Here is a 57,671-nt window from a genome sequence, read left to right on the forward strand (position 1 = left end):
CCGAGCACGTCCGTCAATCAGATCTCGATGAAGCGAAGGAGTCTCATGCACGTCCAAATGCTCACGAGTCACGGCCCCCGAGTCGAGCGGATCACCAAGTTGGTGCAGTTAACAGACCAACAACACCATCTGCCTGGACACCGGTGTGGTCTTCGGCGGGAAGATGACCGCGCTGCGCTGGCCGGAACGTGAACTGGTCGACGTACCGGCCGAGAAGGTCTGGTACGAGCCCGTCAAGCCACTGGTGACCGAGGCGCCCGGGGGCCGGGAGGGCAGGCCGCTGGATCTCGGCGACGTACAGGGCCGCCGGATCGTGGAGACCCGGCACATGGGCCGCGTCGCCGTGCGCGAGGAGAACGCGGCCGCCGCGCTCGAAGTCATGAGCCGGTTCGCCGTCGACCCGCAGCTGCTCCCCTACCTCCCGCCCACCATGGCCCCCACCGCCACCTCGCGTGAGGACGGCTTCCTGGAGCACCCGGCCGAGGCGTTCGCGCAGTACGCCAAGGACGGCGTCGGCCGGGTCGTGTGCGAGGAGAAGCACATGGGGTCCCGGGCCGTGGCCCTGGTCTGCAAGGACGCGGCGGCCGCGACCGCACGGTTCGGGACGGAAGGCCCCACCGGAGCGCTCTACACCCGCACCGGCCGGCCGTTCCTCGACGACACCGCGCTCACCGAAAGCGTCCTGGGCCGTTTGCGCACAGCGCTCACCGCCGCCGGGCTCTGGGAGGAGTGGGACACCGACTGGGTGCTCCTGGACGGCGAGCTGATGCCGTGGTCGCTGAAGGCCCAGGGCCTTCTGCGCTCGCAGTACGCCGCCGTCGGCGCCGCGTCCGGTGCGGTCCTCCCGCCCGCGGTCGCCGCCCTGGAGCAGGCGGCCGCCCGGGGCGTCGAGGTGGCGGGCCTCGCCGGACAGCAGCGCGCCCGCGCCCGGGACGCGGCCGCGTTCACCGAGGCGTACCGGCGCTACTGCTGGCCCACCGAGGGCCTGGACGGGGTGCGTCTGGCCCCGTTCCAGATCCTCGCCGTCCAGGGCCGCTCCCTGGCCGCCGTGCCGCACGACGAGCAGCTCGCCTGGCTGGACCGGCTGGTCGAGCACGACCCGACCGGGCTGCTCCAGGTCACCCGGCGGCTCGTCGTCGACACGGGGGACGAGGCCTCCGTGCGCGCGGGCGTCGACTGGTGGCTGGAGATGACCGGGCGCGGCGGCGAGGGCATGGTCGTCAAGCCGCTGGCCGCGCTCGTCCGCGACGGCAAGGGCCGTCTCGTCCAGCCGGGCATCAAGGTGCGCGGCCGGGAGTATCTCCGCATCATCTACGGCCCCGAGTACACCCGCCCGGAGAATCTGGAGCGGCTGCGCTCCCGGTTCCTCGGCCACAAGCGTTCGCTGGCGCTGCGGGAGTACGCCCTCGGCCTGGAGGCGCTGGACCGGCTGGCGGACGGCGAGCCGCTGTGGCGGGTCCACGAGGCGGTGTTCGCCGTCCTGGCCCTGGAATCGGAGCCGGTGGACCCCCGGCTCTGACCTCCGGTTGCCGGTCCCGGCCAACCCGTGGGCGATTCGCGGGGTGAACGGTGCTCCGCCCGGTGAGGATGAAGGCATGGGATTCCATGTCGACTCCGAAGCCGGGCGGCTGCGCCGCGTCATACTGCACCGCCCCGATCTGGAGCTGAAACGGCTCACGCCCAGGAACAAGGACGCGCTCCTGTTCGACGACGTCCTGTGGGTGCGCCGCGCGCGGGAGGAGCACGACGGGTTCGCGGACGTCCTGCGCGACCGGGGCGTCGCGGTGCACTTCTTCGGCGATCTGCTGCGCGAGTCGCTCGACATCCCGGTCGCCCGGCGGCTCGTGCTGGACCGGGTCTTCGACGAGAAGGAGTACGGCCCGCTCGCCACCGAGCATCTGCGGGCGGCCTTCGAGGAGTTGTCCTCGGCGGAGCTCGCGGAGGCGTTGGTCGGCGGGATGACCAAGCGGGAGTATCTGGAGCGGCACAGTGAACCGACCTCGGTCCGCTTCCATGTCATGGACCTGGACGACTTCCTGCTGGGCCCGCTGCCCAACCACCTCTTCACCCGCGACACCTCCGCCTGGATCTACGACGGGGTCTCCATCAACGCGATGCGCTGGCCCGCCCGGCAGCGCGAGACCGTCCACTTCGAGGCGATCTACCGTCACCACCCGCTGTTCACCGGCCCGGAGGCCGGGGTCTTCCACCACTGGTCGGAAGGGCAGGACGACTACCCCTCCACCATCGAGGGCGGTGACGTCCTGGTCATCGGGCAGGGGGCGGTGCTGATCGGGATGAGCGAGCGCACCACCCCGCAGGCGGTGGAGATGCTGGCCCGGGGGCTGTTCGACGCCGGTTCCGCGCGCACGATCGTGGCGCTCGACATGCCGAAGACCCGGGCGTTCATGCACCTGGACACGGTGATGACGATGGTCGACGGCGATACGTTCACCCAGTACGCCGGTCTCGGGATGCTCCGCTCGTACACCATCGAGCCCGGCAGCGGACCCCGCGAGCTGAAGGTCACCGACCATCCGCCCGAGCACATGCACCAGGCCATCGCCGCCGCCCTCGGGCTCGACTCCATCCGGGTGCTCACCGCCACCCAGGACGTGCACGCGGCGGAGCGCGAGCAGTGGGACGACGGCTGCAACGTCCTCGCGGTCGAGCCGGGCGTCGTGGTCGCGTACGAGCGCAACGCCACCACCAACACCTATCTGCGCAAGCAGGGCATCGAGGTCATCGAGATCCGGGGGAGCGAGCTGGGCCGGGGCAGGGGCGGGCCGCGCTGTATGAGCTGCCCGGTGGTGCGGGACCCCGTCGGGGGGCCCGCTCAGGGGACTGTGTAGGCGCCCGCACAGGGGACTGGGCGCAGCCGCTCGCACAAGGGGCTGAATAGAGATGCGGGTGATCGTATAGACTTCCAGTGTTGTCTCGTTTCAGCTGTAGCCGTCAGCCGCCCGACCAGGAGCAGTCATCATGGCCATAGACCTCACCGGCCGCCACTTCCTCAAGGAGCTGGACTTCACCTCCGAGGAGTTCCTCGGCCTGGTCTCGCTGGCCGCCGAGCTCAAGGCCGCCAAGAAGGCCGGGGCCGAGGTCCAGCGGCTGCGCGGGAAGAACATCGCGCTGATCTTCGAGAAGACGTCGACCCGTACACGCTGCGCGTTCGAGGTGGCCGCTGCCGACCAGGGCGCCTCCACCACCTGCCTCGACCCCGCCGGCTCGCAGATGGGCCACAAGGAGTCCGTGAAGGACACCGCCCGGGTGCTCGGCCGGATGTTCGACGGGATCGAGTACCGAGGTGACAGTCAGCGGGTCGTCGAGGAGCTGGCCGAGTACGGCGGGGTCCCGGTCTTCAACGGGCTCACCGACGACTGGCACCCCACCCAGATGCTCGGCGACGTCCTCACGATGACCGAGCACAGTGACCGGCCCGTCGCGGAGATGACCCTCGCCTACCTCGGCGACGCCCGGTTCAACATGGGCAACTCCTACCTGGTCACCGGTGCCCTGCTCGGCCTGGACCTGCGGATCGTGGCCCCCGAGGAGTATTGGCCGGACGCGTCCGTCGTGGCGCGGGCCCGCGAGCTCGCCGAGGCCAGTGGCGCGACGATCACCCTCACCGACGATGTCGCCCAGGGCGTGCGGGGCGCCGACTTCGTCGCCACCGACGTCTGGGTCTCGATGGGGGAGCCCAAGGAGGCGTGGGCCGAGCGCATCGCCGCGCTCGCGCCGTACGCCGTGACGATGGACGTCCTGCGCGCCACCGGCAACCCCGACGTGAAGTTCCTGCACTGCCTGCCCGCCTTCCACGATCTCGGCACCCAGGTCGGCCGGGACATCCACGCCGCGTACGGGCTGACCGAGCTGGAGGTCAGCGACGAGGTCTTCGAGTCCGCGCACTCGGTCGTCTTCGACGAGGCGGAGAACCGGATGCACACGATCAAGGCGGTCCTGGTGGCGACGCTGGCCGGGAAGTAGCCCGCGCGGGCGTGGATACGGGTACGGGGTAGGCGTTCGCATGCTCATACACCCGATTGGGTGAACATGTGCGGCGGTGGTTACGATGTCGCCTCTGGTGGGGTTCGGGCTCGCACGCCCGGACCCCCTTCCCATGTGCGGACCGGGCCCAGGGCTCTCGTACGCGCACGGGAAACGTCCCCCCACCTCGCACCACCCCGTGCACCACCAGAGATGAGAACGTCCGTATGAGCCCCGGTCTGCGCCGCAAGAGTCCCGAACAGCTCATCGCCGAGTCCGGCGGCGATTTGGAGGGCCACGGCCTCAAGCGGACGATGGGCCTCTTCCAGCTCGTCTGCTTCGGGGTCGGCGCCATCGTCGGCACCGGCATCTTCGTCGGGCTGTCCGACAGCGTCGCCGAGGCCGGGCCCGCCGTCGTGATCTCGTTCGTCCTCGCCGCGATCACCTGCATCTTCACCGCCCTCTCCTTCGCGGAGCTGGGCAGCGCGATCCCGGTCTCCGGAAGCTCGTACTCCTTCGCTTACGCGGCGCTCGGCGAGCGCACCGCCTTCCTTGTCGGCTGGTGCCTCCTGCTGGAGTACGGCGTCTCGGTCTCGGCCGTGGCGGTGGGCTGGAGCCAGTACGTCAACGAGCTGCTGAACAGCATCGTCGGCTGGGAACTGCCCGCGGCCCTGTCCTCCGGGCCCGGCGACGGCGGCGCGATCAACCTCCCGGCGATCATCGTCATCGCCATGGCCGCCACCCTGCTGGTGCGCGGCATCCGGGAGAGCGCGACCGCGACCGCCGCCATGGCGGTCCTCAAGATCGGCATCCTGCTGGCGTTCTGCGCCGTGGCCTTCAGCGCGTTCAAGGACGGCAACCTCATGCCGTTCGCGGGCCACGGGCTCGGCGGGATCACCGCGGGCGCCTCGCTGGCGTTCTTCTCGTACATCGGCTTCGACGCCATCACCACCGCGGGCGAAGAGGTCAAGAACCCGCGGCGGAACATCCCGATAGCCATCCTGATCTGCATCGGCGTCGTCACCCTGCTCTACTGCGCGGTGGCGCTCTCCGCCATCGGCGCGATCGGCTCGGACGCCGTCGCCGACAAGCCCGCGGCGCTCTCGATCGTGGTCAACCAGGTCACCGGCTCCGCGATCGGCGGCGGCATCATCGCCTTCGGCGCGGTCGTCGCCATCGCCTCGGTGGTGCTTGCCGTGATGTACGGGCAGACCCGCATCCTGATGTCGATGTCCCGCGACGGGCTGATCCCGCGCGTCTTCGAGAAGGTCTCGCCCAAGACCCACACCCCGGTCGCCAACACCTGGATCGTGGCCTGCGTCTTCGCGGTCCCCGCCGCCTTCTCCTCGCTCGATGTCGTCGTCAACCTGACGACGATCGGCACGCTCGCCACGATGGTCGCCGTCAATGTCGCGGTCGTGGTGCTGCGGCGCCGCCACCCCGAGCTGAAGCGGACCTTCCGGGTGCCGCTCTACCCGGTGAGCCCGCTGCTGGGCGTCGTGTTCTGCCTGTATCTGATGTACGGGACCGGCTGGACGACCTGGGTCCAGTTCGCGGTCTTCCTGGCCGCCGGATCGCTGCTGTACACCGTGTACGGCCGCAAGCGCTCCCGGCTGGTCAGCTCCCCGGCGAAGGACCCGGCTGCGCCGGTATCGCCGGAAGCGTGAACCACACGGCCTTGCCGTGCTCCGTGGTGCGGTGACCGCAGGCGGAGCTGAGGGTCCGGATCAGCAGCAGGCCGCGGCCGTGCTCCTGCCAGGGATCGACCTCGTACCCGGGTCCAGGGCGGGAGAGATCGCCCGGCGGAGCGGGGTCGCGGTCGTGCACCTCGACCTGGCAGCCGGTGGGCAGCAGCTCCACGACCAGCTCGATCGGTTCGCCGCCCCGCGTGTGCTCGACCGCGTTGGCCACCAGCTCGGCGGTCAGCAGTTCGGCGGTGTCGCAGTCGGCCGGGGCGTCGATGTCGGACAGCGCCGTGCGGACGAGAGCGCGGGCGATCGGCACGGCTGCCGTGGAGTGCGGCAGGGCGATACGCCAGGAGGCGGGGACGGGGACATCGGGCGGCACGGCAGGGTTCCGTTCGGGGCGACTTCTCGGGTTCACGTAGTTCTCGTGTCGAGACTTCCTGGTTTCAACCTTACGAACCGCTCCGGCGCAGCCATAGGGGCGGTCGGCCGGAGCAAAGGGGGACTTTCGCCACAACGGTCTCACGGATGCTGTATTGCGACCTCGTGACGGAGGTCACGTACGAGTGATAACTTCGGAGGCGGAACGCGACCCGTGCACGACCGGCAGCCGCTCGATCGCTGAAGGGGACCCCTCCATGAGCCCGTTTCCCAGCTCGGCCCCGAACGCCGAGGAGTGGCGTCACCTCCGGCTGACCCGGGACGACGGTGTGGCCACCGTCACATTCGCCCGCCCCGAGAAACTCAACGCGCTCACCTTCGGCGCGTACGCGGATCTGCGCGACCTCCTCGCCGAACTCTCCCGGGAACGCTCGGTGCGCGCCCTCGTCCTCGCGGGCGAGGGGCGTGGCTTCTGCTCCGGCGGGGACGTCGACGAGATCATCGGCGCCACCCTGACGATGGACGCGGCGCAGCTCCTGGACTTCAACCGGATGACCGGGCAGGTCGTCCGGGCCCTGCGGGAGTGCCCCTTCCCGGTCATCGCCGCCGTCCACGGGGTCGCGGCGGGCGCCGGAGCCGTACTGGCGCTCGCCGCCGACTTCCGGGTGGCAGACCCGTCGGCCCGGTTCGCCTTCCTGTTCACCCGGGTCGGCCTCTCCGGCGGCGACATGGGCGCGGCCTATCTGCTGCCCCGGGTCGTCGGCCTCGGCCACGCGACCCGGCTGCTGATGCTCGGCGACACCGTCCGCGCCCCGGAGGCGGAGCGGATCGGGCTGATCAGCGAACTGGCGGAAGAGGGGAAGGCCGACGAGCGCGCCGCCGAGCTGGCCCGCCGCCTCGCCGACGGCCCCGCCCTGGCCCTCGCCCAGACCAAGGCGCTGCTCACCGCGGAACTGGACATGCCGCTGGCCGCCTCCGTCGAGCTGGACGCCAACACCCAGGCGCTGCTGATGCACGGCGAGGACTACGCGGAATTCCACGCGGCCTTCACCGAGAAGCGGCCCCCGAAGTGGCAGGGGAAGTAGCCGTGGCGGACGCCCCCGAAGGCGCCCGGCGCCCGGTCGCGACGGCCTCCGGCCATGGCTCGCCCCCGCGGCGGATCGCGGTCATCGGCGGCGGCCCCGGCGGACTCTACGCCGCGGCCCTCCTCAAGCGGCTCGGCCCGGCCCGTGAGATCACCGTGTACGAGCGCAACGCCCCCGACGACACCTTCGGCTTCGGCGTCGTGCTCTCCGACGAGACGCTCGGCGGCATCGAGCACGCCGACCCCGAAGCCTACCGGGCGCTGAGCCGCGAGTTCGTCCGCTGGGACACCATCGACATCGTCCACCGCGGCCGCACCCACACCTCCGGCGGCCACGGCTTCGCCGCCCTCGGCCGCCGCCGGCTCCTGGAGATCCTGCACGAGCGCTGCGCCGCCCTGGGCGTCGAACTCCGCTTCCGCACCGAGGCCCCGCCCGCCGCCGAACTGGCCGTCCACCACGACCTGGTGATCGCCGCCGACGGAGTGCACAGCGCCACCCGCGAGGCGCACCCCGAAGCCTTCGGCCCGTCCCTCACCGAGCACCGCAACCGCTACATCTGGCTCGCCGCCGACTTCGCGCTCGACGCCTTCCGCTTCGAGGTCGCCGAAACCCCGTACGGGGTCATGCAGTTGCACGGATACCCCTACGCCGCAGACGCCTCCACCGTCATCGTCGAGATGCGCGAGGAGGTGTGGCGCGCCGCCGGACTCGACACCTGCGACCCGGACGAATCCACCAACCGCTGCGCCAAGTTCTTCACCGATGCACTGGACGGCAGGCCCCTGCGCGGCAACAGGTCCAGCTGGCTCACCTTCCGTACGGTCGCCAACTCGCGCTGGTCGCACGGGAACACGGTGCTCATCGGGGACGCCGCCCACACCGCGCACTTCTCCATCGGCTCCGGAACCAAACTCGCCGTCGAGGACGCCCTCGCGCTGGTCGCCTGCATCGAGGAACAGCCGGACCTGCCCTCCGCGCTGACGGCGTACGAGACCGAGCGCCGCCCGGTCGTCGCCTCCACCCAGCGGGCCGCCGCGGCCAGCCTGCGCTGGTTCGAGGAGCTGGCCACCTACGTCGACCAGCCGCCCCGCCGCTTCGCGTTCAACCTCCTCACCCGCAGCCGCCGGGTCACCCACGACAACCTGCGCCTGCGCGACGCCTCCTTCACCGCCGTCGTCGAGGAGGAGTTCGGCTGCCCGCCCGGCACCCCGCCGATGTTCACCCCCCTCAGGCTGCGCGGCCTCGAACTGCGCAACCGCGTCGTCGTCTCACCGATGGACATGTACTCGGCCACCGACGGGCTCCCCGGTGACTTCCACCTCGTCCACCTCGGTGCCCGAACGCTCGGCGGGGCCGGACTGACCATGACCGAGATGGTCTGCGTCAGCCCCGAGGGGCGGATCACCCCCGGCTGTGCGGGCCTGTGGACCGACGAACAGGCCACCGCCTGGCGGCGGATCACCGACTTCGTCCACACCTCCGCCCCCGGCGCGGCCATCGGCGTCCAGCTCGGCCACTCCGGCCGCAAGGGCTCCACGAAGCTGATGTGGGAGGGCATCGACCAGCCGCTGGAGCACGGCAACTGGCCCCTGTCGGCGGCCTCCCCGCTCCCGTACCGACCGGGCGTCAACCAGGTTCCGCGGGAGCTGGACAGCGCCGGACTGGCCTCCGTACGCGAGCAGTTCACGCAGGCGGCGCGCCGCGCGGCCACCGCCGGTTTCGACCTCCTCGAACTCCACTGCGCGCACGGCTACTTGCTCTCCGGATTCCTCTCCCCACTCACCAACCACCGCGCCGACGCCTACGGCGGCCCGTTGGAGAACCGCCTCCGCTACCCCCTGGAAGTCTTCGACGCGATCCGCGAAGTCTGGCCGGAGGACCGGCCGATGACCGTCCGGATCTCCGCCACCGACTGGGCCGAGGGCGGCACGGAAGCGGAGGACGCCGTGGAGATCGCCCGCGCCTTCGCCGCCCACGGGGCCGACGCCATCGACGTCTCCACCGGCCAGGTCGTCCCCGACGAGCGCCCCGAATTCGGCCGCTCGTACCAGACCCCGTACGCCGACCGGATCAGCAACACCGTCGGCATCCCGGTCATCGCGGTCGGCGCCATCTCCTCCTGGGACGACGTCAACTCCCTGCTCCTGGCGGGCCGCGCCGACCTCTGCGCCCTGGCCCGCCCCCACCTCTACGACCCGCACTGGACCCTCCACGCGGCGGCCGAACAGGGCTACACCGGACCGGGCGCGCCCTGGCCCCTCCCGTACGGCGCGGGCAGCCGCACCCCGCCCACCGGCCGCACGGACGCCCCGAAACCCCGGCTCACCCTGGGATGACCAGGCACTCGTGGCAGCGGCACGGGACGGGTGGGGCACACCGCCCCAGTGCCCCTGCCGGTACCGCACGGCCAGGGCGCCGAGCGGGGCGGCCCGCTCCTCCGCGTACTCCCGGGTGGTCCACGCCTCATCCTGCCCGTCGGGCCGGGACCGGAGCACCCGGATTTCGGCCGGCAGGCCTCACTCCCGGACGAAGCGCTCCCCGGCGTCCCGCAAGCGGTCGTGCAGGCGGCCGAACACCTCTGCCGAGCGCGCGCCCGGCCAGTGGTCCGGGAGGAGTTCCGGGGGGAGGCCCGGGTCGGCGTAGGGGAGTTGGCGCCAGGAGTCCAGGGCCAGGATGTAGTCCCGGTAGGCGGCCTGGGGGCGGGGTGCGGTGTCGGGGGGTGCGCTCGACTCCCAGTCCCGCAGGACCGGTTCGTGCAGTTCCAGGAAGTCGTGGTGGAGGCGGGCCACCGCATCCAGGTCCCACCAGCGGGCCACCGACTCGCGGGTCGGCGTGAAGCCGAGGTGGTGGCCGCGGAACAGGTCGACGTACGGGGCCAGTTCGAGGCGCTCCAGTGTGTGGCGCGTCTCCTCGTAGAGGCCGGCGGGGGCGATCCACACGCCGGGCGCCGCTGTGCCGAAGCCCAGCCGCGCCAGCCGCGAGCGCAGCACATGCCGCTTGCTGCGTTCCGCCTCGGGCACCGAGAACACTGCGAGGACCCAGCCGTCGGCGAGCCGGGGCGCGGGGTGCCGGTAGATGCGGCGGTCGCCGTCGTCCAGCAGCTGGCGGGCGTCCGGTGACAGGGCGTAGCCCGCCGAGCCGTCCGCCGCGCGGGCCGCGACCAGCAGCCCGCGCCGCTTCAGCCGAGAGACGCAGGAACGTACGGAGGGGGCGTCGACGCCCACGGCGTGCAGCAGACGGATCAGCTCGGCCACCGCGAACGGGGCGTCGTCGGAGGGACGACCGTAGGCGCCGTACAGCGTGACGATCAGGGAACGGGGGGTGCGCAGCTCGGCCACCTGATCACTCTAGGGCCTGTCGTTCGGGTCAGCCCGCGGGCCCGGGATGCTCCGAACGGAAGGCCCTATGCCGTGTCTTCCCGGAGCAGGAACCGCTGGAGCTTGCCGGTCGCGGTGCGCGGGAGGGCGGTGTGGAAGACGAAGACGCGCGGGCATTTGTGCGGGGCCAGGTTGGCCTTCATATGGGCGCGCAGCGAGTCCGCCGTCTGTTCCGAGCCCTCCGCCAGCACCACGTGCGCCACCACGATCTCGCCGCGCAGTTCGTCCGCCCGGCCCACCACGGCGGCCTCAGCGACCGCCGGATGGCGCAGCAGGGCGTCCTCCACCTCGGGGCCCGCGATGTTGTACCCGGAGGAGATGATCATGTCGTCGGCGCGGGCCACGTAACGGAAGTAGCCGTCCGGTTCGCGGACGAACGTGTCACCGGTCAGGTTCCAGCCGTGCCGGACGTACTCCGCCTGGCGCGGGTCGGTGAGGTAGCGGCAGCCGACCGGGCCGCGCACGGCGAGCAGCCCCGCCTCGCCGTCGGGCAGCTCCTCGCCGTGCTCGTCCACCACCCGGGCCTGCCAGCCCGGCACGGGGACGCCGACGGTGCCGGGGCGGATGGCGTCGTCGGCGGCCGAGATGAAGATGTGCAGCAGCTCGGTGGCCCCGATGCCGTTGATGATGCGCAGCCCGGTCGCCTCGTACCAGGCCTGCCAGGTCGCCGCGGGCAGGTTCTCCCCGGCCGAGACGCAGCGCCGCAGCGCCGAGAGGTCGTGGCCGTCCAGCTGGCCGAGCATCGTGCGGTAGGCGGTCGGCGCGGTGAACAGGACCGACACCCGGTGCCGCGCCAGCGCGGGCAGCAGTTGCCGCGGCCCCGCCTGCTCCAGGAGCAGCGTGGACGCCCCGGCCCGCAGCGGGAAGACCAGCAGCCCGCCCAGGCCGAAGGTGAAGCCCAGCGGCGGGCTGCCCGCGAACACGTCGTCGGGCCGCGGGCGCAGCACCTCGCGGGAGAAGGTGTCGGCGATGGCCAGCACGTCCCGGTGCAGATGCATACAGCCCTTGGGGCGGCCGGTCGTCCCCGAGGTGAACGCGATCAGTGCCACCTCGTCGGCCGCCGTGTCCACCGCCCGGTAAGGGCCGGAGCCGGAGTGCGCGGCCGCCAGCCGGGTCAGGTCGTCGGGCGCGTCCCCGCCGAACAGGGTGATCCGCAGCCCGTCGACGCCCGCCTCGATCAGGTCCTTCTCCGCCCGGGCGTCGCACAGCGCGTGACCGGTACGGGCCAGCGAGCAGACGGTGGCCAGCTCCGTTGCCCGGGCCTGCGCCAGTACGGTGACGGCGACGGCGCCCGCCTTCATGACGGCGAGCCAGCAGGCGGCCAGCCAGGGTGTGGTGGGCCCGCGCAGCAGTACCCGGTTGCCCGGCGCGATCCCCAGGTCCTCGGTCAGCACATGCGCGATGCGGTCCACCGTCTCCCGCAGCTCGCCGTAGCTCCAGACGCTCCCGTCACCCGAGCGCAGCGCGGGGCGGTTCGCTCCCCGTTCCGCCACGGTGCGGTCCAGCAGCTCGTTCCCGCAGTTCAGCCGTTCGGGGTAACGCAGCCGGGGGTCGTCCAGGAGCAGCTTCGGCCACTGCTCGGGCGGCGGCAGATGGTCGCGTGTGAACGTGTCGGTATGCGCACCGGCGACGCGTACGGACGCGCCTTCGGCGGCTGTGGGCGTGTTCGGCGAGGAATTCGGCTCCATGAAGGATCGCCCCCTTGTCGCCTCTGGAGCGTATCGTTTGGGTGACGGTAGTCAACGGTCCGCGATAGGGCGCGACGCGGCAAGGTGTGACGCGACAAGGCAGTGACGCGAAAAGTGCAGGGACGAGACAAGGCAGACGCGACAAGAGAGGCGCCGCCATGACGGCATTCTCCCTCGAACCCGAACAAACCGCATGGTGCGAAGAGCTGCGCACCCTCGCCGAACTGGAGTTGCGCCCGCTGGCGGAGAAGGGCGAGCCCGGGCGCGTCAACCGGCCGCTGCTGGCGGCGCTCGGCGAGCTGGGGCTGCTCGGCCGGATGTTCGGATCCGGGGCGCTCGACCTGTGCCTGCTGCGCGAGTCCCTGGCCCGGGGCTGCACCGAGGCCGAGACCGCCCTCGCCCTCCAGGGGCTCGGCGCCACCCCGATCGTCCAGGCGGGCACTGCCGCCCACCGCGAGGCCTGGCTCCCCGAGGTCCGGGCCGGACGCGCCGTCGCCGCGTTCGCGCTGAGCGAGCCGGGCGCCGGGTCCGACGCGGCGGCGCTGAGCCTGGCCGCCGATCCCGCCCCCGGCGGCTGGCGGCTCACCGGAGAGAAGTGCTGGATCTCCAACGCCCCGGAGGCCGATTTCGCCGTGGTCTTCGCCCGGACGACCCCCGGCGCGGGCTCCCGGGGCATCACGGCGTTCCTGGTCCCCTCCGACCGCCCAGGACTCACCGGCTCCGCCCTCGACATGCTCTCCCCGCACCCCATCGGCACCCTGGAGTTCGACGGCGTACCGGTCACCGCCGACGACGTCCTCGGCGAACCCGACCGGGGCTTCCGGGTCGCCATGAACACCCTCAACCTCTTCCGCCCCAGCGTCGGCGCCTTCGCCGTGGGCATGGCCCGCGCCGCCCTCGACGCGACCCTGGAGCACACCGCCCACCGCACCGCGTTCGGCGGCCCCCTGAGCGACCTCCAGGCCGTCTCGCACCAGGTCGCCGAGATGGCCACCCGCACCGAGGCCGCCCGCCTCCTCGTGTACGCGGCGGCGGCCGCCTACGACGCGGGGGAGAGCGGGGTCCCACGCCGCGCGGCCATGGCCAAGCTGTACGCCACGGAGACCGCGCAGTACGTCGTCGACACCGCCGTCCAGCTGCACGGCGCCCGCGCCCTGCGCCGCGGCCATCTGCTCGAACACCTCTACCGCGAGGTCCGGGCGCCCCGGATCTACGAGGGCGCCAGCGAGGTGCAGCGCGCCATCATCGCCAAGGAGCTGTACGCGACAGCGGCACAGCAAGCCGTCTCCCCGAACCAGGAGCCGTCCGTATGAGTCCGTCCCACCGGATCAACCCGGCCGAACTCTCCCCGCCCACCGGCTTCTCGCACGCCGTCGTCGCCACCGGCGGCCAACTGGTCTTCCTCGCGGGGCAGACCGCGCTCGACCCGGACGGCAAGGTCGTCGGAGCCACCCTGCCGGACCAGTTCGCCACCGCCCTGGGCAATCTGCTCACCGCCCTCCACGCGGCCGGCGGCGCCCCCGCCGATCTGGCCCGGGTCACCGTCTACGCCACCGACATCGCCGACTACCGGTCCCACGCCCCCGAGCTGGGCCGGATCTGGCGCCGGCTCGCGGGGCGCGACTACCCGGCGATGGCCGTCATCGGCGTGGCCCGGCTCTGGGACGAGCAGGCGATGGTCGAGATCGACGGGGTCGCGGTCCTGCCGTGAGCGCCCTCGCGCGCCGAGCGCCGATCCTCTCGTGCGCCGGGTGCCCCCGAGTCGCGGCCCGGGGGCACCGGCGCGAGGCTTGGGAGGTCAGGATGCCGAGCCGCCCAGGAGAGTCAGCGGTGCCCAGTCGGTCGACCCCGCCCCCGCGCCCCGCCGCCCGGTCCTACGACGGCGAGGGCATCGTCGTCGGCTTCGACGCGCGCCGCTGCCTGCACGCCGCCGAGTGCGTGCGCGGGCTGCCCGCCGTCTTCGAGGTCGGCCGCAGGCCCTGGATCCTCCCCGACAACGCCCCCGCCGACGAGGTCGCCGACGTCATCCAGCGCTGCCCGAGCGGGGCCCTCCAGTACCACCGCACCGACGGCATGCCCGACGAGGTCCCCGACGTCCCCACCCACGTATCGCTCCACGCCGACGGAGTGCTGCACCTGCGCGGAGACCTCGAAGTCGCCACCCCGTACGGTCCGCACCACGAGACCCGGGTGATGCTCTGCGGCTGCGGCGCCACCGGGAACACCCCGTACTGCGACCACAGCGGACCCTGCGCCGGACACGGCTGAGACGACTCCCGCGTGTGCGGCGCGCCGGTCGGGTGAATCGGTCTTCGGGATATATCTGTATTTAGTGCCCTTTATTCCGGATGTTCCGCCGCCCGTTCCGGACCCCCCGTTGTGATCGCGCTCATCGTCGCCCACTTCGCGCTGGCGGCCTGCGCGGGCCCGCTGGTGCACCGGATCGGCCGGTGGGCCTTCGTCGTGCTCGCCCTGCCTCCGGCGGCCGCCACCGTGTGGGCCTTCACCCGCTGGAGCACCGCCGCCTCCGGGGGCGCGGTCACCTGGTCCTGGCAGTGGATCCCGGACTACGGCGTCTCCCTCGCGCTGCGCCTGGACGCGCTGGCCGAGCTGATGGTGCTGCTCGCCGCCGGGATCGGCGCGCTCGTCCTGCTCTACTGCGCCTCCTACTTCACCGACGACACCCCCCGACTGGGCCGCTTCGCCGGGAACCTGCTCGCCTTCGCGGGCGCGATGCTCGCCCTCGTCCTCGCCGACGACCTGATCACGCTGTACGTGTTCTGGGAGCTGACGACGGTCTTCTCCTACCTGCTGATCGGGCACGGCAGCGAACACCGGCACAGCCGCCGCTCCGCCCTCCAGGCGCTCGTGGTCACCACGTTCGGCGGGCTCGCCATGCTCGTCGGCTTCCTGATCCTCGGTCAGGCCGCCGGTACGTACCGCATCTCCGAGATCGTCTCCGATCCGCCCGAGACGACGCTCGCCGTGTCCATCGCCATCGTCCTGGTCCTGTGCGGGGCCCTGTCCAAGTCCGCGATCTGGCCGTTCTCCATGTGGCTGCCGAACGCCATGGCCGCCCCGACCCCGGTCAGCGCCTATCTGCACGCCGCGGCGATGGTCAAGGCCGGGGTCTACCTGGTCGCCCGGCTCGCCCCCGCCTTCGCCGACGTCCCCGTCTGGAAACCCGTCGTCATCGTGCTCGGCGGCGCGACCATGCTGCTCGGCGGCTGGCGGGCGCTGCGCCTGAACGACCTCAAACTGGTCCTCGCCTACGGAACCGTCAGCCAGCTCGGCTTCCTCACCCTGCTGGCCGGGACCGGTAACCGCAACGCCGCGCTCGCCGCCGTCGCGATGATCCTCGGACACGCCCTCTTCAAGGCCCCGCTCTTCCTCGTCACCGGCATCATCGACCACGCCGCCGGCACCCGTGACCTGCGGAAACTCTCCGGAGTCGGGCGCTCCCTGCCGTACGTCGCCGGGGTCGCTGTGCTGTCCGCCGCCTCCATGGCCGCCCTGCCGCCGCTCCTCGGCTTCGCCGCGAAGGAGGCCGCGTTCGAGGCGCTGCTGCACGGTTCCACCGCCGACCGGTGGGCGCTGGCCGTCGTCGTCGCGGGCTCCGCGCTGACCACCGCGTACACCCTGCGGTTCGTCTGGGGAGCCTTCGCCCGCAAGCCCGGGGTTCCCGACACCCCCGTGCACGGCGTGGGCCCGGCCTTCCTCGCCCCGCCCGCCCTGCTCGCCGTCCTCGGCCTGGCCCTCGGCCCCGGCGTCGGCTGGACCGACCGGCTGCTGGGCGCGTACGCCGATACGTTGACGGCCGACCCGGAGCCGTACCACCTCGCCCTCTGGCACGGGTTCGGCCTCGCCCTGCTGCTGTCGGCCGCCGCCTGGGCCGCGGGCACCCTGCTCTTCCTCGGCCGCACCACCGTCACCCGGCTCTCCCGGCGGATCGCCTGGCCCACCGCCGACAGCGTCTTCGGCCATCTGCTGCTCGGGCAGGAACGTCTCGCCCTCCAGGTCACCGGCTTCATCCAGCGCGGCTCGCTCTCCGTGTACCTCGCCACCACCCTGCTGGTCATGCTCGCCGGACAGCTCGCCGTCCTCATCGTCGACACCCCTTGGCAGGGCGCCGTGCGCCCCCGGGTCTGGGACTCCCCGATCCAGGGCGCCGTCGCCGCCCTGACCTGCGCCGCCGCCCTGCTCTGCCTGACCGTGCGGCGGCGCATGAAGGCCGTGGTCCTGGCGGGCCTGACCGGCTACGGCACCGCTCTGCTCTTCGTCGTCCAGGGGGCGCCGGACCTGGCGCTGACCCAGTTCTGCGTCGAGACGGTCGCGATGATCGTCTTCGTGCTGGTGCTGCGCCGGATGCCGGTCCACTTCCAGGAGTCCGTGAGCACCTGGCGGCGGGCCTCCCGCATCCCGGTGGCCCTCGCCGCGGCCGCCACCGTCGGCGTCGGGATGTGGGTCGCCGCCGCCGCCCGCACCGCCGAACCGGCCGGCTCCGCCATGGTCCAGGAGGTCGCCGACCACGGGCTCAAGGACGTCGTCGCCACCATCCTCGTCGACCTGCGGGCCTGGGACACCATGGGGGAGTCCGCCGTGCTCGCCGCCGCCGCGATCGGTGTCACCAGCCTCATCTACCTGCACCGCCGCAGCGAGGGCACCATGGCCCAGGAGGAGTTGCGGGGCCGCACCGCCTGGTCCCTGTCCGCCCACCACTCCTCCCGGCTGCCGCGGGGCGACGACGCGGCCCCCGAGCGCAGCTGGCTCGCCGCCGGGTCCACCCTCGCCCCCGAACACCGCTCGATCGTCTTCGAAGTGGTGGCCCGGCTGCTGTTCCACCCGATCCTGGTGCTCTCCGTCTACCTGCTGTTCTGCGCCGAGAGCCTGCCCGGCGGCGGCTTCGTCGCCGGACTCGTCGCCGGGGTCGGCCTGATCACCCGCTATCTGGCGGGTGGCCGCTTCGAACTCGCCGAGGCGGCCCCCCTGCAACCCGGCCTCTTCACCGGCCTCGGTCTCTTCATCTCCACCGGGGTGGCTCTCCTCGGACTCTCGGAAGGCACCGTCCTGCACGCCTTCACCTACTACGGGCACCTGCCGGTCTTCGGCGACTACCACCTGAGTACCTCGGTCCTCTTCGACTTCGGCGTCTACCTGCTGGTCCTCGGCGTGGTCCTGGACATCGTGCGGGCCCTCGGCGCCAAGGTCGACCGGCAGATCGAACGCGCGGCAGGCGTCCTCACCCCCGAGAGCGCCCCCGAGGGAGGCCCCCCGCGATGATCGTCAGCGCCTCGCTCCTCGCCACCGCCGTCGTACTCTGCGCCGTCGGCGGCATCCTCATGCTCACCCGCCCGCTGACCCGCATCCTGCTCGGCGCCGTCGTCGTGAGCAACGGCATCAACCTGCTCGTGCTCTCCTCGACCGGTCGGGCGGGCGCCGCTCCCCTGCTGTACGGGGTCGCCTTCAACCGGATCACCGACCCACTGCCCCAGGCCATCGCCCTCACCGCCATCGTCATCACTCTGGCCACCACCGCGTTCCTGCTGGCCATGGCCTACCGCAGCCACCAGCTCACCGGGACCGACGAGGTCCACGACGACCTGGAGGACCGGCGTATCGTGCTGCGCGCCGAGGTGATGGGGGAGCGCAACCAGCTGCGCGAGCAGTTCCGTTCGGGGGCCGAGCCCACCGCGGAGGAACGCGAACGCTACCGCGAGGAGCGCCGCAGACTCCGCGACCGGCTGCGCGCCGACCGCGCCCGCCAGGCGCGCGGCCGCGACGCCTCCGGCGACCTCTGGAACGACGTGCTGGGCACCGACCCCGAGGACGACGAACGCGGCGGGGACGCCAAGGCCGACGACCGCTACCCCCGCGACCGAGGAGCCACCGGATGAACGCGCTCGTCCCGCTGCCGGTGCTACTGCCGCTGTGCGCCACCGGCCTCAGCCTGGCCTTCGGTACCCGCCTCAAACGCTTCCAGCGCTTCATCAGCGTCGCCGTGCTCAGTGCCGTCACGGCGCTCTCGGCGATCCTGATGATCGCCGCCGACAACCGGGGCCCGCTCTCCGTCCACCTCGGCGACTTCGCCCCGCCGCTCGGCATCACCCTGGTCGCCGACCGGCTCTCCGGACTGATGCTCACCGTCTCCTCGGCCGTCACGCTCTGCGTGCTCATCTACTCCCTCGGCCAGGGCATGACCGACCGGGACAAGGAGACCCCGCTCGCCGTCTTCCACCCCGCGTATCTGATCCTCGTGGCCGGGGTCTCCTGCACCTTCCTCGCGGGCGACCTCGTCAACCTCTACGTCGGCTTCGAGATCATGCTCGTCGCCAGCTTCGTCCTGCTCACCCTCGGCGGCACCGGACCCCGGATGCGGGCGGGCTCCACGTACGTGATCATCTCCCTGTTCTCCTCGATGCTCTTCCTCACCGCCATCGCCATGACGTACGCGGCCGCCGGAACCGTGAACTTCGCGCAGCTCGCGGTGCGGCTGTCCGAACTCCCCACCGGGGTACAGACCCTGATCCAGGCGATGCTGCTGACCGTCTTCGCGATCAAGGCGGCCGTCTTCCCGCTCGCCGCGTGGCTCCCCGACTCCTATCCGACCGCCCCCGCCCCCGTCACCGCCGTCTTCGCCGGTCTGCTCACCAAGGTCGGTGTCTACTGCATGATGCGCACCGAGACGCTGCTCTTCCCCGGCAGCCGCCTCGGCGACCTCCTGATGGCCGTCGCGCTGGCCTCCATGGTGATCGGCATCCTCGGCGCGGTCGCCCAGACCGACCTGAAACGACTCCTCTCCTTCACCCTGATCAGCCACATCGGCTACATGGTGTTCGGGATCGGCCTCGCCACCCGGGAGGCGTACGGCGGAGCCATCGTGTACGTCGCCCACCACATCACCGTCCAGACGACCCTGTTCCTGGTCGCCGGGCTCATCGAACGCCGCGGCGGCACCACCGAGCTGACCCGGCTCGGCGGACTGGCCAGGGCCGCCCCGATGCTCGCGCTGCTGTTCTTCGTACCCGCGATGAACCTCGCGGGCATCCCCCCGCTGTCCGGCTTCATCGGCAAGCTCGGCCTGATGCGCGCCGGCGTGGCCGACGGCGGCGGCTGGGCCTGGGTCCTGGTCGTCGGCTCCGCGGTCACCAGCCTCCTGACGCTGTACGTGGTCGCCAAGGTGTGGAACCTGGCCTTCTGGCGGGCCGCCCCGCCCGACCTGGCCGCCGCCGGTACGGTCCTGGAGTCCGGCGACGACAGCGACGAGGACACCGACGAGGGCCCCGACCACATCCCCGGCACCGGCGACGAGGGCGTCACCCCCGCGCACCGCCCGGCGGGCCAGGCCGTCGCCGCGACGCTGCACGGCCGGGCCGTGACCACCACCAGCCGGCTGCCCCGCCCGATGACCGCGGCCACCGCGGCGACCATCGCGCTCGGCCTCTCCTTCACGGTCCTCGCCGCCCCGCTGACCGCCTACACCGACCGCACGGCCGCCGAACTCCTCCAGCGGACCCCCTATGTCCAGGAGGTGCTGAGCCGGTGAGACGCATCCTGCGGTTCTCGTTCCGCAACGCCGATCTGCCGCCGCTGAGCTGCGAGTTCGGGGACCGCCGCAAGCGGGTACTGGACCTGCCGCTGATCGCCTGGCTCACCGTGATCTGGGTGCTGCTCTGGTCCACCCTCACCTGGGCCAACGTGCTGACCGGCCTGGTCGTCGCGGTCGCCGTCTGCCTCGCCTTCCCGCTGCCCCGGGTCGACCTCGGGCTGCGGCTCCACCTCTGGGGGATCGTGTGCCTGGCCGGATATCTCCTCCTGGACATGTACACCTCCGGCGTGAAGGTCACCCGGCAGGTCTTCGTCGGCCTCCCGCACCGGGCCGCCGTCATCGGCGTACCCCTGCGCTGCCGCAGCGACCTGATGCTCGCTGCCACCGCCGTCGCCGTCTCCAACGTCCCCGGCGGCTCCATCATCGAAGTGCGCCGGGCTACCGCCACCGTCTTCCTGCACGTCCTGGACGCCGACCTGCCCGAAGAGCTCGAAGCGGCGCGGCGCAAGGTGTGGCGCCTGGAGGAACTGACCGTACGGGCCTTCGGCACCCCCGACGAGATCGCCCGGGTCGCCGAACCCCCGCCACCGCCCCAGCCCACCCCCGGGAGGCCCGGACCATGAGCGCACCCGAACAGATCGACCGGATCCTGCTGACCACCGCCGTCGTGCTGATCGTCGTCGCCGGGGCCCTGCTGCTGGCCCGGATCTGGCGCGGCCCCTCCATGCTCGACCGGGCGATCTCGCTGGACGTCTGCGCAGCCCTGATCATCGCCGGGCTGGGCGCCAAGTCCGCCTTCGCCCGGGACCATTTCTACTTCCCGATCATGCTGGTGCTGGCGTTCCTCGGGTTCACCGGATCGGTGGGCATCGCCCGCTTCATCGCCGTACGCGACCGGCCCGGGAACGCGCCCCGCCCGCCGCACCCCGACGGCACCCAGGAGGGCCCGCAGTGAGCGCCTGGCTTCAGATCGCCGACACGGCAGGCGCCGTGGTGCTCCTCATCGGCGCCGCGATCTGCCTGCTCGGGGTGATCGGCATGATCCGGCTCCCCGACGTCCTCTCCCGCAGCCACGCGGCGACCAAACCCCAGACCCTCGGCATGATCCTGGTGCTGGTCGGGGTCGCCCTGCGGCTGCGCGGCGGCATGGACCTCGCCACCCTCGCCCTGATCGCCTTCTTCCAGATGCTCACCGGCCCGGTCGCCTCGCACCTGGTGGCCCGATCCGCGTACCGCACCGGCCAGATCGAACACAGCGAGCTGCTCTTCGACGAACTGGACGAACAGCTCACCGACGGGAAATGACCGGGCCCGCATGCAATGATGCGGGCACATGCCGGACGCTGGGGGGCGTATGGGAAGCACGGGCACGGTGCTGCGCGAATTGCGCGGCGCACAGAAGAGCGCCAAGGGCGTTTCGCTCTACTCGCGGTACGTGAACCGCCCGGCCGGGCGGGTGCTGGCGGCCGGGGCATATCGCATGGGACTGGCACCCAATCAAGTTACGCTGGTCAGCGCCTTGTTCACCTACTCCGCCCTCGCCGCGGTCGCGCTCGTCGAGCCGTCGTGGACGCTCGCGGTCACCGTCTACGCGGCCCTGGCGGTCGGCTTCGCCTTCGACTCCGCCGACGGGCAGCTCGCCCGGCTCACCGGCAAGGGCGGGCCCGACGGGGAGTGGCTGGACCATGTCGTGGACTGCGGGAAGCTGCTCCTCGTCCACACCGCGGTCCTGATCTCGTTCTACCGGTTCGGTGAACTGCCCTCCGAGGCATGGCTGTTGCTGCCACTGGGCTTCCAGCTGGCCGCCGTGCTCACCTTCTGCGCCGGGCTGCTGCGCGAACAGCTCGGCAAGGCGGCGGCGAGCGCCCGCGGGCCGGCCTGGGCGGCACCGGCGGCGGCGCCGGTCTCCCGGGGGCGGGCCGTGGCGCTGCTGCCCGCCGACTACGGGGTGTTCTGCCTGGTGTTCCTCCTGCTCGGCGCACCCGGAGCCTTCCGCGCCGGGTACGCCGTGCTGGCGGTGGTGCACACCCTGTTCCTCGCGGCCTTCCTGGCCAAGTGGTTCAGGGAGCTGAAAGCGCTCCGGGCGGGCTGACGAGCACGTCCAGCGCCCGCCGCAGCTGGGTGCTGGACGTGTGCACGGTGTACGGGAAGTAGACGACCTCCACGCCCACTTCGGCGAAGTCGCGCTCCAGCTTCAGGCCCTTGTCCGTGCCCCGCCAGTCGTCGCCCTTGAAGATCACGTCGAACCGGACCTGCTGCCAGGTCTCGACCTTGTCCGGCACGGTCTCCACGAACGCGGCGTCCACGAACCGCACGCTGCGGACGATCTCCAGTCGTTCGCGCAACGGGATCACGGGCCGGTGGCCCTTGGCGAGGGCGGCCATCTCGTCCGAGACGACCCCCGCGACCAGGTAGTCGCACTGACTGCGGGCATGCCGCAGGATGTTCAGGTGGCCGACATGGAACAGGTCGTACACCCCGGGCGCGTAACCCACCCTGTGCTGCACCATCCGTATCTCTCCCCCCACGGTGAACGTGATCCGGTGATGTTCCAACGACCTTACTGTGAAGAACACTTGAGCAAGCCGTGAACGGATAAGCTCGACAGGGGCTGTTCCTCGGTGGGGGCAGCGGCTGTCATGGGGGGAAGGCGATCGTCCGATGAGTGATGGAGCCAGGCGCGGGCCGTTTCAGGACCGCCGCCTTCTGGTGGTGTCGACCAACTATGCCCCGGAGGTCACGGGCATCGGCCCGTACGCGACCCAACTGGCCGAACACTGGGCCGCGTCGGGCGCCCGCGTCAGGGCGCTGACCGGTATGCCGCACTACCCCGCCTGGCAGCTGGAGGAGGGCTACCGGGGCGTGTGGCGGACCGTGGAGATACGCGGTGGCGTCGGCGTGCACCGGCGCAGGCACTATGTGCCGTCCCGTCAGACCGCCCTGCGCCGGGCCGCGTTCGAGGCGAGCATTCTCGCCACCGGGCTCACCGCCCCGCCGCCGGGACGCCCCGACGCCGTGATCGCCCAGATGCCCAGCCTCGCGGGCGGCGTCATCGGGGCCCGCCTCGCCCACCGCCACCGCGTGCCCTACCTCCCCGTCGTCCAGGACCTGATGGGCGCCGCCGCCGCGCAGAGCGGCATCCGGGGCGGGGGCCGGGCGGCCGCCGTCGCCGCGGCCGCCGAGCGGTACGCGTTGCGCGGGGCCGCCCTCGTCGGCGTCATCCACGAGAGCTTCGTCCCCGGGGTCACCGCCCTCGGCGTGGACCCCGGCCGCATCCGCCTCGTCCCCAACTGGACCCATGTGCACGGCCCCACCGCCGACCGGGCCGCCACCCGGGCCCGGTTCGGCTGGGCCGCCGCCACCCCCGTCCTGCTGCACTCCGGCAACATGGGCCTCAAGCAGGGCCTGGAGGTGCTCATCGACACCGCCCGGCTGGCCCCGGACATCCGTGTCGTTCTGATGGGCGACGGCAACCAGCGCGACGCCCTGCGCGCCCGTGCCGAGGGACTGCCCAACGTGGAGTTCCTGGAGCCCGCGAGCGCCGAGGAGTTCCCCGACGTCCTCGCCGCCGCCGATGTCCTCGCGGTCACCCAGCGGGCCTCGGTCCTCGACATGAGCGTCCCCTCCAAGCTCACCTCCTACTTCGTCTCCGGACGCCCCGTGCTCGCCTCCGTCGCCGACGAGGGCGGCACCGCCGACGAGGTCCGCCGCTCCGGGGCCGGGGTCCTCGTCGCCCCCGAGGACCCCGCCGCCCTCCTGGAAGCCGTACGCAAGTTCGCCGCCGACCCGGCCCGCGCCGACGCCCTCGGAGCCGAGGGGCCGCGGTACGTGGCACGCCACCTGAGCCGGGAGGCGGGCCTCGCCCGCTTCGACGAACTGCTCGCCGAGGTCCTGCGGGACGGACAAGGGGGCCCTCGCCGATGACAGCCGTGAACCGGGTCCCGGACGACCAGGACGAGCCGGCGCTCCTGCGCGACCAGTTCCGCCAACTCCTCCGCTACCGAAGCCTGCTGGCCGCCGGCGTCGCCGTCGGACTGCTCGGCGGAGGCTATCTCGCGCTCGGCGGCGAGGAGACCTACACCGCCACCGGCGAAGTACTCGTCCGTTCCGCGATCTCCGACCCCTTCGCCGCCGGAGCCTCCGCCGACAAGGGCATCAACATCGGCTCCGAGCGCCAGACCGCCGTCAGCGACACCGTCGGCACCCTGGCCGCGGGCACCCTCCTCAAGGCGGGCGACGACGTCACCGCCCGTAAGCTGCTGGACGGACTCCAGGTCACCAACCCGCCCAACACCCTCATCCTCCGCTTCTCCTACACCGGTGCCACCCCCGAGCAGTCCCGCGCCCGCGCCGAAGCCCTGGCAGGCGCGTATCTCGCCCATCGCAAGGCGCGCACCGAGGACAGCATCGAGAACATGTCCGACGGCTACCGGGCCCAGCTCGGCCCGCTGGAGGAGAAGCGCGACGTGCTGGAGAAGCAGATCGGCGCGGGCGCCGCCGACGACGTCACCAGTGCCCGCGCCAACATCATCGTCTCCATCTCCGAACTGAGCCGGAAGATCTCCGAGCTCAAGGCCCTGGACACCACCCCCGGCTATCTCAACAAGAAGCCCGTCGCCCCCACCTCGCCCACCGGGGCCGGCCTGCCCCTGCTGCTCGGGCTCGGCGGTGTCGTCGGTCTGGCGCTGGGGCTGCTGCTGTCCTGGGTGCGCCTCGTCTTCGACCCCGCCGTACGCACCACCCGCGAGCTGGTCCACTCGCTCGGCGCCCCGCTGCTCGGCACCCTGCCCCGGGAGCGCGCCGCCACGGGCGGACTGCTCGCCATCGGCCGCAGCGGTTCCCGGCTCGCCGAGGAGTACCGCGCGGTCGCCTTCCGGCTCGCCTACGACCCGTCGTTCGCCGAGAGCCGCCGCCTGCTCGTCACCGCTCCGCGCGACGACAACGCGGCCGCCGCCGCGGCCGCGGCCAACCTCGCCGCCGCCTTCGCCGAGATGGGCCGTGACGTCCTGCTGGTCGAGGCCGATCTGCGCACCCCCTCCCTCGCCCGGGACCTGGGCTCCGCCGCCCACAAGGTGCGCCCGCCGCGCTGGGCCGCCGAGGAAGGCGACGGCAGCTGGCCCACCGGCGGCCGCTCGGGCGTGGACGTCCCCGGCTCCGGGGCCTTCACCCTGATCCCCGGCACCACCGTCGACAACGTCCCGCGCGTCCTCACCTCCCCGCCCGTCGGCCGCGTCGTCGCCGAGGCCGACCGCCCCGGCACCGTCGTCATCGTGCTCGCCCCGCCCGTCCTGTCCTACGCGGACGCGGTCGCCCTGGTCGACCGGGTGGCGGGCGTCATGATCGTGTGCGACCCGCGCGAGGTGCACCGCAGCGACCTGGAACGCATCCGCGAGATCATCGTCGCCTCCGGGGGCTCCGTCCTCGGTTCCCTGCTCCATCCGCCCCGGGGGCGGATGCGCCGCGCGGAGCGGCGAGCGAAGTCCACCCGGCGCAGGGGAAGCGGCGGTGGCGGCGGACCCACTCCCACCGCAGAGCCGGACGCCCCCGAGCTCACCGGCGATCCGACCGAGACCCTCGGCCTGCGCTCCTTGACGCTACCGGCGGCGCGACGGTGAGAGCCCGCACGGCCGTCCTCTGCTCGGTCGCGGACCAGGGCGTGGCGGCGCTCACCAACATCCTCGTGCTGGTGGCCGCCGCCCGGCTCTCCACCGTCGCCGACTTCGCCCGCTTCTCCGCGGTCTACCTGGTCTTCACAGTGCTGCTCGGCGTCTCGGGGGCGTACACCGGGCAGCCCCTCGTCCTCAAACGCGGCGCGGGCGAGGAGACCCGCGGCGCCTGCCGCTCGGCCGTGACCTTCACCGTGCTCGCCGCCGCCGTGCTCGGCGCGCTCCTGGCCGCCGTCTGCGCCCTCGTCCCCGGCGACACGGCCCGCGCCCTGCTGATGCTCGGCCTGGTCCTGCCCGTGGTGCTGGGCCAGGACGCCGTCCGCTACGCCTTCGCCACGCTCCGGCAGCCCCATCACGCCCTGATCTCGGACCTGTTGCGGCTGGTCTGCGTACTCGCGGCCCTCTCCGTACAGGACTACGGGGCGGCCCCGGCCCGGCTGATCGCGGTCTGGGGCCTGTCCGCCCTGCCCGCCCTGCTGCTCTCCGCCGCCCTGCTCCACCGTGCCACCGCCGGGGCCCCGACGGCACTGCGCCCGATGCTGCGGCGCGGCCACCTCGGGCAGCGCTTCACCGTCGAGTTCGGCGTGGGCAACGCCACCAGTCAGCTGTCCGTCCTCGGCCTCGGCGCGGTCGGCAACCCCCTCCTGGTCGGGGCGCTGCGCGGGGCGACCACCCTCTTCGGGCCGCTGAACGTGCTGTTCACCTCCGCCACATCCTTCGGCCCCCCGATCCTCGGCCGTGTCGGCGACGAGCGCCGCCGGGTCCGGGCCACCGCCGCGCTCGCCGCCGCTCTCGCCACCACGGCCGCGCTCTGGGCCACGGTCCTCGCCCTGCTGCCCGACAGCGCAGGACGCCAACTCCTCGGCGATACCTGGCCCGTTGCCGCCGCACTGCTCCCCGCGACCGGCAGCCAGTACGCGGCGATGGCCGTCGGCACCTGCGGCCTGCTCGCCCTGCGCATGCTCGACCCGCGCACCACGCTCCCCATCCAGATCGTCTTCTCACTCACCGCCGTGGCGTTCCTCGCGGGCGGTTACGTCATCGGCGGCGTCCCGGGCGCCGCCTGGGGCCTCTTCCTGGGCTCGCTCTGCAAAGCCACCGCTACCTGGATCAGGGTGGCCCGGCTGCGCCGACGGAAGGCCGCGCCCCAGGAGCCCGTCAGCGCCGACGCGCTGCCCGCTGCTCCCTGAACGTGGTGATCAGCGCCAGACAGAGCACCGCGATGGCGAGCTTGCCCGCCGCCTGGAGCAGTGGGCCGCGCAGCAGGATGAAGGTGTACCCGGCGATCAGCGGGGCCGCGATGGCCAGCACACTGCCGGAGCCCGGGCCCGCCCGGGTGACCGCGAGGGCGTAGCGGCGGTCCGTGCGGGCCGCCGCGTAGCCGATCAGCGCCAGGCCGCCGGCCATTCCGGCCGGGCCGAGGTCGACCCAGAGCTCGGTCCACAGCGGGGCCGAGAGGTTGGTCATCCGCATCCCCATCCACTGCCCGACCCGGACCCCGGTGTCCTCCGGCTTTCCGCTCCACACCGCCCGGGGTACGAAGAACAGTGCGGAGCCCGCCAGTTGACGGCCATAGGTGTGGCCCCGGGTGTCCACCCAGGAGATGGTGTTGGCGAACATCACCGTCTGGTCGTAGTCCTTGGTGGCCAGCGGCTCGAAAGCCGAGGCGGACTGCACGGTCCGCTGCCCCTCCTCGTCGTAGCGGAACTTGTCCGCGTACGGGAACAGCACCAGCGCCCCCACCACGCCCGCCGCGAGCACCGAGCGGTACACCGCCGCACTGCGCGGGAACGCCGTGAACAGCAACGACACCAGAACCGTCAGGAACCAGTAACGCGCGTTGGAGATCGGGTTGTTCACCACCAGATTGAGCGCCGCCAGCGCCACCCACACCAGCACCGTCGACGGGGTCCTCCGGGCCCGCCGGGAGGTCACCAGGCGGCGGGTGCAGAAGAGCAGTGCCAGCAGCGCGGGGACCGTGCCGAAGCCCTTCAGGAACGCCGAGCCGACGTTCGACTCGCCCGAGGCCACCCCGCTCGCCGCCACCGTCTCGCTGATCTCCTGCCTGCTGGAGAAGAAGACCGCGGGCCCGCCCAGCTTCAGCACGTAGTACCCGCTGGCCGCGAACGCGAGCAGCACCAGCAGCCGCAGCCGCACCGGGTGCGCCACGGCGGGCCCGGCCGTCCCGCGCGCGGTCGGCGTACGGCGGCGCAGCGGCCTCCGCGAGGCCAGCAGCGCCCCCAGGTCGAAGGCCGCACATCCCACCAGGATCATCGCGATCGCCGTCACCAGGTCCGAGCGCGGCCCCACCATCGGCGTCGGCGTCTGGCCGATCACCACCTGCGCGAGGGGCGCCACGCCCATCGCGATGTAGACGAACATCCAGAAGACGCCCTGGAGCAGCCGCCGCCGGGTGGAGAGGATCATCGTCGCCAGCCGGGCCCCCGCGTAGCAGGTCAGCACCAGCTGGAGCCAGTACGCCGTGTCCCGCACCCCGCTGCCGGGCTGCGCGGCGATCACCGCGGGCAGGAAGCAGACCAGACCCAGGATCAGCGGGACCGCCAGCGCCCGCGAGAGCATGGCCCAGGCGATCGGCCGGGCGGGCGGTTCGAGGGCCGCCGGCCGCGTCGGCGAAGGCTTCGGCGTGCGCGTCGGCGTGTGCACGGACGTCATCCGCCCCCCGTTCCGTGGACCGCTGAACACTCTAACGAATCAACCCACTTGGAGGGACGCAATGGCTACGCTGTGAACAGTCGGCCGAGGTTGAGGGGAACCCTGGTGAAAATCCTGCACGTTGTCACGCTCCACACCCCGGACCACGCGTTCGGCGGTCCGACCCGGGTGGCGCTCAACCTGTCCAAGGTTCAGCGGTCCGCCGGTGACGACGCCCGCGTCATGGCCCTGGGCGACGGCTTCCCGGACGGTGAACTGCCCAGCCGTGTGGAGGGAGTTCCCGTCCACCTCTTCCAGGCCCGGCATCTGCTCCCGATGTTCGAGGTCAGCGGCATCACCTCCGCCGCCCTGCTGAGCACCGCCCGCCGCATGATGCGCGGCGCCGACCTCGTCCACGTCCACCTCATGCGGGACCTGGTGACCCTGCCCGCCGCGCTGATCGCCCTCGCGACCCGTACCCCCCTGGTCGTGCAGACCCACGGCATGGTCGACCCGACCGAGAAGCGCGTCGCCCAGCTCACCGATCTGCTCGGAGTCCGCAAGGTGCTGCGGGAGGCGGACGCCGTCCTGCATCTGACCGAGATGGAACGGCTCGATGTGAACGCCGTCGCCGCACCCGTCCCGCTCAGCCGTACCGTACGCCTGGTCAACGGGGTGCGCCCGCAGGAGCGCAAGCCCGCCCGCGACCCCGGCCGCCCGCCCACCGTGCTCTTCCTCGCCCGCATCCAGGAGCGCAAGCGGCCCGAGGATTTCGTCGCCGCGATGCCGCACGTCCTCGCCCGCCACCCGGACGCCCGCTTCGTGCTGGCCGGGCCCGACACCGGGGCCCTTCCCGAGACCCTCGCGCTGGCGGCCAGGTTGGGCGTTGCCGGCTCCCTGGACCATGTCGGGCCGCTGGACCACGACGAGGTGCTCGCCGCCGGACGCGAGGCCGATGTGTACGTCCTCCCCTCCATCGAGGAGCCGCTCGGGGTCTCCGTCCTGGAGGCGATGTCGGTCGGCACCCCGGTCGTCATCACCCGCACCTGCGGCCTGGGGCCCGATGTGGCCGAGGCGGGCGCGGGACGGGTCATCGACAGCCGGGTCGGCGCGGACGCCGCCAACGCTCGCAAGGTCGCCGACGCCGTCCTGGAGCTGCTGGAGCCGGAGGCCGCCGAGCAGGCGGGCAAGGCCGCCTGGGAGCTGGTCAACGACCGCTTCACCATCGAGGTGGTCACCACCACCCTCCGGCGGACCTACGAGGACGTGGTCCGCCGGCGGCGAGGGTGACCGGCCGACCCGTCAACGTACGGGCTTCTCACGGGACTTGAGAGCTATCTGCCAGCGGTAGAAGCTCATCGCCAGCGCGAAGTCGAACCCCGCCCGGCCGTCCAGGAAGCCCCGCCGGTAGAGGTACATGTACGCGAACGACACCACCGGCTTGAACGGCGCCTTGTGGAACAACTGCCCCTGACGCGACTTGACCTGACGCACCTGCTCCTTGACCTCGGGGTGGTGCTCCAGCCACGCCTCCCAGTCCGAGTAGCGGTTGTGCCGCTCGAACCAGGCGGTGACCGGGTCGAGGTCCTGGTGCTCGATCGGGTGCCTCAGCGTCCCCACGCTCGCCGCGACCGGCTGGTAGTGGCCCTCCACCTCCCCGATCCCCGGCGCGTCCAGATCCCCGACCTCCGGGTAGTGGCAGCGGGTCCGGTCGGTCAACGACCGCTTGCGGATGGTGTATCCGTGGCGCAGCCGCTTCCCCGAGAACCAGTAGCCGAGGGGGATGTCGTAGGCGGCGGGCTTCGGTGCCGCCGGGTTCCGGAAGGTCTGCCGCAGTTCGGCCAGCAGCCCCGGGCTGAGCCGCTCGTCCCCGTCGAGCAGCAGAATCCAGTCCAGGTCGGTGCGGACGTTCTCCAGGCACCACTGCTTCTTCCGGGGATGGCCCCCGTCCCAGGTGTACGTGACCACCTCGGCCCCGCACTCCTCGGCGATCTTCACGGTGTCGTCGGTGCTGTGCGAGTCCACCACCACGACCGCCTCGAAGTGGCCGAGCACCGACTTCACCGCCTCGGCGATGTTCAGTCCCTCGTTCTTGGTGGGGATCGCCACCGCTATCGGGAGCTTCGTCTTACCTGCGGTCATCCCTTGGCTCCTTCGAGCAGCCAGGCGTAGCAGCCTGTGGAGGTGAACGTACGGGCGGACTCCGGGATCGTGATCTTGCGGGAGTTGCCGGTGTCGGAGGTGCCCGAGGACAGTTCCCTGCCCCCGGCCCCGGCGATCTGCCAGGAGCAGTTCGCGGTGGGGGAGGCCGAGCGGTAGACGCCCGGACGGAGCTTCTTCCCGGTGTGTGTGCCGTCCGGGTAGCCGACCGCCGCCTCGTCCACCAGGTCCTGGTGCTGGGAGCAGAGCCCGGCGACCGCGTCCGCCGCGCCCGGGATCTCGTCGGTCACGATCGTGCCGATGGCGGTGTCCCGGTCGACCTTGACCAGGTAGCGCAGCTTGTCGCAGGTCTCCTGCCCGGTCTGGAGCACGGCGGCCGGGTCCATGCCCTTGGGCACCCGGTCCTCCAGATACTTCTTCTGCTTCTCGGTGAACGTCCCGGTGGCCGGGGTGAGCTTGTCGGCGGGTGTCTTGGGGCCCTCGGCCGTGGCGGCCGGAGCGGACGGCACGGCGGTTGCGGGCTCCTTGGCGGACGGCGGGGCGGGTGTGGTGGCGGAGGGGCCGGGGACGGCGGGCCCGGAGGCCGCGGGGCGCTCGGCGCCCGCGGCCTCCGGGTCGTTCCCGTCCGCGGACGAGCCGCAGGCCGCCAGCGCCGCCGCCGTCATGACGACGGCGGCGCCGGCCAGGAACGGATTCCTCATCAGCCGTTCCTCAGGGCGTAGTGCGCGCTGATCTGGGAAGCGCTCAGCGCGGTCGGATAGATGGCGGTCTCGTCGATCTGGCCGGCGAAGAAGTTGCTGGAGGGTCGGCTGGGCCAGCCCGACAGGTTGTCCCCGCCGACCCGCCAGTAGCCGGGGTAGTCCTCGTTGGCGGTGTACAGGAAGTTCGACGTGCGCCGCTGTCCGTCGACGTACAGCGCCATGCCGCCGGGGCCCTGGGTGGCGACGATGTGGTGCCACTGGCCGTCGTTGTACGTTCCCGGGGTGGTGATGGTCCGGGTGCCGCCCCTGTACACGCCGAACGTGAGCCGCCCGTCGTTGCGCATGTAGACGTGCTTGTCGTGACGGGTGCTGTTCTGCTGGGTCAGATTGCCGAAGCCGATGATCTTCCCACCCCGGTTGGTGGTGGTCTTGATCCAGGTCTCGATGGTGAACCGGGTCGGCTGCGGGTGCTGCCGGTTGCTGTACAGGTACTCGTCGCTGCCGTTGAGCCCGATCGCTGTCGAGGGCCCGGCCACTGCGGCCGGGGTCTGCCGGTAGGCGGGGGCGTTGCGCATGAACCCGTTGTTCAGGTTGCGGCTGCTGTCGTGCGCGAAGGTGGAGATGCCCTCGTCGTAGCGCCAGTAGAGGCTCGCCCCGTCCGCCCGGACCCGGTCGGCATAGGCCTCCGTGGTGCTCGCCACGGTGGCGGAGTGGGGTGGGGACTTGGCGCTGGTGTTGATGCCGTCGCTGGCGGTGATCCGGTACGAGTGGGTCTCGCCCGGGGTGACGTCGGTGTCCGTCCAGGTCAGCTGCGGCCGGTCCCAGAAGACGGAGTAGCCGGTCGTGGTGTGGACCGGGGTGTCGGAGCCGTTCTTGTAGATCCGGTAGGTCAGCTCGCCGTCGTCGGTGTCGAAGCTGGTCTGCCAGTTCACGTCGATCTGCCCCGGAGTCAGCGTCGACAGGCTGACGTTGGGCACCCAGGGTGCCCCGGTGTCCGGTCCGTCCGCGAACCGGGTCAGGCCCTGCTGGGGCTTTCGGTTGACCGTGGTGAACTCGCCGCCCACCCACAGGTAGTGGCGGTCGCCGCTGCTCGTCTGCGCCATCACGCGGGGGCCGACCGGCTCCCCGATGCCGTCGTTGGTGTCCGGGAACCACGGCAGCAGCTTCGGGTCGTCGACCGACTGGGCCAGCAGGTGCTTGCGCGGCTGGTCGGGGAACGCGCCCATGCTGGCGCAGTCGTGGGCGTGGCTGCCGCTGTAGAGCACCCCGGAGTGCACCAGCACCGACTGGGTCGCGCCGAGGCAGGTGTCCCGCCAGCGCTGCTGGAAGTCGCTCAGGTCCAGGGCGATGCGGCCGTCGAACACCCCTCCGCCGCTGCCCTCGTTGGCGGTGTAGAAGCCGGTGGCGTCGGTGGTGATGTCCTGGACGGTGGACCGGTCGTGGATGAACCCCGGGTAGGACTTGGTGAGTTGCCCGGTGGTGGCGTCCACCACGGCCAGGGCGTGCGTGCTGGTGCCGTTGATCCGGAAGAAGTCCCCGCCGAGCAGCACGTTCTGCCCGTCCGGGGTCACCTCGATGGCCCGGGCCACCTCGTCCGCGTTCGCCGTGAAGGGCAGCAGTGAGGCCCCGGCCGTGGTCACGGCGGCGAACTTGTTCCTGGTCTGACCGCCGACGCTGTTGAAGTCGCCGCCGAGATAGACCGTGTCGCCGGTGGCGGCGAGCGCTCGCACGGTCGCCGTCACGGCGATCTTGAAGTCGTCGCGGACGGTGCAGGTCTCGGTGTCGATCGCCGCGATGTTGCTCACCCCGACCCCGTTCACCGCCCCGAACTGCCCGCCCGCGTAGAGGGTTTCGCCGTCCGGGGACAGTGCCAGGGACCGGACGGTAGCGGTCCCGGAGGAGACCGTGAACGACAGCGAGCAGTCGGTGGGGGCCCCGGTCGCCGCATCGAACGCCGCGAAGTTCACCGCGGGCTCTTCGCCGGTGCCGGGCGCGGCCGTGGGGGGGCGCAGGGTGGAGAAGGTGCCGCCCGCGTACACGACGCCGTCGCCGGCGGCCATCGCCCAGACGATGCCGTTGGTCTGCCAGGTGGTGAGGTCGTCCGCGGTGATCGCGACCGGTGGTGTCAGTGCCGCCGCCGGGGATGCCCCGACCGCGGTCGCGGACAGGGCTCCGGCCAGCAGGCCGAGAGCGGCGGTGGCGGCCCGCACACGGCCGCGCCCCCCGGTTCTCTGCCCCGTACTTCCGTTCATCATTCAGCTCCGAAGGTGAGAACGAGCTGCGGCCGGGAGGCCGCGGATCCTGCCTCGCTCGACCAGATGCGCAGACTGTCCGTCCCGCTGCTGGTCAGGGCGAGTGAGTAGGAGGAGCCCAGGGCCCCGCCCAGTGCCGGCGCGGTGAGCTCCACCGCGTAGTCGGTGGAGACGGCGGTTGCGCCGGTGATGGTCCCCAGCACGGTCGCGGCGAGCGCCGGCCGGGAGTTGTAGGTGACCGCCGACTCGGTCCAGGCGCCGGTGACCGGCACCACGCTGTGGCTGTCGGTGGAGCCCGCCGTCGGGTCCGAGGACGTACGGAACTGGAGGCGGGCCGCTTTGAGGACCTGCTCGGCCGGGGCGTCGGGCAGGGTGAAGCGCAGATAGCTCAGATAGGCCGTCGTCCCCCGCGAGGCCAACTGCTGGTGGTTGTAGTTCGTGTTGGCCGCCACGCTGTTGATGTAGGCGTCCTCGTCGGGCAGGACGCTCACCGTGGTGTCGACGGGCGGGGCGGGGGCCTGGGCCAGCTCGTGGTGGGCGGCCACCTGGGCCGGGGTCAGCGCCGAGCGGTAGATCGCCGTCTCGTCGACCTGACCGGCGAAGTAGGTGCTGGACGGGCGGTTCGGCCAGGCGTTGCTCATCGCGTCCCCGCCGACCCGCCAGTACCCGTTGTACGAGCGGTTGCCCGCGGTCGTGTTGGAGGCGACCCGCACCCCGTCGACGTACAGCGTCATCCCGCCGGGGCCCTGGGTGGCGACGGCGTGGTGCCACTGGCCGTCGTGGTAACTGGCCGAACTGGTCAGGGTGGGGCGGCTGTTGGTGCTGCCCACCTGGACGCCGAAGGCCAGCCGCCCGTTGTCCGTGAGGTAGAGAAGCTTGTCGGAGATCGAGCTCGTCCGGCCTTGTGCCCTGCCGATGTTGTTGCCGAAGCCGACGAGCCGCCCGCCGCTCGTCGACGTCGTGCGGAACCACGTCTCGATGGAGTACGGGGTGGGGGAGGTGTAGTGGTGCAGCCGGTCGCTGTACACGTACTCGTCGCTGCCGTTCAGCGCGAGCGCCGCCGAGCCCGCGACGGCCGAGGGCGTGCTGTGGTAGGTCGGGGCGTTCACGTACACGCCTGCGTTGTCGCTGTCCGAGGCGTCCGCGGCGAATGTTCCGCCGGGCTCGTCGTAGCGCCAGTACAGATCGGCACCGTCGGCCAGCACCCGTTCCTGGTACGGGGAGGCCCAGGAGGCGGCGGTCGCGGAGGCGGCGGGGGAGAGTGCGCTGGTGTTGCCCGCGCCGTCGGTCGCCGTGATCCGGTAGGAGTAGGTCTGTCCGGCCGCCACGCTCCGGTCGGTGAAGCTGAGCTGGGGACGGCTGAAGAAGAGCGACGAGCCGGTCGTGGTGTGCACCGGGGACGAGCCCCCGTTGCGGTACACCCGGTACGTCAGCAGGCTGTCGTCCAGGTCCAGCGAGGTCCGCCAGCTCACCCGCACCTCACCGGCCCGGGGCGCGGACACACTGGCCGCGGGCACGCTCGGAGCACCGGTGTCCGGGGTGTTCGCGAACCGGGTGAGCGCCTGCTGCGGACCCCCGTTGACCGTGGTGAACTCCCCGCCCACCCAGAGGAAGTCACGGCCGTCGCGCGAGGCGATCGTCAGCGCGCGCGGCCCGACCGGCTCCCCGATCCCGTCGTTCGTGTCCGGCAGCCAGCCCAGCAGCGCCGGGTCGTCGACGCTCTGCGCGGTGAGGTGCTTGCGAGTCTGGTTGGGGAAGCCGCCCATTGTCGAGCAGTCGTGGACGTGGCTGGCGGCGTAGAGCACCGACTTGTAGACCCGTAGTGCCTGGGTCGCCCCCTGGCAGGTGTCCCGCCAGCGCTGGTCGAAGCCGTCCAGCTCCATCGCGAGGCGGCCGTCGAAGGAGCGGCCGCCGCGGCCCTCACCGGCGGCGTACCAGCCGCCCGACGCGGAGTCCGTGACGATGTCCTTGATGACGGCGGTGGAGGGGATGAAGCCGTCGGGATACGCGCGGGTGAGCGCTCCGGTGGTGGCGCTGGTCACCGCGATCGCATGGGAGTCGGTGCCGCCCACGGTGAAGAAGTCGCCGCCGAGCAGCACCGAGGCCCCGTCCGGCGTCACCTTCAGCGTCCGGCCCGGGTCGTCCGCGTCCGGATTCCACCCGGTCACCGCACCCGCCGGGGTCACCGCGCCGAAGAACCGCCGTGTCTGCCCGTTGACGGACTGGAAGTCCCCGCCCGCGTAGACCGTGCCATCGGCCGCGACGTCCAGCGCGCGGACCGTCGCCGAGAAGTTCGGCGAGAACCCGGCGCGCCGGGTGCAGGTGGCGGTGTCGACGGCGACCAGGCCGTTGGCGCCCGTCCCGTTGACCGCGTTGAAGTAACCGCCCACGTACAGCGTCGACTTGTCCGGGGAGACGGCGAGCGCCCGGACGGTCGCGGTGCCGCTGGTCCGGGTGAAGGAGAGCGCGCAGCCGGTCGGCGCCCCGGTCGCCGCGTCGAACGCCGCGAAGTTGACGGCGGGTGCGGAGCCGCCGCCCGACGGGGTTCCCGCCGGGCGGACGGAGGAGAACGTGCCGCCGGCGTAGACGACCCCGTGCGCCTCTGCCAGCGACCACACGATGCCGTTGGTCTGGTACGTGGGCAGATGGTCGGCGGTGAAGCCGACCGGTGCGGTCAGGGCGGCCGCCGGGGGAGCGGCGGCCACCGGGGCGAGCACCCCGGCGGCCAGCGCGAGGGCGACGACGGGCGCCGTGCGCCCGCGACCGCCCGGCGCCTTCATCTGTCCACCCGAACGGCGGCCCCGGTCAGCTGGTCGTCCAGCCGGCGGATGTCCGCGTCGACCATGATCCGGGCCAGCTCACGCGACTTCACCTCGGGCTTCCAGCCCAGCAGCTCCTCGGCCTTGGACGCGTCGCCGATCAACGCGTCGACCTCGCTGGGCCGTTCGTACTTCGGGTCGTAGCGGACGTGCTCGCGCCAGTCCAGGCCGGCGTGCTCGAAGGCGAACTCCAGGAACTGCCGGACGCTGACCCCCTCGCCGGTGGCGACCACGTAGTCGTCGGGGGTGTCGCACTGGAGCATCCGCCACATGGCGTCCACGTACTCCGGGGCGTACCCCCAGTCCCGGACCGCGTCCAGGTTGCCCAGGTGCAGCCGGTCCTGGAGCCCAGCCTTGATCCGGGCGACGCCACGGGTGATCTTGCGGGTCACGAAGGTCTCGCCCCGGCGCGGCGACTCGTGGTTGAACAGAATCCCGTTCACCGCGAACATGCCGTACGCCTCGCGGTAGTTGACCGTCGCCCAGTATGAGTAGACCTTTGCCACGCTGTACGGGCTGCGCGGGTGGAACGCGGTCTTCTCGTTCTGCGGCGGCGGGCTGGCGCCGAACATCTCGGAGGACGAGGCCTGGTAGATCCGGGTCTGGATGCCGCTGGCCCGGACCGCCTCAAGGAGCCGAATGGTACCGAGCCCGGTGACGTCACCGGTGTACAGCGGGGCGTCGAAGGACACCCGCACATGCGACTGCGCGCCCAGGTTGTAGACCTCGTCGGGCTGGATGTCGCGCAACAGGTTCACCAGCGCGACCCCGTCGGACAGGTCGGCGTGGTGCAGGACGAAGGAGCGCTCCGGCTCCTCGGGACCCTGGTAGATATGGTCGATCCGCTCGGTGTTGAAGCTTGAGGAACGACGTATGAGCCCGTGCACCGTGTAGCCCTTGTCGAGCAGCAGCTCGGCCAGATACGAGCCGTCCTGCCCGGTCACTCCGGTGATGAGCGCGGTCTTCGCCACGATTCCCCCTTCTCTGCGATCGCCTGAGCGGCGAACGGTTCACCGACATATCGGAATTGGGACGTTCTGCGGCAAAGCATCACCGCCGTCCCCTTCTGCTGGCACAATCCGAGCCATGACGACCGAACTCCCCGTCCCACCGCAGGAATCCGCCCGCCCCCTACTGCGCCCCGGCTCCCGCATATTCGTCGCGGGACACCGCGGCCTGGTCGGCTCGGCGGTGGCCCGCCGCCTGGCCGAGGACGGCCACGAGGTGCTCACCCGTGGCCGGGGCCACCTCGATCTGCGCGATGCCGCGCGGACCGAGACGTATCTGAAGGAGGTCCGCCCGGACGCCGTGGTGCTGGCCGCCGCCAAGGTCGGCGGGATCATGGCCAACAGCACCTATCCGGTGCAGTTCCTGGAGGACAACCTGCGCATCCAGCTCAGCGTGATCGCCGGTGCGCACGCGGCCGGGACGAAGCGGCTGCTCTTCCTCGGCTCGTCGTGCATCTATCCCCGGCTCGCCCCCCAGCCGATCCGTGAGGAGTCGCTGCTCACCGGCGAACTGGAGCCCACCAACGAGGCGTACGCCCTCGCCAAGATCGCCGGGATCGTCCAGGTCCAGTCCTATCGGCGGCAGTACGGCGCCTCCTACATCAGCGCCATGCCCACCAACCTCTACGGACCCGGCGACAACTTCGACCTGGAGACCTCGCACGTCCTGCCCGCGCTGATCCGCCGCTTCCACGAGGCGCAGCGGGACGGGGCGAGCGAGGTGACCCTGTGGGGTTCCGGCTCCCCGCGCCGCGAGTTCCTCCATGTCGACGACCTCGCCGCCGCCTGCGTACGCCTCCTGGAGGCCTACGACGGCGACGAACCCGTCAACATCGGCTGCGGCGAGGACCTCACCATCCGTGAACTCGCCGAGACCGTGGCCGAGGTGACGGACTACCGGGGGAAGATCGGCTGGGACATCTCGAAGCCGGACGGGACGCCCCGCAAGCTGCTCGACGTGACCCGTCTGACCTCTCTCGGCTTCACGCCGCGGATTCCGCTGCGTGACGGCATCGCCCGTACCTACGCGTGGTGGCTCGGGCAGCTCCCGCCCACCGTATGACCGTTCACCGCCGCTCGCGCGGCGGTGAGCCGGGGCTCCTCGCATCCGCACACCGTCCTCAGTAGGCCCCGCGGCCGTCGGTGACGGCGCGCACCGTACGGGCGAGGAGCCCCATGTCCGTGGCCACCGACCAGTTGTCCACGTACCAGAGGTCCAGCGAGACGGTCTCCTGCCAGGACAGGTCCGAGCGCCCGCTCACCTGCCACAGCCCGGTGAGCCCCGGTTTCACGGCCAGCCGGCGGCACTCCCGCTCGTCGTAGCGCGAGGCCTCCTCGGGCAGCGGCGGGCGCGGGCCCACCAGTGACATATGACCCATCAACACATTGGCCAGCTGCGGGAGTTCATCGACCGACGTCCGGCGCAGCGCCCGGCCGATCCGGGTCACCCGAGGGTCGCTGCGCATCTTGAAGAGCGGGCCGTCGACCTCGTTGGCCGCGGCGAGCCGGGCCTTGCGTTGCTCCGCGTCCGCCACCATCGTCCGGAACTTCCACATGGTGAAAGGCCGGTTGTGCTGCCCCTGCCGGACCTGCCGGTGGAAGACCGGACCCCGCGAGGACAGCCGTACGCTCAGAGCCACGGCCAGTAACAGCGGAGCCAGGAACACGAGCCCGAACAGTGCCCCCGTGCGGTCCAGCACGGCCTTGGCCACCACCTGCGGACCACCGCGCAACGGCGGTGCCACGTGCAGCAGGGTGAGACCGGCCAGGGTGTCGGGACGCACCCGCTCCGGCGCGACCCCGGAGAGCTCGGAGAGCACGCACAGGGCGACGCCCCCGTCGTGGAGTCCCCAGCCGAGCCGCCGCAGCCGGTCACCGGCCAGCTGGGGCCCGGGAGCCACCAGCACCAGGTCAGCGGCGTGCGCGTAGGCCCCGCCGAGCACCGTCATCACGTCGTCGTCGGCCGGGCGGGACGCGAGATGCCCCGGTACGTGCACACCGTCGTGCCTCGGCGCGTCCGCGCCCACCGGAATCGCCGCGACCAGTTGATAGTCGTGGTCCGTACGGGAGTTGAGCAGCTCTGCCGCCCGGTCCAGGCCCGACGCCTCGCCGACCAGCAGCACCCTGCGGACCCTTCGGCCGCGCCGTGCGGTGCGCGGCCAGTGCCGCAGTCCCGCCGCCGCGGTGGCGACCAGCAGCCCCGGCGCGACGGCCACGACGGCCGTCGCCGGGTCCACCGGGCTGCCCGCCGCCGTGTGCAGCACGGCCAGCACCCCGATGAGCAGCAGCCAGTCGCCGATCGTGCCCAGCGCACCTCCCGGCGTGGTCCGCGGCGGTTCGGCGTACCGTCCGCGCGCGCCGCGCAGTCCCGCCCACACCAGCCCGGCCACGGCGGCGGCCGCCAGTGGACGGGGCTGGTCGCCCGCCCGCAGCAGCAGCCAGGCCGGCCCGGCCAGCCCCAGCAGATCCGTCAGCGCGGCGAGCGTCGGGCCGTGCCCCGGCCACCGCCGGGCCGGAGCCCGGTCGGCCGGGTCGCGCTGTGCTGTCGGGGCCCTCCACAGCTGTTCCAGGGCCGCCGTGCGGTTCCGGGAGGCGGCGGTGCGGGGGCGCGGCGCGCCCCGGAGCCCCACCGGCCCGGATATGTCGGTCTCCGGTATTTCGACATGCCCCATGAACCCCCCAGTCACAGTCGGGCACCCCCACAAACGGGACGCATCCGTCGATCCCATGGACTGACGGATGCGGCCTCGCCCGGTGCACGATATCCACACACGTGCCATTTCGCTGGAGTTCTCGTGAAGTTCAGACGGCTCGGTTTCCAGGCCTCCGATTCACCGTAACCATCCGATGTCGCTTGACGCACACGGATGTTGAGGGGGCGCCAGACGGCAAGCGCTTGTGCCGTACGCCCGGGAACGCGCGAACCCCCTGGCGGGAGGCGTGCCCGGGCAGGGGGTTCGGTGTCGCCGCCGCGTACCGGGCGGGGAGGAGGAACAGCTGTGAGATCAGAACGCGCCGGTCGTGCGCCTCCTTGTGCGCCGGTGGACCAACAGACCTGCCCCAACGAGGCCGACTGCTGCGAGAGTTGCCGACGTCACAGTGAGCCCGGTGGCGGCCAGGCTGCCGCCGCCGGATGCGGCCGCCGTGCCGGTGTTGCCGCCGAGGCCTCCGCCGACCGGGCCACCGGACCCGGACCCGGACCCGGACCCGGTTCCGGACCCGCCCACATCTCCGCCGCCGGACGGCGTACCACTGCCTCCGCCGATCGTGCTGCCACCCGACGCACCGTCACCACCCGTACTGGCGCCGCCGTTCGAGGCGTCGCCGGTGGTACCTCTGTCGCCCCCGGACGCGCCTTCGGCGTCACCGCCGCCGGTGGCCGGCGTGACGGTGAGCGTCACGGGAGCGGTACGTGTGGTGCCCACGTCGTTGCGGAACTCGGCGCGGTAGCGGTAGCCGTCCTGGGCGGTCCTGGCGGTGAACGCGAGAACCGGCTCGGCAGCGCCCTCGACGTCCTGCCAGGTCTGCGAGCCGTCGGTGCTGACCTGCCAGCGGACCGCGGGCTCCGGCGTGCCCTCCGCGCGCGCGGTGAGGGACACCTCGCCCCCGTCCCGCGCCGACCGGTCGGCGGGTGCCTGGGTCACCAGGGGGGAGACCTGCCGGACCAGTTTGGTGATCTTCCCCTCGGCGGGACTGGTCACGAAGACCGTCGCGCCGCCGGGGGTGACGGCGAGCGAGGCCGCGCCGAGCTGGGAGTGGTTGCCGGGCAGTGACACGTCCTCGGCGGCGGCGGTGTGGTCCGCGCTGTCGTACACGGTCAGCGTGCCGTTGTTGTCGTTGGCCGGGTCGGAGAGGTCCCCGCCGTCCTGCCAGACGACGAAGGCCCGCCCGCTCTCCGCGTCGAAGGCCGCGTCCCGGGCGAGGTCCTTGCCGACGATCGTCTTCACCAGCGTGCCCGAGGCGTCGAAGACCAGCACGGACCGGCCGACCCCGACCCACACCGCACCGCTCGCGGGGTCCGTCTCGGTGAATCCGGCGAAGCCGTTCGCGCCGGGCAGATCGAAGGAGCCGGTCACCGCGAACGACGCGAGGTCGACCCGGTGCAGCTTCCCGGCCGCGAAGTCGCTGTACCACAGCACACCCCGGTCGGTGTCGGCGGCGAACCGGGTGCCGCCCGGCAGGGTGAGGCTCCGGGCGGCCGTGCCGGTCGCCGTCTCGATCTCGGAGAGCTTCGCCCTCTGGGCGACCAGCACCGTACCCGGAGCGGTACCGGGGGCGATGTCCGTGATCGTGGACCCGGCGAGCCAGACGCCCGAGGCGGCGGAGTCGCCGGCCTTGGCGCTCCCGACGCCCCGCAGCGGGTAGTTGTAGACGACGCCGTCGCCCGGCAGGGGTCCGGAGATCCGGGCCGCCGCCGAGGCGCGCAGCCCCCCGGTCGGGCCGGGGGCCTGGCCGATCCAGCTCTCAGCCCTCCCGTCCTCGGGGTTCAGCACGTACAGCCCGCGCTCGTCGGCGTCCGCTGTGTCGGGCAGGTTGTCCGCACCGACGTACAGCTTCTTGGAGTCGGGGTGCAGCAGCAGGTCCAGCGGCTTGCCCGCCGAGGTGAAGTCGGCGGCGGCCCGGTACGAGACGGTGCCCGGCGGCACGTCCACACCCTCGCCCCCTTCGCCGGGCTCCTGGCCCGCGAAGGTCACGGGTATGCGTACGTCCTGCGTGCGATCGCCGCCGGCGCGGTGGTCGGCGCGGGTGACCACGGAGCAGGGCACCTCGGCGCAGTCGAGGCCGTCACCCGTCGCCGTGATCTCGATCTCCACGTCGAAGGTGCCGCCGGGTCCGAAGGCCCGGGCGAGCTCGCCCTCGTAGGGATCGCCCGGGGGCACGATCCACTGCGAGGTCCTGGAGCCGCCGCTCATGTCCGCGCCGCCGAGGCAGGGGGAGGGGGCCCGGTCGTCGCCGTTGTCCTTGCACAGGGCGACGTAGATGCCGGCGGTGAGGCCGTACCCCTCGCCGGTGACCCGGACCTTCTGCCCGGCCGGGCCGAGACCGGTGGTGGCCGAGACGGTCAACTTCTGCCCCTGCGGGCCGGTGGCGCTCCCGGGGGTGCCGGCGTCGGAGCCTGCCGCCGCACCCGCGGGGGTCGCCGCCAGCAGCAGGGCGGCGACGGCGGCCGTGCCGGCCTGACGCCGCACCGGTCTGCGGCGGACGTTCGGCGGGGTGCCCGGAGCGGTGCCCGGAGTGGATGTCATGTGATTCCTCGTCACAACGCGGGGAGCCCGGCCCCGGAGCGAACCTCCGGGGCCGGGCGTATGGCCGGGGGTGTTACACGAAGTCGATCGGGGTGTGGACGTCGTACTTGCGGTCGTTGGTGTCGGTGTGGTCGGCGCGGGTCACGATGGCGCACTCGACGGTGTCGCCGCAGACGTTGCCGCCGCCGAGATCGGCCTTGACGTGTATCTGGACGCTGAAGGTGCCGCCCGTGCCGAAGGTCGAGCTGTTGGGCAGGATGCCGCCGCCCAGGTTGGACACCCAGTGCGAGGCGCCGGTGGTGCCGGACTCGTCCTGGCCGCCGAGGCACGGCGAGGGCTTGCCGGCGCCCTGTGTCCCGTCCACCACGCACAGGCTGACGTAGACGCCCTGGCCGGTGTTGTAACCGCTGCCGGAGACGGTGACGTTGGCACCCGAGGCGGCCGCGGTGTCCGGGGCCGTGAGTGACAGGTCGTAGGTCGTGCCCCCGTCGGTGATCGTGCGGGTACCGGTCGCGGCGGCGGCCGGGGAGGCGAGGGTCAGCGCCAGCGCGGCTGCGGCGAAGGCGGCGAGGCCCGCGCGGGCGACGGTACGGGTGGAGGGGACAGCACTCATTCGATGAGCACCTTTCTCAACATTGTTGACCAGAACCACGGACACCCAGTCGACTTAGGTAAGGCATACCTAAGTCGATGTCTGTTGGGATGTCAACAACGTCGGGGCGTCTCCGGCGTTGGGAGGTCAACAGAGCTGGAAATTCCCGGGAGTTGGGGGGTCGGCAGAGTGGGGAGTCGCGGGAGCCGGGGAGGCCGACAGGGTTGGAAGGTCACCGGAGTTGAGAGGTCACCGCAGGGGAAAAGGCCTGCTCGGTCCAGATGGTCTTTCCGGTCCGGGTGTACCGCGTGCCCCATCGCTGGACGAGCTGCGCGACGATGAACAGGCCGCGTCCGCCCTCGTCGTCCTCCGCGCTGTGCCGCAGGTGCGGCGAGGTGTGACCGGTGTCCGCGACCTCGCACAGCAGGGTGCTGTCACGGATGAGGCGCAGCCGCAGCGGCCCGCCCGCGTACCGGACCGCGTTGGTGACCAGTTCGCTGACGACCAGTTCGGTCGAGAACGACAGCTCCGCCAGGCCCCAGGCCTCCAGCTGCCCGGTGGCCAGTTCGCGGGCCCGGCCCACCGACACCGGCTCCGCCGACAGCTCCCACTCGGCCACCCGCCCCTCGGCGAGTTCGCGGGTACGGACCAGGAGCAGGGCCGTGTCGTCGGCGCTCGTGCCGCCGGGCACCAGCTCGGCGACCGCCCGGTCGCACAGCTCGTCCAGCGAGGCCGAGGGGTCGGCCAGTACCCGGCCCAGCGCGTCGAGGCCCCGGCTGATGTCGTGGTCGCGGGCCTCGACCAGCCCGTCGGTGAACAGCGCCAGGAGGCTGCCCACCGGCAGGTCGATCTCCATGGACTCGAACGGCAGGCCGCCCAGGCCCAGCGGCGGCCCGGCGGGCAGGTCCGGGAACGACACCCGGCCCCCGGGTTCCACGATCGCCGGAGGCAGGTGCCCGGCCCGGGCCATGACACAGTGTCGGGAGACCGGGTCGTAGACCGCGTACAGGCAGGTCGCCCCGGTCGTCACGTCGTCGTACGCGTGGGAAGCCGTCCCGCCGACGGCGCCGGTGGCGTCCGTGGTCGTCCCGTACGCGTCGTACTGCTCCTCGGCGGGCTGCCCCACGAGGTCGTCCAGCCGGGTGAGCAGCTCGTCGGGGGCCATGTCCAGCTGGGCGAAGGCCCGTACGGAGGTGCGCAGTCGGCCCATGGTGGCGGCGGCCTGGAGGCCGTGCCCGACCACGTCCCCGACCACCAGACCGACCCGGGTCCCGGACAGCGGGATCACGTCGAACCAGTCCCCGCCGACCCCGGTCACATCGTCGGCGGGCAGATAGCGGTAGGCGGTCTCCACGGCGGACCGCGGCGGCAGATGGTGGGGGAGCAGCTGCCGCTGGAGGGCGAGCGAGGCGGTGCGCTCGCGGGTGTAGCGGCGGGCGTTGTCGATGCAGACGGCCGTCCGGGCCGCCAGCTCGTCGGCCAGCGCGACCTCGCCGCCGTCGAAGGTGGTCACCGGGGCGGGCGCGTGGCCCGGGGCGTCGGTGTGCACGGTCCGGTCGAAGGTGACGAGCCCCAGGATGCCGCCGCCGGCCCGGAGCGGGACGACCAGGGTGCTCTCGTCGAGGACGAGCCCGCCGGAGGACAGGCTGCGGTTCTGGGGCGATCCGGGCGGATAGGTGACGGGCGGATACCGGTGCCGGGGGTCGGCGGGGTCCGTGACGTCCGCGCTCCCGGCCGCCGTGGCCGAACGGCCCGGGTCCGGGGCCGCCTGACCCGTGGCCGACCGTTCGGCGACCCGCAGCAGGGTCATGTCCGCCGTGCTCCCGGCGGCCGCCGTCTCCCCGGTCACCGCGGCGCTCGTCACGTCGACCCGTACCGCCCGGGCGAAGTCCGGCACCGCGACCTCCGCGACCTCCTCGGCGGTGGTCACCACGTCCAGGACGGTGCCGATGCTGCGTCCGGCCTCGACGAGGAGGGTCAGCCGCTCCTGCGCCCGGTAGCGGTCGGAGATGTCGAACGCGTCCTCGCACACACCGAAGACATGCCCGTGGGCGTCCTCCAGCCGGTAGTAGGAGCAGGACCACAGATGGTCCCTGCCCGGGTCGCTGGGCGGCTGCCCCCGGAAGTGCAGATCGAGGATCGGCTCTCCGGTGGCCAGGACGTGGTGCATGACGGCGTCGAGGGTCTGCGGGTAGCCCTGGGTCACGAAGGAGCCCCCGGAGTACAGTTCGTCGGCCCGTTTGCCCCGGTAGGTGTCGAGCGGCTGCCCGATCTCCCGCTCGTACGCGGTGTTGCTCCAGGTCAGCCGTAGATCGGTGTCGTAGATGGCCAGGCCCACGGGCGACTGCGTGGCCAGCCCCTGGAGCAGGGCCAGCCGCGATTCCCAGTGCCGCAGCTCCCCGACCTCCGCGGCCACCAGGACCCGGTCCGGGGTGCCGGGGCCGCCGGGGGCGCCCGGCAGGGGGCAGGTCGCGGTGGCCACCAGCAGCTCACGGCCGTCCCGGGTACGCGCCACATGGAAGTCGTTCCCCGCGAGGGGCGGTGGGCCCGGTACGTCGGGCACCGGGGGCCCCTCCACCGGCCGCGCCGACAGGAAGGCGCTGAGCGGCCGCCCCAGGGCGTCGGACGGCCGGTGCCCGAGCAGCTCGACCGCCGCGGGGCTCCAGCCGATGACGGTGTCTTCGGCGTCCAGAACCACCGTGGCCGCCCTGGTGATGTCCAGGGGGCCACGGAAATCGGCGCTCTCCGCCGTGTTCGCTGCGCTCACCGCACCACACCGGCCTGGTTCATTACCTTCAGAATCCGCCCTGCCCGGGACCGGCACAACCGCGCCCGGCGGGAGGGCGCCCTGTGATTCGAGTACGTGTACGAATCTGTGCCCGGTGTGCCGCTCACCCCTTCCCGGCGGCGTCGGCCTTGATCAGGTCGGCGCACTTCTCGCCGATCATCATCGTGGTGATGCACGGATTGACCGTCGAGAGGACCGGCATGACGGACGCGTCGGCCACCCGCAGCCCCGTGACCCCCTTGACCCGCAGCCGAGGGTCGAGCGGTGACTCCCGGTCGTCCGCCGGGCCCATCCGTACGGTCCCGGCCGGGTGGTAGACGGTGTTGTGGGTCTCACGGATGTAGTCGAGCAGCTCGGCGTCCGTGGCCGCACCCGGGCCCGGGGCCAGCTCGGCGCCCGCCCAGTCCGCCATCGGCGGCTGCCCGACGATCTCCCGCGCCAGCCGCAGCCCGTAGGTCATGACCCGTACGTCGTGCTCGTCGGTGAAGTAGCGGGGATCGACCCGGGGCTTGTCGCGGAAGTCCCGGCTCCGCAGCCGGACCGTGCCCCTGGACCGGGCGCGGGTGACGTTGGGGGTCAGACAGAACGCGTTGTCCGAGGTCGGGTAGCCGCGCCGGTAGGTGTTCATGTCGAAGGGCACCGAGCCGTAGTGGAACATCAGGTCCGGCCGGTCCAGCCCCTTCTCGGTATCCGCGAAGATGCCGATCTCCCACCACTGGGTCGAGGTGGTGGCCATGGGCCGCTTCGCCTCCCACATGATCACGCCCTCCGGGTGGTCCTGGAGGTGTGAGCCGACACCGGGGGAGTCCACCCGCACGTCCACCCCGGTGTCCCGCAGATGCCCGGCCGGGCCGATGCCGGACAGCATCAGCAGCTTCGGGGAGTCGATCGCGCCGCAGGCGACGACCACCTCGCGCCGGGCGTGCACCGCCCCGCTGTGCACGGTGTCGGGCTCCAGGTACTCCACGCCGGCGCACCGGTCGCCCTCGAACAGCAGCCGCTTCGCCTGGAGCCCCGTGCGTACGTCCAGGTTGGGCCGCTTGCCCAGCACCGGATGCAGATACGAGACCGAGGCGGAGGAGCGGGTGCCGTCCTCCCGGGCGTTGATCTGGAACCAGTGCGCACCCCGGATCACCGTGCTGCCCGTGTTGAAGGGGACGGTGGGGATGCCCGCCGCCGCACAGGCCTCCAGCAGGGCCGCCCCGCACGGGTCGCGGGGCGGCACTGTACGGATGGTGACGGGGCCGGAGCGCCCGTGGTGGTCGCCGGGCGCGTCGTTCGTCTCCAGCCGTTGGTAGAGGGGGAAGCAGTCCGCCGCGCTCCACCCCGTACAGCCCAGCGCGCCCCACTCGTCGAGGTCCTCGGCCGGGGCCCAGAAGGCGATGCACGAGTTGTGCGAGGAACAGCCGCCGAGCACCTTGGCACGGGCGTGCCGCATGAAGCTGTTGCCGTTCTCCTGCGGCTCGACCGGGTAGTCCCAGTCGTAACCCGACTCCAGCAGCGCCATCCACCGCTCCAGCCGCAGGACGTTGTCGTCCCCGACGTCGGAGGGCCCCGCCTCCAGGACGCAGACGGTGACGGCGGGGTCCTCGGTGAGCCGGGCCGCGACGACGGCTCCGGCCGTACCGCCGCCGACCACGACGTAGTCGTACGTGGGCACAGAGTTCTCTTCGGGCATCGCGTCTCCAGGGTTCAGAGGGTCGGCGGGGGAGCGGCGGGCGGCTCCGCCTCGAAGCGGTGCTCGGCGAGCACCGGTGCGGTGCCGCTGGGCGGACCAGCGGTGGGCGAAGCCGCCGAACGCGACGACCTCGTTGAACAGGAACACCGGACCGCGGCTATCCGTACCGCGGACCCGCCGCGCTTCGGACCTCGGCGCGCGGCCAGGCCCGGTTGAGGGACATCGCCGTGCCCCACAGCACCGCGAGCCGGTCCACCGGCGGCCCCCACCGCCCCGGCGGGAACGCGGGCGGACCTCCGTCCCGCGCCATGGCGGACACCGGCCGGATTCCGGCGGCCCGCACAGCCAGGACGCAGCCCGGTGACCTCGGTGCCGTTCACTCGAACCATCGCTGGGGAACCGCCGCGACATTGCGCCAGATGTGCTTGGCCTCCTGGTACTCGGCGAGTCCGGCGGGCCCCAGTTCCCGGCCGAAACCGGACTGCTTCATGCCGCCCCACTCCGCCTGCGGTACGTAGGGGTGGAAGTCGTTGATCCACACGGTGCCCGCCCGCAGCCGGGACGCCACCCGGTGGGCGCGCTCGCCGTCCCGCGTCCAAACAGCCCCCGCCAGCCCGTACACGGTGTCGTTGGCCAGCCGCAGAGCCTCGTCCTCGTCCCGGAACCGCTCCACGGTGAGCACCGGCCCGAACGACTCGTCCCGCACCACGGACATCCCGGCCGTGCACTCGTCCAGCACGGTCGGCGGGTAGTAGAAGCCGTTCGCCAACGCCGGATCGTCGGGCCGCGCACCCCCGCAGCGCAGAACCGCGCCCTCGGCCACACCTTCCGCCACATACGCCTCGACCTTGTCGCGGTGCTCGGCGGAGATCAGCGGACCGCTGCGGGCGTCCTCGTCGAAGGGCCCGCCGAGCCTGATCCGCCGGGCCCGCGCCACCAGCTCGTCCACGAACCGGTCGTGCAGCTCGTCCTGCACCAGGAGCCGGGCCCCGGCGGAACAGACCTGGCCGGAGTGCAGGAACACCGCCATCAGCGCGTAGTCGACGGCGGTGTCGAAGTCGGCGTCGGCGAAGACGATGTTGGGGTTCTTGCCGCCCAGCTCCAGGGCCACCTTCTTCACGGTGGGCGCGGCGGCAGCCATGATGCTCCGCCCGGTCGCGAGCCCCCCGGTGAACGACACCATGTCCACCCGGGGGTCCTCGGTGAGCGGCGCGCCCACCACGCCCCCCGCCCCGAGCAGCAGATTCGCGACCCCGTCCGGCAGCCCGGCCTCGGCCAGCAGCCCCATGAGCAGAACGGCGGTGTGCGGAGTCAGCTCGCTCGGTTTCAGCACGAACGTGTTACCGGCCCCGAGCGCCGGAGCGACCTTCCAAGCGGTCTGGAGCAGCGGATAGTTCCACGGGGTGATGAGCGCGCACACCCCGACGGGTTCGTGCACGATCCGGCTGTCGACGTCCGCGACCCCGGTCTCCACGACCCGGCCCCCGTCCCCGGCCGCGACGAGGTTGCCGAAGTACCGGAAGCAGTTCGCGATGTCGTCCATGTCGTACACGCTTTCGGCCAGCCGCTTCCCGGTGTCCAGCGACTCGGCCCGCGCGAAGACGTCCTTGTCCCGCTCCAGCAGCTCCGCGACCCGCAGCAGCAGCCGCCCCCGCTCGCCGGCCGGCGTCCCCGGCCAGGGCCCGTCGTCGAACGCCCGCCGGGCCGCGCGAACGGCCGCGTCGGCGTCCCGCGCCCCGCCCTCGTCCACGACGGCCACCAGACTCCCGTCGGCGGGACAGCGGATCTCCCGCGTCCGCCCGTCGAGGGCAGCGGTCCACTGCCCTTCGATGAACAGCTCCGGCATGGGCTCCTCCAAGTGCGGCTGGACCGGTCGCCCGGCCGTACGCCGTCCCTGCGGCATCCCGGTGGCGATCCATGACCGACGGTAAGCGCGGCGGCCCGGGCGCGCAGCACGAGCGCGGCCGAACCGAGGAACCCGCCCCGGCACCCAGCCCCCCGGGCGGGACTCAAGTGCTCCTTCGCGTACGTCACGATCGAGCCGACCGTGACGTACGAGGCGGGGACACCGGTCGGACCACGGAGGTGGCGTCGGCGGTCCGGGGCGTGGTGGCCCCCACCCCTCCGGACCCGGCCTCGCCGCTCAGCAGGCCCTGCGCCAGGTCCCCAGTTCCCACTTCTTCCGCATGGAGGAGAGGTTCAGCCTGCGGGACTCGGGGCAGAAGCGGTCGGTCGGCTCGGTGTACTCGACATGGAAGACGGCCTTGCCCGCCTCGATGAACGGTGTGAGCTTCGCGCACTCGCCGTACTGCGCGCACTGTTCGTTGACCGCGAAGTCGAAGGCGTCCACCAGCTGCGGGATCTGGGAGAGATCATTCTTCAGGCCCACAGCCAGGCCGCGTTCGTGGGCGATGCGAGCGATCATGCGGTTGTAGCGCAGCTGGTCCTGCGCGGTGAGCGGGAAGCCCGTGTCCTCGGCGTACCCCTCCACGAGGTCGGGCTCCACCGCGTCGAATCCCTTCTTCCGGCACATGTCGAACCGCCGTTCCATGATCGGCCGAAGCAGGGAGATCCGCCGGATGTCGAGCCAGCGCTCACCCTGCCAGCCGTTCGGCCCGCCCAGCACCGAGCGGGGGAACGCGTCCTTGTCGGGCCGGTAGTCCTCCCAGGCGCCCACGTTGATGTAGCAGATCACCTTGCGGCCCGCGCGGTGGAGCCGGGCGACGTCCTCGGCGTCGTTCTCGAAGCCGTCGATGTCATAGACCGGCACGTCGGCCGCCGCGGCGTCGACCTTCCCGTCAAGCTGCCACTGCCAGGCCAGCCCCGGACGAGGCTGCCACCGGCTCTTGCCCGGTCCGTCCGACGCCGTGTCCCGGCTGCCGCCCGTATCGGAACAACCGGACAGCAAGGTGGTCACCACGACCGCCAGCACAGCCAGCAGGGTTGCCCACGGCCGGGCTCCGGGTTTCACCGCCCCGCTCCGGACAGCACCGGTGTCAGCCGGGCCCACGGGTTGGGCGGCTGCCCGGTCACAGGGCCCGACACCGCGGCGCCACGCTCGTGGGCGGTGCGTACGGCCAGCGAGGCCAGCGCCTCGGGCACGCCGTACACCAGATGACAGAAGCGGTCGGGCGGACAGCGCGTCGTCCAGTCGGGTCTGCTGAACGCCGACACATAGGTGGACCAAGGGCCCTCGAACGTGACGAGGAGATCGGCGATCCTGGCGTAGCCGGGAGCCGGGTGCACGCCCGGGTTGAGGACCACGGGCGATGCGCCCTGCCGGCGCAGCGCGCGTACCAGCTTCCGGTAGGCGGACAGCGCGTCCCCGGCTGCGCTCACCCGGTCCAGAAAGCAGCCGTCGGTGGCGTACCACTCCCGGTGCCGGGCGGCATCGGCGGTGACATCGACGGCAGGCCGGGTGCCGTAGTCGGTGTCCACATAGCCGAGCACGCGGGCGCCCGCTCTGCGCAGCGCGCCCGCCGCGGAGACGAAGGCGGGATCGGCGGCGCCGCCCGGTCCGTCCGCGGGATTGAGCACGACCGCGTAGGTGCGGTCGGCCGCCTCAATGAGCTGGTGCCAGGCGGCAGGGTCCACAGCCGGGTGGACGTACAGCGGGATCAGAAGGCTCACGATGGCAGTTCGCCTTCCTCGCGCGGGGCCGGGGGGTGGGCGCCGGCGGACCACAGTGCAGTCAGAGACTCCCGGAGCACATACGAGGGACGCCAGCTAAGGGCTGTCCCGGCGGCAGAGATGTCGGAACACTGCCAGGACACCTGATCCGAGCGGGCGGAGCCGGCGCCCTGTTCCTCGATGCGTCCGCCGAAGCCCGCGATCTCCGCGAGGGTATGCACCAGGTCGCGCACCGGTACGGCGTCGCCGCCGCCGATGTTGAGCACGCGCGGCAACGGCCCGGGCGCGGTCACCGCCTGCTCCACCGCCCGCGCCACGTCTCGTGCGTCGACGAAGTCGCGGTACGCCGACAGGTCCCCGAGGCGGAGCACCGCGTCCGTGTCCGAACCCGCTTCGCGCAGGAGCCGGGTGACCCGGCCCGGCAGTCCGCCGGGTGGCGCCCCGGGCCCCACCGGGTTACCGACCCGGAGGACGAGTGCGTCCAGAGCGGAGGTCGAGACGGTGGCCGTGCCGGCCAGTTTCGTGGCCCCGTAGGCGCTGAGCGGGCGGGTGGCCGCAGACTCCGCCGTCGGAACCCTGTCAGTGCTCGGGCCGTACTCGGCGGCCGAACCGAGATGGACCAGCCGGGCCGAGGGGCAGGCCAGAACCATGGCCTCGCACAGGACGGCGGGCCCCCGGGCATTGGCCTCCGCCAGCGTCACCGGGTCCCCGCCGGTCGCCCCGGCGCAGTTGACCACGGCGTCCGGCGCCGCCGACGCCAGGGTCTTCGCGAGCCGGTCGGGGGAGTCGGTGGCGAGGTCGACGGGAACGTCGGCGGCGGGGGACCGCCCGCCGGCGAGGACCCGCGCGCCCTTGAGAGCACCGAGCCGCTCGGCGACGTGGGCCCCCAGGTAACCGGTGGAGCCAAGGACGAGAACGCGCATACCGCTCAGGCCCCCTTGAGTAGCAGGGACTTGCGGCTGGTGAACTCCGCGTTGGCCCGGTCGTAGTCGTCGGGACGGCCGATGTCCAGCCAGTAGCCGTCGAAGTCATAGGCGAGCGGCGGGTTGCCGGAACCCAGCAGGTCCAGCACCAACTCGTCGAAGCCCAGCGGCAGCCCGGCGGTGTACCCGTCGAGCGTGGCCCGGGTCAACCCGTACACCCCCATGGAAACGCGGTAGTCCAGGCTCGGCTTCTCCGTGAAGCCGACGACCTTGCTCGCGTCGGTGGTCAGCACACCGAAGTCGATGCGCACCTGGCGCGCATACGTGGCGATGGTCAGAGGCGCTCCGGAGCTCTGGTGGCTGTGGAGGACGTCGGCGTAGTCGAGGTCGGTGAGGATGTCCCCGTTCATCACCAGGAAGTGCTCCGGAAGCCGTTCACGCATCGTCAGGAGCGGCCCCATGGTCCCCAGCGGGGATTCCTCGGTGGAGTAGTCGACTCGCAGGCCCCACTGGGAGCCGTCGCCGACGTAGGCCCGGATGATCTCGCCGAGATGGCCGATGGCGATGGTGCAGCCGGTGAAGCCGGCCGAGGCGAGCTGGCGCAGGACGATTTCGAGGATGGCGTGCTGGTCTCCGATGGGCACCAGCGGCTTGGGCAGGGTCGTGGTGTAGGGCCGCAGCCGGACACCCTTGCCACCGGCCATGATCACTGCGTACATGGTCTTCCCCTTGCTCGAAGTGCCGGGTGCGGTCAGATGTTGTAGATGCCGGTCTTGTAGCGGGCGAGGTTGCCCGGCTCGCGGAAGAACTCCACCGTCTGCGCGAGGCCCTCCTCCAGGCTGTGCGCCGGGCTCCAGCCGGTCGCCGCGCGCAGTCGCCCGGCATCCGCGACCAGTCGCATGACCTCGGAGTTCGCGGGCCGCAGCCGCTGCGTGTCCTCGCGGACGTCGAGCGCGGTGTCCATCACCTTGCCGATGAGGGCGACCAGGTCGCCGACGGAGATCTCGCCGCCCGTGCCGGCGTTGAAAGTACGGCCCACGACCCGCTCGGCGGGCGCGGAGCCGACCGCCAGGAACGCCTGCGCGGTGTCCCTGACGAAGGTGAAGTCCCGAGTGGGACGCAGGTCGCCGAGGGTGATGGTCCGCTCCCCGGCCGCGACCTGGCCGATGACGGTGGGGATCACGGCCCGCATGGACTGCCGCGGCCCGAAGGTGTTGAACGGCCGCAGCGTCACCACGGGGGTGTCGAAGCTGGCGTGATAGCTGTCGGCCAGCCGGTCCCCGCCCGCCTTCGAAGCCGCATAGGGGGACTGGGTGTTGATGGGGTGGTCCTCGGTGATCGGCACGGTCTGCGCGGTGCCGTAGGTCTCGCTGGTAGAGGTGTGCACCAGCCGCGGTGTGCCCGCGGCCCGTACCGCCTCCAGGACGTTCAGTGTGCCGGTGACGTTGGTGTCCACGTAGCTGTGGGGTGCCCGGTAGGAGTAGGGGATGGCGATGAGCGCGGCCAAGTGGTAGACGCTGTCGGCCCCTTCGACGAGATGGCGGACCGAACCCGGGTCCCGGACGTCGCCGAGGACGATCTCGACCTGGTCCAGGACGGCGGGGGGGAGGGTTTCGAGCCAGCCGTACGAGGAGAAGGAGTTGTACTGCGCCATGGCCCTCACCCGGTGCCCGGCGGCGACGAGCGCCTCGGTGAGGTGGGAACCGATGAAGCCCTCGGCTCCGGTGACGGCGGCGAGCGATGGGGCGTTCAAGGTGGTTTCCTTCCGGTGGTCGGTGGTCGGTGGTCGTAGTTGGTGGTCGGTCGGTCGGTCGGTCGGCGGTGGTCGGTCGGTGGAGTCCCGTCAGCCGTGTGCGGTGGGTCGGCCCAGCCGCCGTAGGGTCACGGCTGTGAGACAGAGCACGGCAGCACCGCAGCTCAGCGGCAGCGCCGCGGTGCCCGGCGGGGCGCCGGTCAGCATCCCCGCGCCGGAGAACGCCGCTGCGGTCAGACCCACGGCGGCCGGCGGCCAGGCGGTGCCGAACGCCTGAAGCAGCAGGGAGATCCACAGAGTTGCGGCGAGCAGCAGCAGGGTGGCGGGCTCGGCGTCCACGAGCAGCGCCGCCGGTAGGAGAGGGCCGAGGTACACCAGCAGGCAGCCGGTGAGAACGGCTGCGGAGCGGGCCCGGAACCCGCCGAGCGTCCTCGTGGACCGCAGTGCCGCCACCGACAGTCCGCGGTAGCGGTACAGCAGCCACTCGGCCGGCCCCATGCTCAGAGTCAGCACGATCACGGCCCAGGGATGGTCCCGGCCCGCCAGGAACACGAGTGATCCGGCGGCCAGTCCGAACAGGCCGTACGGCAGGGACGGCCACAGCCCCGGACGCGCGGTGCCGGGTGCGGCCGGGACCGAGCGGGTGGCGCGCAGCGCCCAGGCGGCCGCGGCGACCGCACCGAGGAGTGACAGCAGCGGCAGCCCGGCGCGGAGCACGTTCCCGGGTTCCCACCACAGCAGCGACACCCCGCAGGCGGTGACGGGCACGAGGACCGCCAGCAGCAGCCGTTCGCGGCCCAGCACGAGCAGCACACCGGCCGCCGCGAGGTATGCCGACTGGGCCGTGACGGCCAGGGCCGTCACGGCCGACCCCGAGAGAGCGGCACCGGCGGCGACGGCCGTGGCAGCCCCCAGCGGTGCCCCCTTCGCCAGGGTGCGGCCCGCCTCCAGCCGCCCGGCCGTCAGACGCAGGTAGGCCCGGTGGCCCAGTGCCTGGTTCCAGGCCCAGGAGATGAGCCCGGCCACCACCAGTGCCCGCACCGCGCCGTCAGGAGGCAGCAGCCGCCCGGCGAGTGCGTACGCGAGGCCGGGGAGCGCGAACAGCAGCCCTCGCAAGGCGCAGCGCAGATGGTCAGGTCGCCAAGGGTCGGTGGGGCGGGGCGGCTCGGGGAAGGTCCGCGGTACGCGCCGGTACAACGCCGTCGCCAGCGAGAACAGGTCGGCGTGCCCGTACTTCTCCCGGATCACGTCACCGGTGAGGCCCTCGGATTCCAGTAGCGCGGCGACCTCGTAAGGGTGGACCGCGGGCGCGATACGTTCGGCCAGTGCGGCGGCCAGCCCGTCCACCGCGTCGGCTCGCGCCCCGTGGCCGGGCAGGACCGGGGCAGGCGGGCAGGGGCCGGCGAGGCGCAGGGCAAGGGTGCGGTCGTCGGCGAGGCGCAGTGCCAGCGTGTCCTGTTCCGCGCCGCCCGGTTCCAGCGACATGGGTCCACTCATCCGGCCGCGCTCCTCACCGGTGACCTGCCCACCGTCGTCGGCACGTGTTCCTCGACGGCCGAGGGCGCTCTCCGGCCGTCGGCCCCGGACAGCTCCTGGTAGATGGAACGGAAGGTGTCGATGGTCTGCCGGAGGGTGAACTGCTCGATCACCCTGAGCCGGGCCCCCTCGCCCATCCTCCGGCGCCGCTCGGCGTCGGCCAGCAACTCCAGTGCCGCGGCGGCCATCGCGGCCGGATCACGGGGCGGCACGACGAGACCGGTGTCTCCTACTGCCTCCCGGACGCCGCCCACGTCCGTGGAGACGGTCGCCCGCCCGCACGACATGGCTTCGATCAGAGTGAAGGGGAAGCCCTCACTGATACTGGAGAGCATCACGACGTTCCCCGCCGCGTACGCGTCCCTGATGTCCTCGACCCGGCCCTCGAAGGTGACCGCGGCGGCATGGCCCAGCTCCGCGGCCAGTGCCTCGCACCGGTCCCGGTAGGCCTCCCCGCCGCGCGGCGTGCCGCCGAACAGGCGCAGCCGCGCGGTCGGCATCCGCGCCCGTACGAGGGCGAAGGCGCGGATCAGGGTCTCCAGGTCCTTGATCGGGTCGACACGGCCGGCCCAGCTGAGCACGGGGTCGGCAGGTTCCGGGCCGGCGGGCGGAAACGCGGCGGGGTCCACGCCGTTGTAGACGGTCCGGATCGAATCGGGCGCGGCACCTCCGTGCTCCTCCCAGAGCCGGTTGTAGCGGTTGCCCGGGGTGATCAGGGCGGCCCGCCGGTACGTCTCCTCCGCCAGCAGCCGGAAGAAGCCCAGTACGAGCGCCTTCACCGGCCACCGGTAGGGAGCGGTGCGGTATCCGAGGTAGCGCTCGCGCAGATACACGCCGTGCTCGGTGAGCAGGAGCGGCACGCCGTGCCGTTCCAGCGCGGCGAGGCCCGGCAGGACCGCCACGCCTCCGCTGACCGCGTGCGCCACTCCCTCCTCCGGGTACGGCGCGGCCAGCGGCCGCAGGGCGTGCTCCAGCAGTGCGGTCGCGGTCACCGCGTCCTGGAGGGTCGGCCGGGCCTCGCGCACCGCGAGCCCGGACCGGTTCCAGAGGGCCGTCAGGATGCCGATGGCCTGGTCCCCGCGCAGGAACGGACTGAGCCAGCCGTCCTGGGCGGCCCGCGCCAGCGCGTACAGAGCCGGGCCGAAGCCGTCCTCCGCGCGCGGGTCGAGCAGCGCGGTCACGAACCGCTCGTAGGACTCGGCGATCCGCCGGCGGTGGTGCCCGCGCGGCGCCCGCCCCTCGGGGGCGGGGCCCCACATGGGGACGGAGACGATGCGGCCGACGTGGTCCGGAACGTCCCAGACGACCGGCTCGCGACCGGTTCCGGTGACGGCGATCACGTCGAACGCGATGTCCGGCATGCCGGTGACGAGTTGGTCGCACCAGACGCTCACGCCACCATGACTGTGCGGGTAGGTGCCTTCGGTGAGCAGGGTGACGCGCGACGCGCCGGAGTGTCGCGCGCCGTGGGGAAAGTACATCGATCTGCTCCACGGCCGGGAAGTGAGGTTGTCGGGCCAGGGGGCCCGCCCCGGCCGCCGCACCGGCGACCGGGACAGGGGGGCGTACGCCTGTCAGCGTTCCGCGCCGTGGGGGACCCGCTCCACGACGCCGGAAGGCACCTCGGTCCGGGGTGCGGCGCCCGTCGGTGCGCCGGTCACGGCGGGTGCTTCGTACGGCGTGTCCGCCGCGGCCGCCGCACCCGCGGACACGGGCAGGTCCAGGGTGTAGGGCCGGCCTTCGGCCGAGCCCCAGCCGGAGACCTTGCCCGCGTAGGGAGCCCCGAAGCCGGTGCCGCCCTGCCGGGTACCGGCGGGCATGGTGGCCGCGATCGCCACACCCCCGGGCGCATGCACGGTCACACTGTCGCCGATCCGGTAGGCGGTGACCTGGCCTGCGTCGATGGCGGCCCGCCAGGCTGCCCGGCGCCGCATCTCGACGCCGATGTCCTTCATGCGGAGATTCACCACGGGGGTGTCGGCGGTGAACAGGTCGTCGTAGGCGCCGAGCACACCGTCGAGCACCGGATAGGCGATGCGGTCCTCGGCGAGGTTCGACTGGTGGATGAAGTGGGGCTTGGGGTCGTTGGAGAGGACGTGCCCCAGCGCGATCCGGGTCTCCAGCGGGACGATGTGCTCGGTGTAGCCGGTGGCGATGTCCAGCGGAGCGGCCAGGCAGGTGGAGGTGGCAGGGTTGTCCTCGCAGATTCCGCTGCCGCCCTGGGCGCGGCCGGTGTAGATCCAGTTGTACTCGTCGACCTGTTCGGCTTCCCGCCCGGCGTTGTAGAAGACGTTCATCGGGTAGCGGGAGATGGTCGTGGCGGTGCCGACCTGGCGCTGCACGGGGTCCCGGGAGTTGTCCGAGCCCAGCCACTCGATGCCCGTGTCGGTGAGGGCGAGCCCCAGGTTGGGGTTGTCCTCCGGCTGCTGAGGGGTGACCTTCAGACCGGAGTGCTCGCCGGTGACCAACTCATCGCGCCTGAGAGGGAGTCCGGCCGCCGCACCCCACGCTTCGTTGGT

44 protein-coding genes and 1 pseudogene (1 of these 45 running past the window's edge) are annotated in these 57,671 nt (G+C 72.2%); 21 read left to right on the forward strand and 24 right to left on the reverse strand.

Annotated features, from left to right (window positions below; all coding sequences use genetic code 11):
• Positions 1-118 precede the first annotated feature (118 nt).
• From CIB93_RS23010 to CIB93_RS23025, 4 genes and pseudogenes are all read left to right on the forward strand, one after another.
• Positions 119-1,519 (forward strand): annotated as a pseudogene (locus tag CIB93_RS23010) (polynucleotide kinase-phosphatase); the annotation flags it as partial.
• 76 nt (positions 1,520-1,595) lie between these two features.
• Positions 1,596-2,852 carry an arginine deiminase gene (locus tag CIB93_RS23015; RefSeq protein ID WP_096629460.1) on the forward strand — a complete coding sequence of 419 codons (1,257 nt, stop codon included), beginning with the start codon at positions 1,596-1,598 and terminating at the stop codon, positions 2,850-2,852.
• Between the two features lie 130 nt (positions 2,853-2,982).
• Positions 2,983-3,987: an ornithine carbamoyltransferase gene (gene argF / locus CIB93_RS23020; protein ID WP_096629461.1), complete on the forward strand. Its 1,005-nt coding sequence runs from the start codon at positions 2,983-2,985 to the stop codon at positions 3,985-3,987.
• 227 nt (positions 3,988-4,214) lie between these two features.
• Positions 4,215-5,654, forward strand: coding sequence for an amino acid permease (locus CIB93_RS23025; RefSeq protein ID WP_096629463.1), 1,440 nt, complete (start codon positions 4,215-4,217; stop codon positions 5,652-5,654).
• On the opposite strand, the gene CIB93_RS23030 is transcribed toward CIB93_RS23025, so the two are convergent.
• Positions 5,605-6,054: an ATP-binding protein gene (locus CIB93_RS23030; RefSeq protein WP_096629464.1), complete on the reverse strand. Its 450-nt coding sequence runs from the start codon at positions 6,052-6,054 to the stop codon at positions 5,605-5,607. The genes CIB93_RS23025 and CIB93_RS23030 overlap by 50 nt on opposite strands.
• Positions 6,055-6,310: 256 nt before the next feature.
• Here CIB93_RS23030 and CIB93_RS23035 point away from each other — a divergent pair, with 256 nt between their 5' ends.
• Positions 6,311-7,138, forward strand: coding sequence for an enoyl-CoA hydratase family protein (locus tag CIB93_RS23035; RefSeq protein ID WP_096629466.1), 828 nt, complete (start codon positions 6,311-6,313; stop codon positions 7,136-7,138).
• On the forward strand, positions 7,123-9,474 hold the full coding sequence (locus tag CIB93_RS23040; RefSeq protein WP_373558793.1) for a bifunctional salicylyl-CoA 5-hydroxylase/oxidoreductase: 2,352 nt from the start codon (positions 7,123-7,125) through the stop codon (positions 9,472-9,474). The genes CIB93_RS23035 and CIB93_RS23040 overlap by 16 nt, the downstream gene beginning before the upstream one ends.
• A 180-nt stretch (positions 9,475-9,654) precedes the next feature.
• Here CIB93_RS23040 and CIB93_RS23045 read toward each other — a convergent pair whose 3' ends face one another.
• Both CIB93_RS23045 and CIB93_RS23050 read right to left on the reverse strand, forming a co-directional pair.
• On the reverse strand, positions 9,655-10,476 hold the full coding sequence (locus CIB93_RS23045; RefSeq protein WP_096629467.1) for a PaaX family transcriptional regulator C-terminal domain-containing protein: 822 nt from the start codon (positions 10,474-10,476) through the stop codon (positions 9,655-9,657).
• A gap of 65 nt (positions 10,477-10,541) precedes the next feature.
• Positions 10,542-12,203: an AMP-binding protein gene (locus CIB93_RS23050; RefSeq protein ID WP_096629469.1), complete on the reverse strand. Its 1,662-nt coding sequence runs from the start codon at positions 12,201-12,203 to the stop codon at positions 10,542-10,544.
• 158 nt (positions 12,204-12,361) lie between these two features.
• Here CIB93_RS23050 and CIB93_RS23055 point away from each other — a divergent pair, with 158 nt between their 5' ends.
• The 10 genes from CIB93_RS23055 (at position 12,362) to CIB93_RS23100 (ending at position 21,841) form a co-directional block, all read left to right on the forward strand.
• Entirely contained in the window at positions 12,362-13,516 is a 1,155-nt protein-coding gene (locus tag CIB93_RS23055; protein ID WP_096629470.1) for an acyl-CoA dehydrogenase family protein, read from the forward strand.
• Positions 13,513-13,914 (forward strand): RidA family protein, encoded by a 402-nt coding sequence (locus tag CIB93_RS23060; RefSeq protein ID WP_096629472.1) that lies wholly within the window; start codon positions 13,513-13,515, stop codon positions 13,912-13,914. The genes CIB93_RS23055 and CIB93_RS23060 overlap by 4 nt, the downstream gene beginning before the upstream one ends.
• Before the next feature lie 92 nt (positions 13,915-14,006).
• Positions 14,007-14,471, forward strand: a complete 465-nt coding sequence (locus CIB93_RS23065) for a (4Fe-4S)-binding protein (RefSeq protein WP_096629473.1) — start codon at positions 14,007-14,009, stop codon at positions 14,469-14,471.
• Positions 14,472-14,582: 111 nt separating this feature from the next.
• The gene (locus CIB93_RS23070) at positions 14,583-17,483 is read left to right on the forward strand and encodes a Na+/H+ antiporter subunit A (protein WP_096629475.1); all 2,901 of its coding nucleotides are present in this window, start codon (positions 14,583-14,585) and stop codon (positions 17,481-17,483) included.
• Positions 17,480-18,097, forward strand: a complete 618-nt coding sequence (locus CIB93_RS23075) for a Na(+)/H(+) antiporter subunit C (protein WP_096629476.1) — start codon at positions 17,480-17,482, stop codon at positions 18,095-18,097. Before CIB93_RS23070 ends, CIB93_RS23075 begins: the two co-directional genes overlap by 4 nt.
• On the forward strand, positions 18,094-19,746 hold the full coding sequence (locus CIB93_RS23080; RefSeq protein ID WP_096629478.1) for a Na+/H+ antiporter subunit D: 1,653 nt from the start codon (positions 18,094-18,096) through the stop codon (positions 19,744-19,746). The genes CIB93_RS23075 and CIB93_RS23080 overlap by 4 nt, the downstream gene beginning before the upstream one ends.
• Positions 19,743-20,372, forward strand: a complete 630-nt coding sequence (locus tag CIB93_RS23085) for a Na+/H+ antiporter subunit E (RefSeq protein ID WP_096629479.1) — start codon at positions 19,743-19,745, stop codon at positions 20,370-20,372. Before CIB93_RS23080 ends, CIB93_RS23085 begins: the two co-directional genes overlap by 4 nt.
• Positions 20,369-20,704, forward strand: coding sequence for a monovalent cation/H+ antiporter complex subunit F (locus CIB93_RS23090; protein WP_096629481.1), 336 nt, complete (start codon positions 20,369-20,371; stop codon positions 20,702-20,704). The genes CIB93_RS23085 and CIB93_RS23090 overlap by 4 nt, the downstream gene beginning before the upstream one ends.
• Positions 20,701-21,054, forward strand: a complete 354-nt coding sequence (gene mnhG / locus CIB93_RS23095; protein WP_096629482.1) for a monovalent cation/H(+) antiporter subunit G — start codon at positions 20,701-20,703, stop codon at positions 21,052-21,054. The genes CIB93_RS23090 and mnhG overlap by 4 nt, the downstream gene beginning before the upstream one ends.
• Before the next feature lie 49 nt (positions 21,055-21,103).
• Positions 21,104-21,841: a CDP-alcohol phosphatidyltransferase family protein gene (locus CIB93_RS23100; protein WP_096629484.1), complete on the forward strand. Its 738-nt coding sequence runs from the start codon at positions 21,104-21,106 to the stop codon at positions 21,839-21,841.
• Here the strand turns inward: CIB93_RS23100 and CIB93_RS23105 are convergent.
• On the reverse strand, positions 21,810-22,259 hold the full coding sequence (locus tag CIB93_RS23105) for an adenylyltransferase/cytidyltransferase family protein (RefSeq protein WP_096629485.1): 450 nt from the start codon (positions 22,257-22,259) through the stop codon (positions 21,810-21,812). The two genes, CIB93_RS23100 and CIB93_RS23105, sit on opposite strands and share 32 nt — an antisense overlap.
• 151 nt (positions 22,260-22,410) lie before the next feature.
• On the opposite strand from CIB93_RS23105, the gene CIB93_RS23110 reads away from it, so the two are divergent.
• From CIB93_RS23110 to CIB93_RS23120, 3 genes are read left to right on the forward strand one after another with little or no spacing between them, the layout of a single operon-like run.
• Positions 22,411-23,673: a glycosyltransferase gene (locus CIB93_RS23110; protein WP_096629487.1), complete on the forward strand. Its 1,263-nt coding sequence runs from the start codon at positions 22,411-22,413 to the stop codon at positions 23,671-23,673.
• Positions 23,670-25,364 carry a lipopolysaccharide biosynthesis protein gene (locus tag CIB93_RS23115; RefSeq protein ID WP_096629488.1) on the forward strand — a complete coding sequence of 565 codons (1,695 nt, stop codon included), beginning with the start codon at positions 23,670-23,672 and terminating at the stop codon, positions 25,362-25,364. The genes CIB93_RS23110 and CIB93_RS23115 overlap by 4 nt, the downstream gene beginning before the upstream one ends.
• The gene (locus tag CIB93_RS23120) at positions 25,361-26,605 is read left to right on the forward strand and encodes a hypothetical protein (RefSeq protein WP_096629490.1); all 1,245 of its coding nucleotides are present in this window, start codon (positions 25,361-25,363) and stop codon (positions 26,603-26,605) included. Before CIB93_RS23115 ends, CIB93_RS23120 begins: the two co-directional genes overlap by 4 nt.
• On the opposite strand, the gene CIB93_RS23125 is transcribed toward CIB93_RS23120, so the two are convergent.
• The gene (locus CIB93_RS23125) at positions 26,574-28,088 is read right to left on the reverse strand and encodes a hypothetical protein (protein WP_373558794.1); all 1,515 of its coding nucleotides are present in this window, start codon (positions 28,086-28,088) and stop codon (positions 26,574-26,576) included. The genes CIB93_RS23120 and CIB93_RS23125 overlap by 32 nt on opposite strands.
• Positions 28,089-28,193: 105 nt before the next feature.
• On the opposite strand from CIB93_RS23125, the gene CIB93_RS23130 reads away from it, so the two are divergent.
• Entirely contained in the window at positions 28,194-29,357 is a 1,164-nt protein-coding gene (locus CIB93_RS23130) for a glycosyltransferase (protein WP_096629491.1), read from the forward strand.
• A 12-nt stretch (positions 29,358-29,369) separates the two neighbouring features.
• On the opposite strand, the gene CIB93_RS23135 is transcribed toward CIB93_RS23130, so the two are convergent.
• From CIB93_RS23135 to gmd, 5 genes are read right to left on the reverse strand one after another with little or no spacing between them, the layout of a single operon-like run.
• Positions 29,370-30,209: a glycosyltransferase family 2 protein gene (locus CIB93_RS23135; RefSeq protein ID WP_096629493.1), complete on the reverse strand. Its 840-nt coding sequence runs from the start codon at positions 30,207-30,209 to the stop codon at positions 29,370-29,372.
• The gene (locus tag CIB93_RS23140; RefSeq protein ID WP_096629494.1) at positions 30,206-30,928 is read right to left on the reverse strand and encodes a hypothetical protein; all 723 of its coding nucleotides are present in this window, start codon (positions 30,926-30,928) and stop codon (positions 30,206-30,208) included. The genes CIB93_RS23135 and CIB93_RS23140 overlap by 4 nt, the downstream gene beginning before the upstream one ends.
• A complete protein-coding gene (locus tag CIB93_RS23145) occupies positions 30,928-33,183 on the reverse strand; it encodes a LamG domain-containing protein (RefSeq protein WP_096629496.1) in 2,256 nt (751 codons plus the stop codon). The genes CIB93_RS23140 and CIB93_RS23145 overlap by 1 nt, the downstream gene beginning before the upstream one ends.
• Entirely contained in the window at positions 33,180-35,960 is a 2,781-nt protein-coding gene (locus CIB93_RS23150) for a LamG-like jellyroll fold domain-containing protein (protein WP_096629497.1), read from the reverse strand. The genes CIB93_RS23145 and CIB93_RS23150 overlap by 4 nt, the downstream gene beginning before the upstream one ends.
• Complete coding sequence (gene gmd / locus CIB93_RS23155) at positions 35,957-36,970, reverse strand: GDP-mannose 4,6-dehydratase (RefSeq protein ID WP_096629499.1); 1,014 nt, start codon at positions 36,968-36,970, stop codon at positions 35,957-35,959. Before gmd ends, CIB93_RS23150 begins: the two co-directional genes overlap by 4 nt.
• Before the next feature lie 115 nt (positions 36,971-37,085).
• On the opposite strand from gmd, the gene CIB93_RS23160 reads away from it, so the two are divergent.
• Positions 37,086-38,069 (forward strand): GDP-L-fucose synthase, encoded by a 984-nt coding sequence (locus CIB93_RS23160; RefSeq protein ID WP_096629500.1) that lies wholly within the window; start codon positions 37,086-37,088, stop codon positions 38,067-38,069.
• Positions 38,070-38,127: 58 nt separating this feature from the next.
• Here CIB93_RS23160 and CIB93_RS23165 read toward each other — a convergent pair whose 3' ends face one another.
• From CIB93_RS23165 to CIB93_RS23235, 14 genes are all read right to left on the reverse strand, one after another.
• Positions 38,128-39,678 carry an exopolysaccharide biosynthesis polyprenyl glycosylphosphotransferase gene (locus tag CIB93_RS23165; RefSeq protein ID WP_179500214.1) on the reverse strand — a complete coding sequence of 517 codons (1,551 nt, stop codon included), beginning with the start codon at positions 39,676-39,678 and terminating at the stop codon, positions 38,128-38,130.
• Between the two features lie 333 nt (positions 39,679-40,011).
• Positions 40,012-42,252, reverse strand: a complete 2,241-nt coding sequence (locus CIB93_RS23170; protein ID WP_096629503.1) for a hypothetical protein — start codon at positions 42,250-42,252, stop codon at positions 40,012-40,014.
• Positions 42,253-42,325: 73 nt separating this feature from the next.
• Positions 42,326-42,865: a hypothetical protein gene (locus CIB93_RS23175; protein WP_096629504.1), complete on the reverse strand. Its 540-nt coding sequence runs from the start codon at positions 42,863-42,865 to the stop codon at positions 42,326-42,328.
• 211 nt (positions 42,866-43,076) lie between these two features.
• On the reverse strand, positions 43,077-45,611 hold the full coding sequence (locus CIB93_RS23180; protein WP_096629506.1) for a SpoIIE family protein phosphatase: 2,535 nt from the start codon (positions 45,609-45,611) through the stop codon (positions 43,077-43,079).
• Between the two features lie 124 nt (positions 45,612-45,735).
• Positions 45,736-47,310, reverse strand: coding sequence for a GMC family oxidoreductase (locus CIB93_RS23185; RefSeq protein ID WP_096629507.1), 1,575 nt, complete (start codon positions 47,308-47,310; stop codon positions 45,736-45,738).
• A 376-nt stretch (positions 47,311-47,686) separates the two neighbouring features.
• The gene (locus tag CIB93_RS23195; RefSeq protein WP_096629509.1) at positions 47,687-49,156 is read right to left on the reverse strand and encodes an aldehyde dehydrogenase family protein; all 1,470 of its coding nucleotides are present in this window, start codon (positions 49,154-49,156) and stop codon (positions 47,687-47,689) included.
• 297 nt (positions 49,157-49,453) lie between these two features.
• The gene (locus CIB93_RS23200; protein WP_096629510.1) at positions 49,454-50,281 is read right to left on the reverse strand and encodes an endo alpha-1,4 polygalactosaminidase; all 828 of its coding nucleotides are present in this window, start codon (positions 50,279-50,281) and stop codon (positions 49,454-49,456) included.
• A complete protein-coding gene (locus CIB93_RS23205) occupies positions 50,278-50,940 on the reverse strand; it encodes a spherulation-specific family 4 protein (protein ID WP_096629512.1) in 663 nt (220 codons plus the stop codon). Before CIB93_RS23205 ends, CIB93_RS23200 begins: the two co-directional genes overlap by 4 nt.
• Complete coding sequence (locus tag CIB93_RS23210; RefSeq protein WP_096629513.1) at positions 50,937-51,863, reverse strand: NAD(P)-dependent oxidoreductase; 927 nt, start codon at positions 51,861-51,863, stop codon at positions 50,937-50,939. The genes CIB93_RS23205 and CIB93_RS23210 overlap by 4 nt, the downstream gene beginning before the upstream one ends.
• A gap of 5 nt (positions 51,864-51,868) precedes the next feature.
• Positions 51,869-52,582: a nucleotidyltransferase family protein gene (locus CIB93_RS23215; RefSeq protein WP_096629515.1), complete on the reverse strand. Its 714-nt coding sequence runs from the start codon at positions 52,580-52,582 to the stop codon at positions 51,869-51,871.
• 32 nt (positions 52,583-52,614) lie between these two features.
• The gene (locus tag CIB93_RS23220; protein WP_096629517.1) at positions 52,615-53,616 is read right to left on the reverse strand and encodes an SDR family NAD(P)-dependent oxidoreductase; all 1,002 of its coding nucleotides are present in this window, start codon (positions 53,614-53,616) and stop codon (positions 52,615-52,617) included.
• A gap of 90 nt (positions 53,617-53,706) precedes the next feature.
• On the reverse strand, positions 53,707-55,113 hold the full coding sequence (locus CIB93_RS23225) for a hypothetical protein (RefSeq protein ID WP_096629518.1): 1,407 nt from the start codon (positions 55,111-55,113) through the stop codon (positions 53,707-53,709).
• Positions 55,110-56,633 (reverse strand): GT4 family glycosyltransferase PelF, encoded by a 1,524-nt coding sequence (pelF, locus tag CIB93_RS23230; protein ID WP_096629520.1) that lies wholly within the window; start codon positions 56,631-56,633, stop codon positions 55,110-55,112. Before pelF ends, CIB93_RS23225 begins: the two co-directional genes overlap by 4 nt.
• A 93-nt stretch (positions 56,634-56,726) precedes the next feature.
• Positions 56,727-57,671 carry the end of a hypothetical protein gene (locus tag CIB93_RS23235; RefSeq protein WP_096629522.1) on the reverse strand. 1,203 nt of this gene lie beyond the right edge of the window, so 945 of the gene's 2,148 nt are visible here — the last part of the coding sequence; the start codon falls outside the window, past its right edge — the gene reads right to left on this strand; it ends in the stop codon at positions 56,727-56,729.

This window comes from Streptomyces sp. WZ.A104, assembly GCF_002382885.1.
Taxonomy (GTDB): Bacteria; Actinomycetota; Actinomycetes; order Streptomycetales; family Streptomycetaceae; genus Streptomyces.

Excerpts from the sequence above, each read along its gene's own strand:
- CIB93_RS23015 (WP_096629460.1), top strand. The coding sequence starts at position 1,596 with ATGGGATTCCATGTCGACTCCGAAGCCGGGCGGCTGCGCCGCGTCATA.
- argF (WP_096629461.1), top strand. The coding sequence starts at position 2,983 with ATGGCCATAGACCTCACCGGCCGCCACTTCCTCAAGGAGCTGGACTTC.
- CIB93_RS23025 (WP_096629463.1), top strand. The coding sequence starts at position 4,215 with ATGAGCCCCGGTCTGCGCCGCAAGAGTCCCGAACAGCTCATCGCCGAG.
- CIB93_RS23035 (WP_096629466.1), top strand. The coding sequence starts at position 6,311 with ATGAGCCCGTTTCCCAGCTCGGCCCCGAACGCCGAGGAGTGGCGTCAC.
- CIB93_RS23050 (WP_096629469.1), bottom strand. The coding sequence starts at position 12,203 with ATGGAGCCGAATTCCTCGCCGAACACGCCCACAGCCGCCGAAGGCGCG.
- CIB93_RS23055 (WP_096629470.1), top strand. The coding sequence starts at position 12,362 with ATGACGGCATTCTCCCTCGAACCCGAACAAACCGCATGGTGCGAAGAG.
- CIB93_RS23060 (WP_096629472.1), top strand. The coding sequence starts at position 13,513 with ATGAGTCCGTCCCACCGGATCAACCCGGCCGAACTCTCCCCGCCCACC.
- CIB93_RS23065 (WP_096629473.1), top strand. The coding sequence starts at position 14,007 with ATGCCGAGCCGCCCAGGAGAGTCAGCGGTGCCCAGTCGGTCGACCCCG.
- CIB93_RS23075 (WP_096629476.1), top strand. The coding sequence starts at position 17,480 with ATGATCGTCAGCGCCTCGCTCCTCGCCACCGCCGTCGTACTCTGCGCC.
- CIB93_RS23080 (WP_096629478.1), top strand. The coding sequence starts at position 18,094 with ATGAACGCGCTCGTCCCGCTGCCGGTGCTACTGCCGCTGTGCGCCACC.
- CIB93_RS23090 (WP_096629481.1), top strand. The coding sequence starts at position 20,369 with ATGAGCGCACCCGAACAGATCGACCGGATCCTGCTGACCACCGCCGTC.
- CIB93_RS23100 (WP_096629484.1), top strand. The coding sequence starts at position 21,104 with ATGGGAAGCACGGGCACGGTGCTGCGCGAATTGCGCGGCGCACAGAAG.
- CIB93_RS23105 (WP_096629485.1), bottom strand. The coding sequence starts at position 22,259 with ATGGTGCAGCACAGGGTGGGTTACGCGCCCGGGGTGTACGACCTGTTC.
- CIB93_RS23110 (WP_096629487.1), top strand. The coding sequence starts at position 22,411 with ATGAGTGATGGAGCCAGGCGCGGGCCGTTTCAGGACCGCCGCCTTCTG.
- CIB93_RS23115 (WP_096629488.1), top strand. The coding sequence starts at position 23,670 with ATGACAGCCGTGAACCGGGTCCCGGACGACCAGGACGAGCCGGCGCTC.
- CIB93_RS23125 (WP_373558794.1), bottom strand. The coding sequence starts at position 28,088 with ATGACGTCCGTGCACACGCCGACGCGCACGCCGAAGCCTTCGCCGACG.
- CIB93_RS23135 (WP_096629493.1), bottom strand. The coding sequence starts at position 30,209 with ATGACCGCAGGTAAGACGAAGCTCCCGATAGCGGTGGCGATCCCCACC.
- CIB93_RS23140 (WP_096629494.1), bottom strand. The coding sequence starts at position 30,928 with ATGAGGAATCCGTTCCTGGCCGGCGCCGCCGTCGTCATGACGGCGGCG.
- CIB93_RS23145 (WP_096629496.1), bottom strand. The coding sequence starts at position 33,183 with ATGATGAACGGAAGTACGGGGCAGAGAACCGGGGGGCGCGGCCGTGTG.
- CIB93_RS23150 (WP_096629497.1), bottom strand. The coding sequence starts at position 35,960 with ATGAAGGCGCCGGGCGGTCGCGGGCGCACGGCGCCCGTCGTCGCCCTC.
- CIB93_RS23160 (WP_096629500.1), top strand. The coding sequence starts at position 37,086 with ATGACGACCGAACTCCCCGTCCCACCGCAGGAATCCGCCCGCCCCCTA.
- CIB93_RS23165 (WP_179500214.1), bottom strand. The coding sequence starts at position 39,678 with ATGGGGCATGTCGAAATACCGGAGACCGACATATCCGGGCCGGTGGGG.
- CIB93_RS23170 (WP_096629503.1), bottom strand. The coding sequence starts at position 42,252 with ATGACATCCACTCCGGGCACCGCTCCGGGCACCCCGCCGAACGTCCGC.
- CIB93_RS23175 (WP_096629504.1), bottom strand. The coding sequence starts at position 42,865 with ATGAGTGCTGTCCCCTCCACCCGTACCGTCGCCCGCGCGGGCCTCGCC.
- CIB93_RS23185 (WP_096629507.1), bottom strand. The coding sequence starts at position 47,310 with ATGCCCGAAGAGAACTCTGTGCCCACGTACGACTACGTCGTGGTCGGC.
- CIB93_RS23195 (WP_096629509.1), bottom strand. The coding sequence starts at position 49,156 with ATGCCGGAGCTGTTCATCGAAGGGCAGTGGACCGCTGCCCTCGACGGG.
- CIB93_RS23210 (WP_096629513.1), bottom strand. The coding sequence starts at position 51,863 with ATGCGCGTTCTCGTCCTTGGCTCCACCGGTTACCTGGGGGCCCACGTC.
- CIB93_RS23215 (WP_096629515.1), bottom strand. The coding sequence starts at position 52,582 with ATGTACGCAGTGATCATGGCCGGTGGCAAGGGTGTCCGGCTGCGGCCC.
- CIB93_RS23225 (WP_096629518.1), bottom strand. The coding sequence starts at position 55,113 with ATGAGTGGACCCATGTCGCTGGAACCGGGCGGCGCGGAACAGGACACG.
- pelF (WP_096629520.1), bottom strand. The coding sequence starts at position 56,633 with ATGTACTTTCCCCACGGCGCGCGACACTCCGGCGCGTCGCGCGTCACC.